Here is a 57,671-nt window from a genome sequence, read left to right as displayed (position 1 = left end):
GCACCTTCGCCGACGTCACGACGAAACTGCCGCGCATTCGCGACATGGGCTTCGACGTGCTGTACTTTCCGCCGATTCACCCGATCGGCGTCGCGAACCGCAAGGGCCGCAACAACACGCTGAACGCTCAACCGGGCGACGTCGGCAGCCCGTACGCGATCGGCGGAGCGGAAGGTGGCCACACCGCCGTGCATCCGCAACTCGGCACGCTCGACGACTTCAAGGCGATGCTCGCCGCCGCGCACGCGCACGGCCTCGAAATCGCGCTCGACTTTGCCGTGCAGTGCTCGCCGGATCATCCATGGTTGAAGGAGCATCCGACGTGGTTCGCATGGCGTCCCGACGGCACGCTGCGTTACGCGGAGAATCCGCCGAAGAAGTATCAGGACATCGTCAACCCCGACTTCTATGCGCACGACGCCAAGCCCGATCTCTGGCTCGCGTTGCGCGACGTGTTCCTGTTCTGGATCGACGCGGGCGTGCATATTTTCCGCATCGATAATCCGCACACCAAGCCGCTGCCGTTCTGGGAATGGGTGATCGGCGATATCCGGGCGCGCTTTCCGGACACGATCTTTCTGGCCGAGGCGTTCACGCGTCCGCGCATGATGAACCGGCTCGGCAAGATCGGTTTCTCGCAGTCGTACACGTATTTCACGTGGCGCGAGTCGAAGCGCGATTTCATCGAGTACATGAACGAACTCACGCGAACCGACGCGCGCGATTTCTACCGGCCGAACTTTTTCGTCAACACGCCCGATATCAACCCGCGGCATTTGCAATCGCAAGGGCGCACGGGCTTCCTGATTCGCGCGGCGTTGGCCTCGACGCTGGCCGGCTTGTGGGGCGTGTACAGCGGTTTCGAATTGTGCGAGGCCGCCGCGCTGCCTAACAGCGAGGAATACCTCGACTCTGAGAAGTACCAGTTGCGTGCGTGGGACTGGAACCGGCCGGGCAATATCGTCGGCGAGATCAGTGCGCTGAACCGGATTCGCCGTGCGAACCCGGCGCTGCAAACGCACCTCGGCCTGACGTTCCTCACCGCGCACAACGACAACATCCTGTTCTTCGAGAAAGCCACGGAGGCGCGCGACAACGTGATCGTCGTCGCGATCAATCTCGATCCGTTCAACGAACAGGGCGCGGACGTCGAGTTGTCGTGGGAGACTTTCCAGCACTGGCATCTGCACGACCACGGCGCGCTCGAAGTCACCGATCAGATGACCGGTGCGCGCTTCGAATGGCACGGCCGCTGGCAGCACGTTCAGCTCGGCTCCGGTCAGCCGTTCTCAATCTGGCGGATCGCGCCGCTCGGCGGCCTGCCCGCCGATCGCCCCGATGAAGCCGACAGCGACTCCGACAGCGCCCATCACGCAGACGCTGGCAATCCAACCCAAACGGAAGGTGCGATATGAAGCGTGACGATCCAGCCCAAGCCACATCGCAAGCTCATGGCAGCGCCGCCACCGGCAGCGCGGCGAAAGCGCGTTCGCACCGGCGCGGCAAACCGGCCGCGTTGAGCGACGATCCGCTCTGGTACAAAGACGCCATCATTTACCAAGTGCACATCAAGTCGTTCTTCGATGCGAATAACGACGGCGTGGGCGATTTCCCCGGCCTGATCGCGAAGCTCGACTACATTGCCGAACTCGGCGTGAACGCGATCTGGCTGCTGCCGTTCTATCCGTCGCCACGGCGCGACGACGGCTACGACATTGCCGATTACCGCAATGTGCATCCGGACTACGGCCAGCTCTCCGACGTGAAGCGCTTCATCCAGGAAGCGCACGCACGCGGCATTCGCGTGATTACCGAGTTGGTGATCAATCACACGTCGGATCAACACCCTTGGTTTCAGCGCGCGCGCCGCGCGAAGCCGGGTTCGAATCATCGCAACTACTACGTGTGGTCCGATACCGATCAGAAGTATCAGGAAACGCGGATCATCTTCATCGACTCCGAGCCGTCCAACTGGACACACGATCCGGTAGCCGGCGCGTATTACTGGCACCGTTTCTACTCGCACCAGCCGGATCTGAACTTCGACAATCCCGCCGTGCTGAAAGAGGTGTTGCAGGTCATGCGCTTCTGGCTCGACATGGGGATCGACGGGTTACGTCTCGACGCGGTGCCGTATCTGGTCGAACGCGAAGGCACCAACAACGAGAATCTGCCGGAAACGCACGCCATTCTGAAGAAGATTCGCGCCACCATCGACGCCGAGTATCCGAACCGGATGCTGCTCGCCGAAGCGAACCAGTGGCCGGAAGACGTGAAGGAGTATTTCGGCGACGAAGACGAGTGCCACATGGCATTCCACTTCCCGCTGATGCCGCGTATCTACATGTCGATTGCGAGCGAAGACCGCTTCCCGATCACGGACATCATGCGGCAAACGCCGGATCTCGCCGAAACGAACCAGTGGGCGATTTTCCTGCGCAATCACGACGAATTGACGCTCGAAATGGTCACGGATTCCGAGCGCGACTATCTGTGGAACACTTACGCGAGCGACCGCCGCGCGCGGCTGAACCTCGGCATTCGCCGCCGTCTCGCACCGCTGATGGAGCGCGACCGCCGCCGCATCGAGTTGATCAATTCGCTGCTGCTGTCCATGCCGGGCACACCCGTGATCTATTACGGCGACGAACTCGGCATGGGCGACAACATCCACCTCGGCGACCGCGACGGCGTGCGCACGCCGATGCAGTGGTCGTCGGATCGCAATGGCGGTTTCTCGCGCGCCGATCCCGAGCAACTGGTGCTGCCGCCGGTAATGGGTTCGCTATACGGCTTCGACGCAGTCAACGTGGAAGCGCAAAGCCGCGACCCGCATTCGCTGTTGAACTGGACCCGCCGCATGCTGGCCACGCGGCGCGCGAAACAAACCTTCGGGCGCGGCACGATCCGCTTTCTGAAGCCGGAGAATCGCAAGATTCTCGCGTATTTGCGTGAAACGCCGGGCGAGCCGCCAATCTTGTGCGTGGCGAATCTGTCGCGCGCGCCGCAAGCGGTCGAACTCGATCTGTCCGAGTTCAACGGTTCCGTGCCGATCGAAATGACCGCCGACTCGGTGTTCCCGGCCATCGGCCAGCTCACCTATCTGCTGACGTTTCCGCCGTACGGCTTCCTGTGGTTCATGCTGTGCCCGGGCGGCCAGCGTCCGACCTGGGCGCAGGCGCATTCGGAACCGCTGCCGGAATTCGTCACGATCGTGATTCGCGAAGGCCAGGCCGGTCCGACGCCGGAAAACGTGCGCCTGCTCGAATCCGAAGTGCTGCCGTCGTGGCTGAGCCGGCGCCGCTGGTTTGCGTCGAAAGATCAAAAAATGCACGCCGTGCGGCTCGCTGCATTGACGACGATTCCGAACGGCGGCTTTGCCTTCACCGAAATTGAAGCGGACGTGGGCGACCACACCGAACGCTACGTGGTGCCGATCGCGATCACCTGGGGCGGCGAAACCACCACCCCGCTGTTCATGCAACTGGCGTTGGCACGCGTGCGGCGCGGCCGCAACGTGGGCCATTTGACGGATGCGTTCGCGCTGCCGATCTTCGCGCACGGCGTGATGCGCAAGCTGCGCGAACGGGCAGTCGTGCCGACCGTGCAGAAAAGCGAAATCAGGTTCCTGCCGACCGAGCGTTTCGACGAACTGTCCGGGCTCGGCGAACGGCCGGACATTCGCTGGCTCGCGGCCGAACAGAGCAACAGTTCGCTCATCATCGCCGACGCCGTGGTGCTGAAGCTGGTGCGGCGCCTGGTCAGCGGCATTCATCCGGAAGCGGAAATCAGCCGCTATCTGACCCAGCTCGGCTACGCGAACACCGCGCCGCTGTATGGTGAAGTGGTGCGCGTCGATCCCGAAGGCGTGCCGCATACGCTGGCGATCCTGCAAGGCTTTATCGACAATCAGGGCGACGCGTGGAACTGGTCGCTCGACTTCCTACGCCGTTCGGTCGACGAACTCGCGATCGCCGTGGATACCGACGCGCAGTCCACGCCGGACCGCGACAAAGAAATGAATCTGATGGAAGGCTACAGCGCGTTGGCCGGCATTATCGGCAGGCGGCTTGGGGAATTGCATGTCGCGCTCGCCTCGCCGACCGACGACCCCGCGTTCTCGCCTGAACCGGCGAGCGCCGAACAAGTGAAGGGATGGGTCGACGGCACGCAGACCATGCTCGCCGCCGCGCTCGACTTGCTCGCGCCGCGCATCGAGCAGATGAGCGACCCGGAAACCCAGGCGCTCGCGCAAAGCCTGATCGACCGTCGTGCGGCACTCGTCGAGGTCGTCGGCAAACTGGTCTCCGCCGAGACAGGCGCGCTTCGCACCCGCATTCACGGCGACTTCCATTTGGGTCAGGTGCTGGTAGCGCAGGGCGACGCGTATCTGATCGACTTCGAAGGCGAGCCGGCGCGTTCGCTTGAGGAGCGTCGGCAGAAGTCGAGCCCGTTGCGCGACGTGGCCGGTTTGATGCGCTCGTTGTCGTATGCGAGCGCGGCCGCGCAGTCCACGATGGAAAGCGCGCCGCAACAAACCGCCGATCGCAAGCTGGCGCTGTTCGACCGCTTCCGCGCGCATGCTACCGACACGTTCCTGACGGCGTATCGCGCTGCGGCAGCGGATGCCGCAACGCCGCTCGTCGCGCCCGAAGCGGAACAGGCGCTGCTCGATTTGTTCCTGATCGAAAAGGCCGCTTACGAAATTCGCTACGAAGCGGCCAACCGCCCCACGTGGCTTGGTCTGCCGGTGCGCGGCCTCGCCGCGCTCGCCAATCGTCTGCTCGGCGATACTGACGCACCGACACACGATTCCCCCAACCAGGCGCCTGGCGCCGGCACACCGCCTAACCCGGCCGAGGGCGACTATGAGTGAGCATGATCCGGCCGCAGGCCTCCAACCGCTGGAAATCGACGCGCTCGTCGAAGCGCGTCACCCCGATCCTTTCTCGCAGCTCGGCATGCATCAGACGGACGCGGGTCCGGTGGTGCGCGCGCTGCTGCCGAACGCCTCTCACGTCACCGTGATCGCGCGCGCCGACGGCGCGACGCTCGGCGAGTTGGAACAGTTAAGGCCGGGGCTCTTCGCCGGCCGCGTCACGTCGGCCGCGCCGTACCGCTTGCGGATCGACTGGCACGGCGTCGTGCAGGAAATCGAGGACACGTACTCGTTCGGCCCCGTGCTTGGCGACGAACCGCTCGGCCGTCTCGCCGGCGGCGATCCGTACGCGGTACTCGAACTGCTCGGCTCGCGTCCCATGGAAGTGGACGGCGTGCCCGGCGTGCGCTTCGCCGTCTGGGCGCCGAACGCGCGGCGCGTTTCGGTAGTGGGAGACTTCAACGCGTGGGACGGCCGCCGTCATCCGATGCGGCTGCGTCATCAGGCCGGCGTGTGGGAGCTGTTCGTGCCGCGGGTCGGCGCCGGCACGCGCTACAAGTACGAGCTGTTGTCCCGCGACGGCCACCCGCTGCCGTTGAAGGCCGACCCGTGCGCGATGCAAACGGAGAAGCCGCCGGGCACGGCGTCGGTGGTTGCGCATGTCGACGAGATCGAACAGTTTCCGTGGACCGATCACGCGTGGATCCAGTCCCGCGCCGCGAAGCAAACGCCGCGCGCGCCGATCTCCATCTACGAAGTGCACGCCGAATCTTGGCTGCGCGTCGCCGAAGAAGGCCAGCGCGGCCTCAATTGGGAAGAACTCGCCGACCGGCTGATCCCGTACGTGAAAAGCATGGGCTTCACGCACGTCGAATTCATGCCGATTGCCGAGCATCCGTTCGGCGGATCGTGGGGCTATCAGCCGCTCGGCCAGTTCGCGCCGTCGGCACGCTTCGGCAAGCCGGAGCAGTTCGCCGGTTTCGTCGACAAAGCGCACGAAGCCGGTCTCGGTGTGATTCTCGACTGGGTGCCCGCGCACTTCCCGAACGACGCGCACGGTCTGGTCGACTTCGACGGCACGCCGCTCTACGAGCACGCCGATCCGCGCGAAGGCTATCACCAGGACTGGAACACGATGATCTACAACCTCGGCCGCAACGAGGTGAGCGCGTTCCTGATCGCCTCGGGGCTGGCGTGGCTGAAGCGCTATCACGTCGACGGGCTGCGTGTGGACGCGGTCGCCTCGATGCTGTATCGCGACTATTCGCGCGCCGCCGATCAGTGGGTGCCGAACATTTACGGCGGCCGCGAGAACCTCGAATCGATCGCGTTTCTGAAGCGGCTCAATCACGAAGTCGGTTATGTGCCGGGTGTGCCGGGCGCGATCACGATCGCCGAGGAATCGACCGCGTGGCCGGGCGTTACGGCGAGGGTCGAGGACGGCGGCCTCGGCTTCCAGTTCAAATGGAACATGGGCTGGATGCACGACACGCTGCACTACGTGGAAGAAGACCCCGTCTACCGCCAATACCATCACCACATGATGACCTTCGGCATGGTGTACGCGTATTCGGAGCGCTTCGTGCTGCCGCTGTCGCACGACGAGGTGGTGCACGGCAAGGGCTCGCTGCTCGGCAAGATGCCCGGCGACACCTGGCAGAAGTTCGCCAATCTGCGCGCGTATTTCGGTTTCATGTGGACACACCCCGGCAAGAAACTGCTGTTCATGGGCGGCGAATTCGGCCAGATGGCGGAGTTCAATCACGACACGTCGCCGCATTGGCATCTGCTCGACGATTCGAACCACCATGGCGTGCAGATGCTGGTGCGCGATCTGAACCGTCTGTACAACGAGGAACCCGCGCTGTATCTGCTCGACTGCGAACCGGGCGGCTTCGACTGGCTGGTCGGCGACGACAACGGCAACAGTGTCTACGCCTATCGCCGCACCGACGGCGCGGGCCGCGAAGTGGTTGTGGTCTGCAACATGACGCCGGTGCCGCGCGTCGGCTACCGGCTCGGCATGCCGCGCGGCGGCCGCTGGGTCGAAGTGCTGAACACGGATGCCGGCGTGTATGGCGGCTCGAACATGGGCAACGGCGGGCTGATTCAAACCGACGCCATGTCGAGCCACGGCTGGCCGCATTCGGCTTCGCTCACGCTGCCGCCGCTCGCGACGATCGTGCTGCGCGCGGATTGACGAAGCGGCGGTAGAACGAGCGCGCGGCGTGACACACCGCGCGCTCGTTGCATGAAGACCCAGGCGAGCGTTCAACAATCAGAACAAAGGAAGGGGAATCATGTCGCATGCAATGCCCGACCGGCTTCTGCCCGGCTCGCCCTACCCGCTCGGCGCCAGCTGGGACGGTCTCGGCGTCAACTTTGCGGTGTTCTCGGCGAACGCGCAAAAAATCGAGCTTTGCCTGTTCGATCCGACCGGCCGCAAGGAAATACGCCGCTTCACGCTGCCCGAATGCACCGACGAAGTCTGGCACGGCTACCTGCCGAACGCGCACCCGGGCACTGCGTATGGATTTCGCGCGCATGGCCCGTATCAGCCGCAGCATGGGCACCGCTTCAATCCGCACAAGCTGTTGCTCGATCCGTATGCGCGGAAGCTGGTCGGCCAGTTTCGCTGGTCGGACGCGCTGTTCAGCTATCGCGTGCATTCGAATCGCGCGGATCTCTCCATCGACCGGCGCGATTCGGCGCCGGCCATGCCCAAGTGCGTGGTGATCGACGAGGCCTTCGACTGGTCGCACGACAAGCGCCCCAACGTGCCGTGGGGCGAGACGGTGATCTACGAAACGCATGTGCGCGGCGCGTCGATGCTGCGCGCCGATCTGCGTCAGCATGAGCGCGGCACGTTCGCCGCGCTCGCGTCGCCGGAGTTTATCGAGCATCTGCTGAAGCTCGGCGTGACCGCGGTCGAACTGTTGCCGGTTCACGCGTTTCTCAACGACCGTTTCCTGGTGGAACGCGGGCTGCGCAACTACTGGGGCTACAACACGGCGGCGTTCTTCGCGCCGGAGCCCTCGTATCTGAGCACGCACCGGCTCGACGAAATGCGCATTGCCGTGCGCCAGTTGCACGCGGCCGGCATCGAAGTGATTCTCGACGTGGTCTACAACCACACCTGCGAAGGCAACGAGATGGGCCCGACCGTGTCGTGGCGCGGTCTCGACAACGCCAGCTACTATCGCCTGATTCCCGGCGACGAACGTCACCATATCAACGACACCGGCTGCGGCAATACCTTGAACCTGCCGCATCCGCGGGTGCTGCAAATGGTGATGGATTCGCTGCGCTACTGGTCCACGGCGTTCAATATCGACGGTTTCCGTTTTGATCTCGGCGTCACGCTCGGGCGTGAGCAGCATGGTTTCGATCCCGGCTCAGGGTTCTTCGACGCGTTGCGCCAGGACCCGATCCTGTCGCAACGCAAGCTGATTTCCGAGCCGTGGGACATCGGTCCTGGCGGCTATCAGCTCGGCAATCATCCGCCGGGTTTCGCCGAATGGAACGATCGTTTCCGCGACACGGTGCGCCGATTCTGGCGCGGCGACGCGGGCCTGCGCCCCGATCTCGCTGCGCGACTGACCGGCTCGGCCGATCTGTTCAACCGGCGTTTCCGCAAGCCGTGGGCATCGGTCAATTTCGTCACGTCGCATGACGGTTTTACGTTAGCCGACGTCACCGCTTACGAGCAGAAGCACAACGAAGTCAATCGCGAAGGCAACAACGACGGCCACAATGAAAATTGCAGCCGCAACTGGGGCGTGGAAGGTCCCAGCGACGATCCCATCATGCTCGCCACCCGCAAACGGGTGGCCCGTTCGCTGGTCGCCACGCTGCTCATGGCACTCGGCACGCCGATGCTGCTGGCCGGCGACGAATCGCTGCGCACCCAGAACGGCAACAACAACGCGTACTGCCAGGATAACGACATCTCGTGGATCGACTGGGAGCGCGCTCAAACGCCGGACGGGCAGCAAATGGCCGGGTTCGTCGCGCGTGTGATCGCGTTGCGCAAGCACCATCCGTTGCTGCGCGAGACGCGCTTTCTGTTCGGCGACCGCGAGGTGTTGCCGGGTCTGTTCGACGTCGGCTGGTTCGACGAACACGGCGATCCGCTCACTATCGAAGCGTGGCAGGACCCGGAGGGCCGCGCGTTCACGCTGCGGCGCGCCGGTCCCGGCTTGAATGGCGAAACCGAAGTATTGTTGATGATGCTCAATGCGAATCACGACACGTTGCGCTTTACGCCGCCCGCCCCGCACCTGGAATGGCACGTGCTGCTAGACACGGCCGAGCCGGAAAGCGCGCCGTACCGGCTGGCGGCACCGGAGGTCGAAGTGGGCGCGCATAGCCTCGTGATGCTGGCGGCGCAGCCGGTGGGCGAGGCGGACTGGCAGGCCGGCTGGAAAGCCGGCGCACAGCACGGGCCGCGGCTCTTGACGGCGTTGCCGCCCGATCCGGGCGCGCATCCGCCGCGTAACGATACGTCGCCGACCACGTAGACGGTAACGACGACGCAGGATGGACCGCATGCAAGGCGGCCGGGTTGTAACGCGCGATCTCGCCGACGCGATTCATGCGTAAAACGCGGCTCGACAGCACATTCGAATGGTGAAGAATCATGTCCCAAAGTCCGATTGATCCTCACGCGCATCATCACGCGCATTGCCTGCCGTTCGGCGCCCAGTTGCTGGGCGCCGCGGGGGCCAAGCCGCGCACGCGCTTCCGGTTCTGGGCGCCGTCGTGCGAACAGGTTCAGGTCGATGTCGAAAACGGCCCTGCGCAAGGCGTGCATGCCATGACGGCCACCGGCAACGGCTGGTTCGAAGCGACCGTGGAGAGCGGCGCGGGCACGCTGTATCGCTTCCGGCTCGACGGTGAGCAGGCCGTGCCCGACCCGGCGTCGCGCTTTCAGCCGCAAGACGTGCACGGCCCGAGCGAAGTCATCGACCCGCGCGCCTACCGTTGGGAACACGCGCACTGGCATGGACGGCCATGGGAAGAGACCGTGCTGTACGAACTGCATGTGGGCGCGATGGGTGGCTATGCGGGCGTGCAGCAGCGCCTGCCGGCGCTAGCCGCGCTTGGTGTGACGGCGATCGAATTGATGCCGCTGAACGATTTCCCCGGTCAGCACAACTGGGGCTATGACGGCGTGCTGCCGTATGCCCCCGATTCCGCGTACGGCCGTCCCGACGAACTCAAAGCGCTGGTCGATGCCGCTCATGGGCTCGGCCTGATGGTGTTTCTCGACGTGGTCTACAACCACTTCGGCCCGGACGGCAACTATCTGCATCAATACGCGCGCCCGTTTTTTCGCGAGGGAACGCAGACGCCGTGGGGCCCCGCTATCGACTTCGAGCGCAGCGAAGTGAGCGACTTTTTCACCGACAACGCCGTCTACTGGCTCAACGAATATCGCATCGACGGGCTGCGTTTCGACGCGGTGCATGCCATCGACAACCACGCGTGGCTGCGCGAATTGTCCGACCATATTCGCGCCAAAGTGCAGCACGGTCGGCATGTGCATCTGGTGCTGGAAAACGAGCACAACAGTGCGAATCTGCTCGAAGCGCATTTCGACGCGCAATGGAACGACGACGCGCACAACACCCTGCACGTCTTGCTGACCGGCGAAACCGAAGGCTATTACCACGCGTATGAAGACCAGCCGATTCGCCGTCTTGCGCGGGTGTTGTCGGAAGGCTTCGCGTATCAGGGCGATCCTTCGCCGATTCACGACGGCAAGCCGCGCGGCGAATCGAGCGGGCATTTGCCGCCTACGTCGTTCGTGATGTTTCTGCAGAACCACGATCAGATCGGCAATCGCGCACTCGGCGAGCGTCTGCGCAAGCTGACCTCGGACGACGCCTTGCGCGCCGCCACCGGTTTGCTGCTGCTGTCGCCGCAAATCCCGCTCCTGTTCATGGACGAGGAATACGGCTCGACGCAACCGTTTCTGTTTTTCACCGACTACACGGGCGACCTCGCCGATGCGGTACGCGAAGGACGCCGCCGCGAATTCGCTCGTTTTTCCGCGTTCAGCGACGAAAAGCGCCGCGCGCGAATTCCCGATCCGAACGATGTGAAAACCTTCGCGGCTTCATCGCCGCCCGCGTCTGACGCAGCCAGCGGCGACGAAGCGAAAGACCGGCTCGACTGGATGCATTTCTACAAATCCGCGCTGGCCGTACGCGCCAAGCTGATCACGCCGCGCCTGAAACATGGCAAGGCGCTCGGCGCCACCGTGTTGAGTGGAGCGAACGGCGGCGATGCCAACGCGCTCGTGGCACGCTGGAAACTCTGCGACGGCGAAACCTTGTCGATCGCGCTGAATTTATCGAAGGAAAGCGTGGCGCTCGGCGAGATGCCCGCCGGCAAGATCATTTTCGAAACGCCGCCGCGCGTGCGCGAGCAGATCGACACTCAGGTGTTGCCGTCGAACGCGTTCGTCGCGTGGCTGACCGGCGACGTCAGCCTCTACGCAGCCGGCCACGACGCCCGCATTGCAAGCCAACAGGAGCGCCACGCGTGAGCACTCGACGCAACGATACGATCGTCACCCTCGCCGTGCGCGCGGGTTTCGAGGTGGAGTGGCAGGACGCGCACCACACGACCCAACATGTGCCGGAAAGCACGCTGACCGTGCTGCTCGAACGCATGGGCTTGCCGTGCGGCAACGCGACGCAAATCCGCCAAAGCGCCGCCGCGCTCGACGCCGAATTGTCGGGCCGCAAACTGCCGCCGCTGATGACCGCCGAAGTAGGACGCGGCATCGCGTTGCCCGCCGCGGCGATCCGCTCGGGCAGTCATTATCGGATCGAGCTCGAAAGCGGCTCGATCATCGACGGCCGCTTTACGGCGCCTAAGGGCGAGGAAGCGCTGCTCGCGCCGATCGACGAACCCGGCTATCACACGCTCGTGCTCAACGAGCAACGGATGACGCTGGCGGTCGCGCCACCACGCTGCTACACAGTCGCGGATGCGTGGCGCACGCTAAACAGCAACGCCAACGACGACAGCGACAAAGCGCACGACAGCGCCGCGCACGCCCCGCCTTTGTGGGGCATCGCCGCGCAACTGTACGGCTTGCGACGCGTCGGCGACGGCGGCATCGGCGATTATTCGGCGCTGGCGCAACTCGCCAGCGAAAGCGCGCGGCACGGCGCGCACGCGCTCGCCGTCAGCCCGACTCACGCGATGTTCAGCGCGGAGCCTGAGCGCTTCAGTCCGTATTCGCCGTCGTCGCGCTTGTGGTTGAACGTCACGCATATCGACCCCGCCGCCGTGTTCGGCCCGGACGCGGCACGCAGCGCGCTCGAAGCCGCGCACGGCGCGCAGAGCTGGTCGGCGTTGGAAGACCTGCGGTTGATCGACTGGCCGAACGCGGTCGCGTTGAAGCTGAAGGTGTTGCGCTGGCTTTACGAGCATTTCCTCGAGCAGGACCGCGCGCACCAGACGCCGCGCGCGTTGGAATTCCACGGTTTCTGCGAACGTGCCGGCCGCGCGCTCGAAGACCATGCGCGTTTCGAAGCGTTGCAGGCCGCACAGCTGTCGCAGGAAGGCGGCAACGGCCATTGGCGTAACTGGCCGGAAGCGTTGCGCGATCCGCGCAGCGCTGAGGTCGAAGCGTTCGCCGAAGCGAATCGCCACGAAGTCGATTTCCATCTGTTTCTGCAATGGCTGGCCGCCAAGGGTTTATCGCACGCCCAACACGCGGCGCGCGATGCCGGCATGGCCGTGGGCCTGATCGCCGATCTCGCGGTGGGCTGCGACAGCGCCGGCAGTCACGCCTGGTCGTATCGCGACGACATGCTGCAGGGCGTGTCGGTCGGCGCGCCGCCGGATCTGTTCAACCAGGCGGGTCAGGCTTGGGGCCTCACCACCTTCTCGCCGCGCGCCATGCGTACGCAGGGCTTCTCCGCGTTCATCGACATGTTGCGCGCGGCGTTCGCGCATGCCGGCGGCATCCGGATCGATCACATTCTCGGTCTGCGCCGACTGTGGCTCGTGCCCGAAGGCGAAAGCGCGCGCAACGGCGCGTATCTGCGCTACCCGCTCGAAGATCTGTTGCGCCTGATCGCGCTCGAATCGTGGCGGTTCCGCTCGATCGTGATCGGCGAAGATCTCGGCACCGTGCCGCCCGGTTTTCGCGAGCGGCTCGACGAACATGGGCTCGCCGGTATTCGCGTGTTGTGGTTCGAGGGCGCGCACGGCGGCAAAGGGTTCAAGCCGCCGCACGAGTGGGACCGTAACGCGGTCGGTACCACCACCACGCACGATCTGCCGACCGTGGCCGGCTGGTGGCGTGGCAGCGACATTGTGTGGCGCAACCGGATCGGTCAGACGATGGCGCGCGCCGACGGGCGCGATCCGGAACAACTCGCGCAGGAAGAACGCGCGCACGACCGCGCCGACATGTGGCGCGCGTTCCAGTCGGCCGGCGTGGCCGCGCAAGGTGTGGACGCCCCGCCGCCCGACGACGCCCCGGTGGACGAAGCGCTGGCGTTCGTCTGCGCCACGCCGGGTCCGCTGGTGACGTTTCCGCTCGAAGACCTGCTCGGCCAGGTCGAGCAGCCAAACCTGCCTGGCTCGATCGACGAACACCCGAACTGGCGCCGTCGCGTGAATCTGCCAATCGACGAACTGTTCAAGGACGACGCCTTCTGCGACCGCCTGCTGGCCGTGGATCGCGAACGCCGTGCCGTGCGCGCCGCCGTTCCTTCTTCCAACACTTCCGCGGAGCCTGATACGCCATGACCGTCCCGCGCTCCACGCTTCGCCTCCAGTTTCACCGAGGCTTTACCTTCGACGACGCCGCGAAGCACGTCGACTATTTCGCCGCGCTCGGCATCAGCCACGTGTACGCGTCGCCGATCACCACGGCCGAGCCCGGATCGATGCACGGCTACGACACCGTCGACTACACCCAGGTCAGCGCCGAATGCGGCGGCGAGGCAGGCCTCAAACGCCTGGTCGACAAGCTGCGCGCGCATAACATGGGGTTGCTCGTCGACATGGTGCCAAACCATATGGGCGTGGGCGGCGCCAGCAACGCGTGGTGGCTCGATATTCTCGAATGGGGCCGGCACAGCGCCTACGCGCGCCATTTCGACGTCGACTGGCATTCGCCGGATCCGGCGTTGCGCGGCAAGGTGCTGGCGCCCACGCTCGGCGCGCCGTATGGAGAAGAACTCGCGGCGGGCCGCATCGCAATGCATTTCGATGCGGACAGCGGGCGCTTTTATATCGGCTACGGTCCGCACGTGTTCCCCGTGTGCCCGATCGATTACGCGTCGATCCTGCAAGGCGCGGGGCGCGCCGACCTCAACGCGCTCGCCGAACGCTTCAACGGACTGACGACGCAACCCACCGATCACCCGCGCGCCGCCGAAGCGCGCGAACTGTTGCGCGAATTCGTCGCGCAACAAGGCAGTTCGGCGCTCGATACCGCGTTGGAGGCGTATGCGCCCGGCGATCCGGCGACGCGTGATCGGCTGCATCGGCTGATCGAGCGGCAGCATTTCCGACTTGCGTGGTGGCGCACCGCGTCCGACGAAGTCAACTGGCGGCGCTTCTTCGACATCTCCACACTCGCCGGTGTGCGCGTGGAGCGGCCCGAAGTGTTCGACGCGGTGCATGCGCTGATCTTTCGTCTCTATCAGGAAGGCGTGGTGGACGGACTGCGGATCGACCACGTCGACGGACTCGCCGAGCCACGCGAATACGCGCAGCGACTGCGGCAGCGTCTCACGGAATTGCGCGACACCGCGCCGTATGTGGTCGTCGAGAAGATTCTCGGCCGTGGCGAACCGCTGCGCGACGATTGGCCCGTTGATGGCACGACCGGCTACGACTTCATGAACGACGTGGGCGCGTTGCTGCACGATCCCAAAGGCGCAGAACCGCTCGCGCGGACGTGGGCCGAACTCACCGGCCGCAGCCCGCGTTTCGCGGACGAAGCGTTGATCGCGCGCCGCAAGATTCTCGCGGAGAACCTGTCGGCGGAACTGGATCGGGCCGCGCGCGCGTTGCATCGCATCGCGCGAGATTCGTTGACCACGCGTGATTTCACGTTCACATCGCTGCGGCGCGTGCTGACCGAACTGGTCGTGCATTTTCCGGTGTATCGCGTCTATCCGCAGAACGGTTTGCGCAGTGCCGCCGACAACGTCTATTTCGAGCAGGCGCTCGAAGGCGCAAAACAATCGCTGTCGCGTGCGGACCTCGTCGTACTCGAGCGCGTGAACGCATGGCTCGGCGGTAGCGCGGAAGAAGCGCCGAGCGGACGTCCAGGTACGCCGCCGCAGCAAGGTCAGAACAGCGTGCCGCCCAGCCACGCCGGCTCGTCGCGGCGCACCGCGCAAACGCTGTTTTCGCAATTGACCGCGCCGGTCGCGGCGAAGGCGGTCGAAGATACGGCGTGCTATCGCTACGGCCGGTTGTTGTCGCGTAACGAAGTCGGCGCGGATCCGGGTGAATTCGCGCTGTCGGTCGAGCAATTTCATGCCGCCAATCTGGAACGCGCGCAGCGCTTTCCTCACGCGTTGCTCGCCACGGCCACGCACGATCACAAACGCGGCGAAGACGTGCGCGCCCGTCTCGCGGTGTTGAGCGAAATCGCGGACGACTGGAGCGCGACGTTGCGCGCATGGTCGACATTGAACGCGCCGCATCGCCGTGCACTCGACGGCAAGCCGATCAGCAGCGTCGGCCAGGGCACGAGCTACGACTGGGCGCCGGGCCCCGCCGCCGAAGCGATGCTGTATCAGACGCTGGTAGGCTGCTGGCCCCCGGAGTTGAAACCGGACGACACGGCGGGCGTCCAGGAATTGGCCGAACGCGTCGCGCAATGGCAGTTGAAGGCGCTACGCGAAGCAAAGCTGCAAACCAACTGGCTCGCGCCCGACGAAGCGTATGAAGCCGGCTGCCGCGATTTCCTATTCGATATCCTCGCGCCGCAGCGGCGCGACGGCTTCCTGCAAGCGCTCTCGACGTTCGTCGCGCGGATTGGCCGCGCCGGCGCGCTCAATAGTCTGCAACAGACGGTCTTGCGGCTGGCGTCGCCCGGGATTCCCGATCTGTACCAGGGCACCGAGTTGTGGGACTTCAGTCTGGTCGATCCGGACAATCGCCGGCCGGTGGATTTCGCTCGGCGTGAAGCGTGGCTCGTGCAGACACCGCCGTCGGATTTTCTGCCAGCCTGGCGCGACGGACGCGTGAAGCTCGCGGTCGTGCAACGTGTGCTGGCGCTGCGCGCGCAGGTGCCGGAGTTGCTGAGTCAGAGCGAGTATCTGCCGCTGACCGTGCGCGGCACGCATGCCGCGAATGTGATCGCGTTCGCGCGACGGCATGGCAACGCGTGGGCGGTGGTGATCGCGAGCCGGTTGGCTGCGGGCTTGCTCGATATCGACACCGGTCACGGTGACGGCGATGCGGGCGATCTGCCGATGGTCGATCCGCGGAAGTGGGCGGACACGGCGATTGACATGCCGTCCGATCTGTCGTCGCGAGCGTTGTTCGACTGGCTGAGCCCTGCAGCGCCGAAGGTCGATGAGAACGGCTTGCTGTATCTGCGTGACGCGCTTGGCGCGATGCCGATCGCGGTGTTGGTGGAGGATGGCGTGCCGCGCAGTTGATCGGGTGTCGTCTCTAAGCGGATGAAAAGGCGGTTAAAACATGCGTGCTTTAACCGCCTTTTTTACTGGCTGACTGGCTCATCGCCGCCATTCAACGTGATGCGCTCTTAACTCGCCGAGCCGTTCTGTTGAGCACGTTTGACCGCTTCGGCCACCTGCTCGGCGACACGTCGCGTGTCCCAATACACCTGCCCTTTGTACATCCGGTCACCACGCAGATTAAACCGGTCGACGCCTTGCCAACTCAGCGGCTGACCCGCTACGGTGGCCGATGCCCGCCATTCGATCATGACAGCGTCGCCGGTGGGCGCCCACTGCAAGACGTCGACTTTCGAGTCCGGCAGTTGTGTCAGCACCTGGCGAAAATGCTCGACCACGCCTTCGCGATCGGCCGGTTCCGTCATGAGCGGAATCAGATTGCGCGTGTCCTCGTGCATCAGACTTCTTAAATTATCCGCGACCGGGTTTTGCCATTCCGCGGCAAACCGTTGCACGGCTTTGCGCGCATTCGAAAGCTGCTCTTCAGTGGGTGAAAGGTATTGCTGTGCCTGAGTCATTTTTGGTCTGCTCCTGATTGGGATGGCCTACCTACGGGTTGTGCGTCCGTCTTTCCACGCTGCAAGCAAAGTCAAACTCGACATACATCGAGACTTTCACATACAACGTGTATGTATACTACAATCAGAATGTGAAAAATCAAGGGATAAAAATCCGTCCTATGCCGAGCGCAGGTGTACCGCCCAAATCCCGCCGCGAGGAATACGCGGACGCCACACGTCAGGCGCTAATCAGCGCGGCCGGTGAGCTCTTCGCATCGCAGGGTTATCAGCAGGTCGGCATCGAGGCCATCGCGCGCAGCGCACGCGTGACGCGCGGCGCGTTCTATCACCACTTCGCCGATAAAGCCGAACTCTTCGACGCGCTGGTGGGCACGTTGCAGGAACAGGCCGCGTCGAAAGTGAAGGCCGCTGCCGGGGCCGCGCCTAAGGCGAAGCGCGTCAGCGCGGGCATTCGCGAGTTTCTGGAGGTCTGTTGCGAGCCTGCTTACCGGCAACTCGTTATCGAAACCGCGCCCGCCGTGCTCGGCACGGCGCGTTGCCGTGAGATAGAAGAAGCGCACGTCTATGGGCTGCTGATCGACGCGCTGGTCGGTCCGGCAGGTCATAATGAAAAAGCCCGGAGCCACGCTTACCTTGCCGCGCGCATGATCGGCAGCATGGTGTGCGAGGCGGCGCAGTTGCTCGACAACGCGGACGATCCCGTCGCGCTGAAAGCGGACGCGTTGAAGCTCGTTGAAAGCATGGTGGGTACGCTGACGCCCGATAAAAGCCGGACCGCGTCGGCTCGCCAATAAATCGCCCCAACAGGAATGCCGATGACCCTCGACTGGCCGACGATTCGCGATGGCAATACCGACACGCTGCATGACACGACCATCGACATCACGGGTTGGATGATTCCGCTGGATCCGCAAGCCGAGTCGGTCGATTATTTTCTGCTCAGCGCCGACGAACCCTGCTGCGGGGGTTGCGTGCCGCGCAATCCGGCGGCTTCGATCGAAGTCTATACGGCTGTGCCGCTTGCACCGCAAGCCGATGCGGTGACGTTACGCGGCCGGCTGCTGCGTCTGATCGACGACCCCGCGGGTTGGCGCTATCGACTGGTCGAAGCGACCGCGCTCGAGAGTCCGCATGCTGTGCCGCGCACCTTCAGCCGGCGCACGTTTCTTTCTTCCGGCGTGGCACTGGGACTCGCGGCGTGTGCGCCTGGCCGTTTCGCGAGCTATACCGATCCCCATGCGCAAGACGACCCTGCGGCGCCGGCAAGCGGCGACAGCGCGGCTTCCTCGCAAGCGGCTTCATCGCAAGCGCCGTCATGGCAAGCGCCGTCCGGCACGCTCGCCATCGACATGCACAGCCACGCCGGCCGCGTGATCGTGTCGCGCGATCCGGCGATCGGTGCGCATCGACCGTTTCTGCCGCTCGCCGCGCCGATGCGCAAAGGCGGCATGAACGTGATCTGCCTGGCGATCGTCACGGATACGACGGTCACGCGCGTCGCGGAGAACCACAAGCGCTTCGAAGCGTGGCGCGATCCGCAGCCAGGCGAGTTGTATGCACTCGGTCAAACCGAATTTCAGCGCGCGCATCAATTGATCGAGCGCGAGCGGATGCAGGTAGTGACGAACGCGGCGTCGCTCGCGGGGAAGGGTTCGCTCGGACCGTGCGCCATCATTTCCGCCGAGGGCGGGGATTTTCTCGAAGGCCAGGTGGATCGCGTCGACGAGGCGTACGTAAAGCATCAATTGCGACATTTGCAGCTCACGCACTATCGCGTGAACGAGCTCGGCGATATCCAGACCGAGCCGCCGGTGCACGGCGGGCTGACCGATACCGGCGCGGAGGTGGTGCGCCGTTGCAACGCGCTGGGTATCGTCGTGGATGTCGCGCACGGCACTTACAACCTGGTCAAGCGCGCCGCCGATACGTCCACCAAGCCTCTCGTGCTGTCGCATTCGGCGTTGGCCACGCATCCTTCGTCGCGCAGCCGGCTCATCACGCCGGACCACGCGCGCGTGATCGCCGGCACGGGTGGCGTGATCGGCGTGTGGCCGAGTTCAGGGTCCTTCAAGGATATCCACGCGATGGCCGAAGGCATCAAGCGCATGGCCGATGTAGTCGGCGTGGAGCATGTCGGCCTGGGAAGCGACATGCTCGGCTTTATCTCGCCGCCGGTGTTTCGCAGCTACGAGCAGTTGCCCGATCTGGCGAGCGCGTTGCTGGTCGCCGGGTTCACGCAGGAAGAGGTGAGCGCGATTCTGGGCGGCAATTACCGGCGCGTGTTCGAAGTCTCGGTGGGGTGATCGGTGCGGCTCAACGCCGCCGTGTTTTAGCGCCCTGCCGCCCACAGCAGCGAGAGCCCCGAGGACAACATCAAACCGTCGACCACCAGCTTGAAGGTGGCGGGACTCATCCGCACCACGATGCTGCGTGCCGCAAACGAGCCTGTCATCAACGCGGAACCGGTGATCAGACCATCGATCACCACTCGCAACGGCAACGCGCCGAAGTGGCTGAACACCGCGACTTTCGCGGCATACACGGTCAATGAGCCGGCTGCTTCCGTTGCGAGAAAAGCGCCTTTGACAAGGCCATAAGACATGAACACCGGCACGGTAATCGGCCCGGTCGACACCACGATGCCGGTGAGAAAACCCACCACGCCGCCAATCAGCGAAAGGTGCCACAGAGAGAATTTGACGGCCCGCCGTGCGAGCCAGCGACGCGTGGGCACCATCGCGACAAAGAATAGCCCCAGCGCGATTTCAACCGCGTGAGGCGGCAGTGCGAGCAGGGTCCGCACACCGAGCGCGGCGCCCGGCACGGCAGTCACGCAGTAGGCACCGCAAGCGCGCCAATCGATCTCGCGCCACCACGCGAGGACCTTGCCGAAGTTGCCCATGATCGCGGCGATCGCCATGATCGGCACCGCCTGTTGCGGACCGTACAGCATCACGAGCACAGGCATTAGCAGCATGGACGAACCGGTACCGATCACGCCGCTCAGCGTGCCCGCGAGCAAGCCCACGCCCAGAACCAGCAGATACCCCATGTCGCCCCCTCGATGTGGACAACGATTCTACGCGAGCAATAAGGCAGTACGCTTTGCCGGATTCAGCGGAAAAGGCTTTCAACCGCCTTCGTCGTCGAAGGTCTTCGGGTACACGCGCACGAGCACGATGCGCGGCCCTTTCATCTTCTTGACCACCACGTCGAAGCGGTCGAATTCCACGCGCTGGCCCTCGGTGGGCAGATCGTTGAGCGCCTGAATCACGAGACCGCCGACCGATTCGGCCTTACCTTCGTCGATATCGATCCCCAACGCCCGCTCCAGCGACACCACCGGCAAGCTGCCCTTGCCCATCAAGGTGCCGTCGTCCATGCGTGTCCAGTCGGCGTCGCCCTGACGGAATTCGTCGTGAATCTGGCCGACCAGTGCCCCGAGCAGATTGTCGAGCGTCAGGAAGCCGATCGGCTTCGCGTTCTTGTGGCCGACCAGCGCGAAATGCGGCGCGCCTTTGCGAAAGCGGCGAAACAGTTCCAGTGCGGGCATGTCCGGCTTCACGTACTGCACGGGCCGCGCGTATTTCGACAGATCGTCGAGCGTGCTGCCCGCATGACGCGCCAGCAGCAGATCCTTCAAGTGGATCATGCCGGCCACGCGTTCGCCGGCCGCATCTTCGAACAGCGGATAGCGGCTGAAGCGATGCCGCGCCACCACCTGCATGTTCTCGCGCAACGGCAGGTCGCGCCGCAAGCCGACCATTTCATAAGCAGGACGCATGAGATCCGACACGGTCATGCGCGAAAAATCGAGCGAATGCGCGATCGTGTTCCATTCGTCCTGGCTGTACGCGCCGGCGTCCGCCGCGCCCAGCTCGCTCGCCACGTTGGCGCGGCGGCCGCGCAGGATCAGCTTGAGTTCGTCGGTCGAGTAATGCGAGTCGTGACCGTGGTCGGCGTCGAGGCCGGCCAGCTTCAGCACCGCGTTGGCGCTCGAATTAAGCACCCAGATGAACGGATACATGGCCCAGTAGAAGCCGTACAACGGCGTGGCCGCCCACAGCGACACTTTCTCGGCCTCGCGGATGGCCAGCGACTTCGGCGCCAGTTCGCCCACCACGATATGCAGGAACGAAATACACGAAAACGCGAAGAACAGTGAAACGCCGTGAATCAGCTTCTCCGACTCCACGCCGAGCAGCGTGAAGACCGGCGTGAGCAGTTGCGCGAACGCGGGCTCACCGATCCAGCCAAGACCGAGCGACGCCAGCGTAATACCGAGCTGACAGGCAGACAGGTAAGCGTCGAGACGTCCATGCACCTTGGCCAGCAAACGGCCGCGCATGCCGTGTTTCGCGGCGAGGCTCTGCACGCGCGTAGCCCGCAGTTTGACCAGACCGAATTCAGCCGCAACAAAGAAACCGTTGAGGGCAACGAGAAACAACGCGCCAATGAGGGCGACAACCTGGATCAAAGCGAAGGGCTCCGGCAACAAAAGTTGTCAGTATAGAGGGTGAAAGCCCGATGAAAAGCTAACCGCGCGCAGTCATACGCCGAGACGGCGTGCTCACTTCGGCGCGGTTGCGCTCAGCGGTATGCGCAGTGCAAGTCGGGCCGCCTCGCTCTCGCTCGCGTCGATCTGCTCGAAACTGCCGCCGTGCGCTTCCGCGACGCGCTTACATAGCGCCAGCACCCACGCAATGCGTTTGGCTTCGCGCGGCTCGCCAGCCTGCTTGCGAGCAAACGCTTCGAGCAGATGCGGCAACGCAGGATCGCTCAACGCGGCGAGATTGCTGTGGTAGGTGACGCTGGCATGCCATGCGGTCGTGTCGGCGCGCGTGGCCAGCGTGACGCTGGCGCCTTCGGCGCTGGCTTCGACCGTGAACGCGAGCATCAGCCACAGCGCGGCGGCAAGGCGTGCGCGGTCGCCGTTGAGCTGCTCGGTGCCGAGTTGCGAGTCGAGCGCGATCTCGACCTGGCGCGAGCGAGCCAAACCCGTGCGCACGTCTTCGATCGTGTCGTCGAGCAATGGATGCAGCGGGAACGATGCATACGCGAGCGCCAGCGATTTGGTTTCGGCGCGCGTGGCATCCACGATCGTTTCGAGCAGCTTCACCTGCTGGTCCACGCCATTGCGAATACCGGTGACGGCGCGTTGTGCGTTGGGGTCGTTCGCGTCGAGCTTGCGCTCGAGCACGTAGGCCCAGCTATGGATCGCGTTCAACGGACCGCGCAAATCGTGCGACACCAGCGACAACACGTGGTCACGCATGAACAGCGCGGTTTCGGCGCACAGATGCGCGGTACGCTCGGAGACGGCGGAGCCGGAAGGTGCCGGCTGCGCGCCGGCGGTTCCGGTTGAAGACGTTGTCACGATCGAGCCCTCTCAGGCAGTGCATGATGATTGAAAGAAGCCCCATTATAGGCATGGCATCCGGCGCGACCAGCCTGGCCGGATGGCCAATTTCCATGCAATCCGCGTGCCACGCGGCAATCCTCAACGAGGCGCCGCCAACACGCCTACAATGTCGGTTTTTACGTTTTTGAACTGAGGAGCGTTACATGTCGACTGTCACTACCGAATCCGGCCTGAAGTACGAAGACATCGTGGAAGGCACTGGCGCCGAAGCCGTTGCCGGCAAGAGCGTCAGCGTGCACTACACCGGCTGGCTGACCGATGGTCAGAAGTTCGACTCGAGCAAGGACCGCAACGACCCGTTCGCATTCGTGCTGGGCGGCGGCATGGTCATCAAGGGTTGGGACGAAGGCGTGCAAGGCATGAAGGTCGGCGGCACGCGCAAACTGACCATTCCGCCGCAACTCGGCTACGGCGTGCGCGGCGCGGGCGGCGTGATTCCGCCGAACGCAACGCTCGTGTTCGAAGTCGAATTGCTCGGCGTTTAAGTTTTACGCGTTTTGGGTCGCCTGGCTATTTGCGGGTGACTGCGCTTTGACGATGAACCACGCCACCGCCACCATCCCTTGCGTTTCGCTGCGTCGTTACGGCGCGGTGGAAGCGTCGGACGTGCATGACTTTCATCAGGTCGTGCTCGGCCTCGACGGCGCGATGGTGATGGCGGTGAATGGCGTTGCGCAACAGATCGACGCCGGCTCCGCGTGGCTCATTCCGGCAGGTGCGCGGCACGACTACGCGGGCGTCGGCGAGAACCGGCAGTTGGTGCTGGATCTGCCGGCAACGTCGCTGGCCGTGCCGGAGCGCTTGTTCGACCGCGCGCGGGCCGTGACGGTCGACACATCATTAACGCAGCTCGTGCATCGAATTGCGGCGCACGCTACCGGCGGCGCTCGGAGCGACGATCTTGATGCCCGTCGTTTTCATTGGGATGCAGCGGCCCGCCTGGGCGCTGCGCTGGTGGCCGACTCCGGCACCACGGCCGGTGCGCTCGCGCCTGGCGCCGGTCTCGACTTCGCGCGTATCGATCGCTGGTTGCGCGCGCATTTGTCGGAACCGCTGCGTATTGCCGACCTCGCCGCGCATTGCGGCTTCGGCATCCGGCGCTTTCATCAGGTTTTTATCGACGCCTTCGGTGAGACGCCGCATCGCTATTTGCAGCGCTTGCGGCTCGACACGTCGCTCACGTTGCTCGCGGATCCGCGCCGTTCGTTGACCGATATCGCGCTGGATATCGGCTTCGGCGATCAGAGCGCTTTCACACACGCCTTCACGCGGCGTTTTGGGCTGGCGCCTGGCCAATGGCGCGCGCTGCGCCACTGAGCGCAGCGTTGCCGCGCGAGCCGCGTTGAATTCGCGGCCTGCCTTGCCTGCTTTCAATCCCGCTTCGCTTAACCCGCCAGACCGCGCTCCAGATCACCGCGAATATCCGCGGCGTTTTCCAGACCCACCGCCAGCCGGATCAAGCCTTCGCTGATGCCCGCCGCCGCGCGCGCTTCCGGCGTCACGCGACCATGCGTGGTAGTCGCCGGATGCGTGATCGTGGTGCGCGTATCGCCGAGATTGCCGGTGATCGAACAGATCTTCGTGCTGTCGATTACCCGCCATGCGTTAGCGCGCATCTGTTCCGGCGTGTCGCCCTTCAGTTCGAACGACAGAATCGCGCCGCCCGCCTTCTGCTGACGCATGGCCAGCGCGTGCTGCGGATGCGATTCCAGCCCCGGATAGAACACGCGATTCACGGCCGGATGCGTCTCCAGCCAGCGCGCGATTTCCAGCGCATTCGCCGACTGTTTTTCGACGCGCAGCGACAGCGTTTCCATGCCCTTGAGCAGCACCCACGCATTGAACGCGGACAGCGTCGGCCCGGCGCTACGCACGAACGGGAACACCTTTTCCATGATGAACTGCTTCGAGCCGACCAGCGCGCCGCCCAACACGCGACCCTGACCGTCTAGGAACTTGGTGGCCGAATGCATCACCACGTCCGCGCCGAGCTTCAACGGCTGTTGCAGCGCCGGACTACAGAAACAGTTGTCCACCACGAACAGCGCGTTCGCGGCCTTGGCGATCTTGCTGATCGCTTCGATATCGGACACTTCCGTCAGCGGATTCGACGGCGTTTCGAGGAAGAACATCTTCGTCTCGGAACGCACGGCGTTTTTCCACGCGTCCAGATCGGTCGGATCGACGAACGTGGTCGTGATGCCGAACTTCGTGAAAATTTGCGAGAACATGCCGAGCGTCGAGCCGAACAGGGCCTGCGAGCTCACCAGGTGGTCGCCGGCCTGCAGCGCGCACATCACCACCGACATGATCGCGGCCATGCCCGATGCCGTCGCCATACAGGCTTCACCGCCTTCGAGCGCGGCCAGGCGGTCCTGGAACATCGTGACCGTCGGGTTCGTGAAACGCGAATAGGTGTAGTTGTCTTCGGAGTTCTTGAATTTCTCGGCGGCATCCGCGGCGCTCGCGAACACAAAGCTCGAGGTCAGGAAAATCGCTTCCGAATGTTCGTTGAAGTCGCTGCGCGCCGTGCCCGAGCGGACCGCCAGCGTGTCGAAGTTCAGGGAGTCGTCCATGTTGGTTCTGGTTTCCAATGGTCCATGGCTGCGTTCGGCGCGCCTCGTGTGAAAAAAGAGCGCAACGCCAAACGGCAGCAACAAAAAAGCCCGCTTTTGCGTCGGCATAAGCGGGCTTCATGTGCGGGGAAAGCTGGAGCGGAGGCGGATGATTGCGGCGTTTCCCACCTTTCGCTTTAGCTGTTTCGGGTTACCCCGCGTCCGCAAGCTGAGATCAAATCGACGCAAGCCATGATCCTAACATGCTCGTGGCGTGGCGTGCTGCGTGCCACGTCATGAGCGTTATGGTTCAGGTTCGCGTCATCAGCCCACTGACAACTGCAGGTGCAATTGCGAACGCGCGGGCGCGCCGCCGTCGATCGCTTCGCTCGCGGCGTCGCGATCCGATTGCGAGGACGGCGCCAGACGCGCGGTTTCGATGCGGTCCAGATACTCGGTAGTGATGTCGCCGGTCACGTAGTTGCCGTCGAAACACGACGCTTCGAATTCCCGCAGCGCCGGGTTGATGTCGCGCACGGCCTGCTTCAGTGCGTCGACGTCCTGATACACGAGATGGTCCGCGCCGATCATGCGCGCGACTTCGTCGTCCGTGCGGCCATGAGCGACGAGCTCACCGCGCGTCGGCATGTCGATGCCGTAGACATTCGGGAATTTCACCGGCGGCGCTGCCGAAGCGAAGATCACCTTGTTCGCGCCGGCGTCGCGCGCCATCTGCACGATTTCGTGCGAGGTGGTGCCGCGCACGATCGAATCGTCGACGATCAGCACGTTCTTGCCCTTGAACTCAATGCCCATGGCATTTAGCTTCTGGCGCACGGATTTCTTGCGCACCGCCTGACCCGGCATGATGAAGGTGCGGCCGACGTAACGGTTCTTGAAGAAGCCCTCGCGGTACTCCACGCCCAGCTTCTTCGCGACTTGCATCGCGGCCGGACGGGACGAATCGGGAATCGGCATCACTACGTCGATCGGCACGTCGGGCAGCTCGCGCTTGATCTTCTCGGCGAGGTAGTCGCCCATGCGCAGACGTACGTTGTAGACCGGTACGCCGTCGAGCACCGAGTCCGGACGCGCGAGATACACGAGTTCGAAAATGCACGGGTTCAGGCTCGGATTCGTCGCGCATTGCTGCGAATGCAGATTGCCTTCGATATCGATGAAAATCGCCTCGCCCGGCGCGATATCGCGCACGAATTCGAAGCCGATACCTTCAATCGCCACCGATTCCGACGCCAGGATCCACTCGACGCCTTCCGGCGTTTCCTGCTTGCCGAGACACAGCGGGCGGATGCCGAACGGGTCGCGGAAACCCAGCAGACCGTAACCGGCGATCAGCGACACGATCGCGTACGAACCCCGCACCCGGCGATGCACGCCAGACACGGCCTTGAACAGCGCGGCTGGATCGAGTTGCAGGCCCGAGCTGGACAGCTGCAATTCGTGCGCGAGCACGTTGAGCATGACCTCGGTGTCGGAATTGGTATTGATGTGGCGGCGATCGACGCGGAACATCTCGTCTTTCAGTTGCTGCCAGTTGGTCAGATTGCCGTTATGCGCGAGGATGATGCCGAACGGCGCGTTCACGTAGAACGGCTGGGCTTCTTCTTCGCTCGACGCGGAACCGGCCGTCGGGTAACGCACCTGACCGATACCGGTCGTGCCGGGCAGGCTGCGCATGTTGCGCGTGCGGAACACGTCGCGCACCATGCCGTTGGCCTTGTGCATGTGGAAATTGCTACCGTTCGCGGTTGCGATGCCGGCAGCGTCCTGACCGCGATGCTGCAGAAGCAGCAGGCTGTCATAGATCAGCTGATTGACCGGGGAGTGGGAAACTACGCCTACGATGCCGCACATGGCATGTCCTTCAAAGGTACGAAATTCGTCGTGGCGGCCGATGCCTGCGTACGCGCTGTGACCTGCTGGTACGTCGCGGCAACCGGTTTGCGCCGGAGTCCTGCCGCGTCCCTTGAAATACTCGCCTGATCGTCACACGCGGACGTAGGCAGCAAGCGTCTCGGGAAGCAGCGGTTTCATTACGTGCACGCCCTCGACCGCATAGGGCCGCAGCAAGGCGTTGCGCCAGAATTCCTGTTGGGGCAGCTCGGTCAAGCCAGCGAGGGCGACCAGAATCAGCACCAGAATGACCCCGCGCACGAGGCCGAACATCAAACCGAGCGAGCGGTCCACGCCGCTCAAGCCGGTTGCCTGCACGATGCGGCTCAGGAGGGCATTCAGCACGCTCGCCACCAGCACCACACCGATCACCACCAGCGCAAAGGCCAGCAGCCACTGGGTCAACGCGCCACCCGGCCACGTGGACGGGATAAACGGCACGACATAACCGACAAAGCGGCACGCAATGAAAAACGCCGCGATCCAGCCGATCAACCCGAATATCTCGGACAAAAACCCGCGCCATGTGCCGCGCAAGGCCGACAAACCGATCACCGCCATTACAGCGTAGTCGAAGGCGGTGAACATCGCTCGCTTACTGTGCCGTGCCGCTGTTCGCGCCCGACGTCAAGCCGGCCTCGCGAACTTTCGCAATCGCGGCACTGGCCGCGGCACGATCGGCAAACGGACCGGCCCGCAACAGCGTGAGCGTGGAGCCATCAGCCTGCTTCCGATGTTCGGTATATGCGGGCACACCCGCCGCTTTCAACTTGGACGCCCAGGTTCGCGCGTTGGCGTCGTTGGCAAATGCGCCCAGTTGCACCGCGAAACGGCTGCCCGGCGGCGATGCCGGCGTGCCGGAATTCGCGTCCGCGCTGGCGGCGGTGCTGTTCGTGTCGTCGGTTGCGCTCGGCGCGGGTGTGGCGGCGGCGTTGTGCGTGACGGGGGGTTTGGCGGGTTTGGCAGGCGCCGTGGGCGTGGCCGGTGCGGTGTTGGCCGCGACGGCCGGTGCCTGCGGTTTCGCAGCCGGCCTGGCTGCGGGCGCCGCGGCGCTTGTCGTCGCGCCGGTGCCTGGGCTCGTGCCCGTGGTCGTGCTTTGTGCTTGCGTATTGCCCGACTGGCCTTGCTTTGCGGCCGTTGCCGGCGCAAGACCCGAAGCGGCGAGTGCCGCGTCGGGCGTGGGGTTGTCGGGTGCGACGCCGGCCTGCGTGTCTTCGTCAGCCTTGGCGAGCTTCGGCGCGGGACGGTTGGGGATGTCGATCGCGATGTCGTCGGTGACCGGCTTGGGATGCGAGTCCAGCACCATGGGCAGGATCACGACAGCCGCGACGACCAGCGCGATCGCACCGACCAGGCGGCGCCGCGCACGCTGCTTTTCCGGCAGCGTAGGGTCGAGCAACATGGCGTCGGCGTCGACGGGGCGCTCCGTGCGGCGGGTTCGCCGCTCCACGCGCTCGCCACGGGCGGCCCGGGTGGAACTGGTATTTGCGCCGCGCCGGCTAGGCGCGTCGTCTTTCTTGCCGAACGAGAAAATTCCCATGAATCGCTTGGTTCGAGCCTGGCGCCCGTTCAGTGTTGCTGCGATTTACGGTAGGCCATCACACCGGCTACCGTATAGAAACTGCCGAAAACCACGATTCTATCATTCTCTGACGCCCGTTTTAGCGCGTCTTGGTACGCCTCGGCTGGCGTGGCGTGCCGCGTGACGCTGCTGTCGGCGGCTTCATCCACGCCCTGCTCGCGCAGTGCCGCTTCGAGCTGTTCCGCCGTGGCGGCCCGCGCGAGCGGCAGATCGGTCACGCACCAATGGTCGATTTCGCCCTTCAGATGCGCCAATACGCCGGCGATGTCCTTGTCGCGCATCGCACCGAACACCGCGTACGTGTAGGGGAAAAAGCCCATGTTGCCGAGGTTCTGCGTCAGCACGGCGGCTGCGTGCGGGTTGTGGCCGACATCGAGCACCACGGCCGGCTTGCCGGGCAGCACCTGGAAACGGCCCGGCAATTCGACGTTGGCGAGGCCGAGACGAATGTCCTGCGCCGACACCGGCAGACGGTCACGCAGCGCTTCAAGCCCAGCCAGCGCCGCCGATGTATTGATCAACTGGTTCGCGCCGCGCAGCGCCGGATAGGCGAGCGCCGAACGCCGCATGGTCGGACCGACGTAGCTCCATTGCTGGCGCTCGCTGCCCGCCTGCCCTTCATAGCGAAAATCGCGGCCGAAGAGCCACAGTTCCGCGCCGATCTTCTCGGCATGATCGATCAGCGACTGCGGCGGCACCGGGTCGGCGCAAATCGCCGGCTTGCCCGGACGGAAAATGCCGGCCTTTTCGAAGCCGATTTTCTCGCGCGTATCGCCGAGATATTCCGTGTGATCAATGTCGATGCTCGTGATGATGGCGCAGTCGGTATCGAGAATATTGACCGCGTCGAGACGACCGCCCAAGCCGACTTCGAAGATCACCGCGTCGAACCCGCGCGAGGCGAACAGGCTCATGATCGCCAGCGTCGTGAATTCGAAGTAGGTCAGCGTAACGGGCTCGGCGAGACTCAGGCGCGCGGCTTCGACAGCTTCGAAGTGCGGCAGTAGTTCGGCGTCGGTCGCCATTTCGCCGTTCACGCGCGCGCGCTCGTTGAACGTCAACAGATGCGGCGACGTGTGGCAGCCCACCGTGAAGCCGGCGCGCAGCAGAATCGATTCGAGGATCGCGCAGGTGGAGCCCTTGCCGTTCGTGCCGCCGACCGTGATGATCGGGCACGCAAACGACAGTTGCATCGCGTCGCGTACCTGCGAGATGCGGCCCAAACCCATGTCGATGCCGACCGGATGCGCGGATTCAAGGTGCGTGAGCCACGCGTCGAGGGTGGGGAAGGTCGTCATCGAATGAATCGGGAGTGAATCGGTTAGGCGGTGGTGCGCCGTGATTATCCTGGAAATGACAACGCGCCGCTTGATCACTCACGCGGCGCGCTATTTTTTCCTGCTTTTTTGACGGCCGCCGCGCTGCGCTCAGCGGCGCGCGGCCTGTCTGCTTTGCTTAACGGCTTACGCGACGGCATCCGCCGGCTGGTGGCTCAACAGCGCCATCAATTGAGCGATTTCCTCACGCAGCTTGCGACGGTCGACGATCATGTCCACCGCGCCCTTTGTCAGCAGAAATTCGGCGCGCTGGAAGCCTTCCGGCAGCTTTTCACGCACGGTCTGTTCGATCACGCGCGGGCCGGCAAAGCCGATCAGCGCCTTCGGCTCGGCGATCACCACGTCGCCGAGGAACGCGAAGCTCGCCGACACGCCACCCATGGTCGGATCGGTCAGCACGGAAATGAACGGCAGCTTGGCTTCGGCCAGCCTGGTCAGCATGGCCGTGGTTTTCGCCATTTGCATCAGCGACAGCAGGCTTTCCTGCATGCGCGCGCCGCCCGACGCGGTGAAGCAGATAAACGGCACTTTCTGTTCAAGCGCGTTCTGTGCGCCGCGCGCAAAACGCTCGCCGACCACCGAACCCATCGAGCCGCCCATGAACGAGAACTCGAAGCAAGCCACGACTACCGGCAGTGTGTGGATCGCGCCGCCCATCACGACCATGGCGTCGGTTTCGTCGGTGTCGTCCATTGCCTCTTTCAGGCGATCCGGGTACTTGCGGCTGTCCTTGAACTTCAACGCGTCGACCGGGACGATTTCCTGGCCGATTTCGTAGCGGCCTTCCGGATCGAGCAGGCCGTCGAGCCGCTCACGCGCGCCGATGCGCATGTGATGGTCGCACTTCGGGCAAACATGCAGATTGGCCTCGACGTCGTTGCGGTACAGCACGGCTTCGCACGACGGACACTTGATCCACAGGCCTTCCGGAATTCCCTTGCGGTTTTTCGGGTCGGTTTGTTTGATTTTCGGCGGCAGCAGCTTATCGAGCCAGCTCATATTGAATCCTTCTGGGGTCGGCGGTTGCGCAAACGGCGGGATAAACCCGCCGCTCACGCTACAGACGACAAAAATAACTGTTATCGGGCAGTCGCGACGCTATCTAGCGCCTCGCGCACTTCGGCGATGAAACGCGTGAGCGTTTCCGCCGCGGTCTCCGGCGGCGCCTGTTCGAGCAATTGCACGATACGGCTGCCGATCACGACGGCATCGGACACTTCGGCCACCGAACGCGCGGTTTGCGCGTCGCGGATGCCGAAACCGACGCCCACCGGCAGGGGTACGCGCGACTTGATGGCCGGGATTTTACCCGCGATGCTGGAAACGTCCAGATTCGCGGAGCCGGTCACCCCTTTCAACGACACATAATAGACGTAGCCGCTGGCAATTTTCCCGACTTCCGCGATGCGCTCGTCCGTGGACGTGGGCGCCAGCAAAAAGATCGGATCGATCGAGGCGGATCGCATCTTTTCAGCGAAATTAGCACACTCTTCCGGCGGGTAATCGACCACCAGCACGCCATCCACCCCAGCTTCCTGAGCGGCTTTCGCGAACGCGTCGATACCCATGCGTTCGATCGGATTGGCGTAGCCCATCAACACGACGGGCGTCTTGTCGTCGGTTTCGCGGAAGCGCTTAACGTCCGCGATCACGTGACGCAGCGACACGCCGTGCGCCAACGCGCGCTCGGACGATTGCTGGATCACGGGGCCGTCGGCCATCGGGTCGGAAAACGGCACGCCGAGTTCGATCACATCCGCGCCGCCGGCAGCGAGCGCGTGCATGAATTCGACCGTGCGGGCCGGGTCCGGGTCGCCGGCCGTCATGAAAGGAATCAGGCCTTTCTTACCTTGGGCGGACAACGCGGCAAACGTGTTCTTGATACGGGACATGGAAATTTCTCGAATTTAAGCGACTGCGCGCGGCTGACGCGGCGCGGGCTGCATAACGCTCATCGCGGCTCGCTGCGGCTCACTGCGTTTCGGTCTGCCGTTTAACCTTGGGCTTGACCGGCCGCGCCTTCACGGGCACGGGATTCGCAGCGATGCTGACGCGTTCACGCGCTATCGCGCAGTAACTTTCATTGATCTCATAGCCGACGAATTCGCGCTGCTGCCGGGCACAAGCGACTGCGGTGGTGCCGCTGCCCATGAACGGGTCGAGCACGCGCCCGCCCTTCGGACAACTCGCCAGCACCATTCGCTCGACAATTTCCAGAGGCTTCTGGGTGGGATGCGCGACGCGTTCGGCATGTTGCCGATGCAGTCGCGACACCGACCAGACATCCTTTGGATTATAGCCAACCTCGAGCCACTTACTGCCTTCGAACAACTTACGCGAACGCGCCTTCTTCGTAACTTCATCGTACGGGATGCGGACGGGATCGAGATCGAAGAAATAATCCTTCGACACCGCGAAAAAGCCGATGTTGTCGTGCACAGAAGTGAATCTGCGCACGGTGCCGCCCATGCTGGGTACGCGCCGGTCCCAGATGATTTCGTTGATCATCGTGAGTTTTGTCTTCAGGAAGCTGAAGATTTCCGGCGAGTACTGCCACGTGCAGAAGATATACAGAGAACCCGACGGCTTGAGCTTGGGAACAGCCAGCTCGAGCCAGCTACGCGTCCAAGCGAGAAAATCGTCGCCCGTCCGCATGTCGGAGTCGTTGCCATAATCCTTGCCGAGCCCATAAGGCGGATCGCACACGATCAGGTCGATCGACCCGTCGGGAATGTTCGCCACATCGGTCAGAAAATCGCGGTTCAACAGCTGGATGCCGGCCGGCACCTGCGGCAACAACGCCTCAGGCGCCGCGGCGGCCGCTACTTTGGCGGCCGGATCAAGGGTTTCAATCGCCGGCTGCGGCTCGTCGAACTCGTCACGCATCGTCGCGGCGCTCAGAACTGAATTCCCGATCGCTCGGCGACCGTATGCATGTCCTTGTCGCCACGGCCCGACAGGTTGACCAGAAGGACTTTGTCCTTCGGCAGCGTCGGCGCGAGCTTCGCGGCGTAGGCCAGAGCATGACTGGACTCCAGCGCCGGAATGATGCCTTCGATGCGACAGCAATCGTGGAACGCTTTCAGCGCCTCTTCGTCGGTGATGCTGACGTATTGCGCGCGATTGCTGTCTTTTAGCCACGCATGCTCGGGACCGACGCCCGGATAGTCGAGGCCGGCCGAGATCGAATGCGTCTCGATAATCTGCCCGTTTTCGTCTTGCAGCAGATAAGTACGATTGCCGTGCAGCACGCCGGGGCTGCCGCCGATCAAGGAAGCCGCGTGACGACCGGATTCGAGTCCGTCGCCAGCGGCTTCGACGCCAATCAACTGCACCGACGTGTCGTCAATGTACGGGTAAAAGATACCCATCGCATTCGAACCGCCGCCAATGCACGCAATCACGGCATCCGGCTGACGGCCGACCAATTCGGGCATCTGCACCTTGCATTCGTCGCCGATCACGCGCTGGAAATCGCGCACCATCATCGGGTAAGGGTGCGGACCCGCGACTGTGCCGATGATGTAGAACGTGTCTTCGACGTTCGTGACCCAGTCGCGCATGGCTTCGTTCAGCGCGTCTTTCAGCGTGCGTGAGCCCGATTCGACCGGCACGACCGTGGCGCCGAGCAATTTCATGCGGTAGACGTTGGCAGCCTGGCGGCGCACGTCTTCCTCGCCCATGTAGACCACGCATTCCATGCCGAAGCGCGCCGCGATGGTGGCCGTTGCCACACCGTGCTGGCCGGCGCCGGTTTCGGCGATCACGCGCGGTTTGCCCATGCGCTTGGCCAGCAACGCCTGGCCGATCACGTTGTTGATTTTGTGCGCGCCGGTGTGATTCAGGTCCTCACGCTTCAGGAAAACCTGTGCGCCGCCGAGCATCTCGCTCCAACGCTGCGCGTGATAAATCGGCGACGGACGACCGACGAAATACTTCAACTCGCGCTCGTATTCAGCGACGAATTCGGGGTCTTTCTGGAATTTTTCGTACGCTTCACGCAGCTCGTTCAGCGCGTGTACCAGCGTTTCAGCGACGAACACGCCGCCATATTGGCCGAAATGGCCTCTTTCGTCTGGCAAGTTATACATGGTGATCACTCTTCTCAGTGTGGCCCGCGATTTCCGTAGGAGAAAACCGCGTGACCGGAATCATTCGGCGTCCGCCGCGCGCACGGCGCGGACGAAGGCCGCCATCCGGGCGTGATCTTTCACGCCCCGGGCGCCCGCGACTTCGATGCCGCTCGAGACATCGACCGCGTACGGGCGCACGCGATGGATCGCATCACTGACGTTTTGCGCGTTCAACCCACCACTCAAAACGGCCCGACGCGCGAGCTCTGCTGGAATAAGTGACCAATCGAAAACCTTCCCGCCGCCGCCATAGCCTTCGACATGGGTGTCGAACAGGAGGCCGCTGGCTGCTGAATAGTTAAGAGCCGATTTTACCAAATCAGCCGGTTGAGTATCGGCTGCAACTCGCAACGCGCGCAACCAAGGCAAACCCGCAACGCCGGCGAGCGTTTCGGACTGCGCCGCGGTCTCGTCACCGTGGAACTGCAGTAGCGTCAGGCCGACGTTGCTGACCACCTCGCGGATCCAGTCCGGCGTGGGATTGACGAACAGACCCACGACCGACACGAACGGCGGCACGTCGTGCACCAGGTCGACCGCTTGCGCGATGCTCACCGAGCGCGGGCTCGGCGGATAGAACACGAGGCCGATCGCGTCGGCGCCGAGGTCGATCGCGTGACTCACGTCTTCCGGTTTAGACAGGCCGCACAGTTTGATGCGCGTGCGATGCGGCGCGGCGGTTTGCTGCACGCCGCCTTGGGCTTCGGCCGCGAGGTTGTCGATGCTTTTCATGTTTCCGTTTGCTCGGTCCATACGGTACTCCACGGCACGCTGCCGGTGTGCGGCGCAGGCACCGCGAAGTGCTCAGGATAGCCCACCTGCGCCAAGTACAAGCCGTCCGGCATGAAGGTCGGCGCGGCAACGTCGCGGTCGCCGCTTGCCAGCACCTCGGCCATCCATTCGGCCGAATGACGGCCTCGCCCGATATACACCAGGCAACCCATCAGGTTACGCACCATGTGATGCAGGAACGCGTTAGCCCGGAAGCGGAAGTGGACGAAATCGCCCTGCTGCCGGATGTCGATCTGATACAGGTGCTTGACCGGCGTTTTCGCCTGACATTGTGACGAACGGAAGGCCGAAAAATCGTGCTCGCCGATCAGGTGCGCCGCGCCGGCACGCATGGCGTCGACGTCGAGCGGCGTGTGAACCCAGCCGACGCGCGCCGCCAGCATCGGCGAACGGACCGGATGCACGTAAAGCACGTAGTGATAGGTCCGTTCGAACGCGGCAAAACGTGCGTGAAACTCGTCCGGCATGGGCTTGGCCCACTGCACGGAGATGGTTTTCGGCAAGAACGCATTCGTGCCGCGCACCCATGACACTTCCGCGCGGTCGAGTTCGGTGTCGAAATGCGCGACCTGGCCGAGCCCATGCACGCCCGTATCCGTTCGACCCGCGACGGTGATATGCACGGGCGTCCGCGCGAATTCGCTCAACGCCCGTTCGAGCTCGTCCTGCACGGTATTGCCGTGCGGTTGCGACTGCCAGCCGCAAAACGCCGAGCCGTCGTACTGAACCCCTAAAGCTATCCGCTTCACGACAACGGCGCGAGCGTCGACAGCAACGCGCGGGCCTCGGTGCGCGTGGCGGGATCGTTCGCTTCGATCACTTCGTTGATGAGCGAGCGAGCGCCGGACAGATCGCCGAGATCGATGTACTCGGCGGCCAGATCGAGCTTATTACGCGCAATTCGCGTGAGATCCGCCGGCGTAAATGCCGGCAACGGCTGGGCCGGGCTCGGCGGCAACTCCAGGTCGAAATCGAGCTTCAGCGCGCCGAAGCCTGCAGCGCCTAGCCCGCCCGCCGCGCCGAAGCCCGTCGCGCCCAAGCCCGCCACGGCCGCGTGACCTGCGGTGCCGGCGGTGATTTCATCAGCGATATGCGGGACGTCGTCGGGATCGTGCGGCGCGACGGCTTGCCGCGCGGTCGTTTCCGGCGACGCAACCGGCTGCGTGGTCAGCGACGCGGGGGCACCCAGGCCCTCGAACGGCGATTCGATGCGCGGCGGCAGCGGCATGTCGAGCGCGCTGAAGGCGTCGACGGCGTCGCGCGGGAATTCGGTCGGTGCGGTGAGGGGGTGCTGCGCCGGCGACAACGGTGTTGGCTCTGCGAAGGTTGGTGCGCCGCCAGACGCTGCGGCCGGGGTCGGTTGGTGCAGTTCGTAGGACGGTTGATAGGTCGCTTCGTCGTGTGCCGAGTCCAGATGCGTCAGCGGCACCGGCGGCAACGTTGCGTCGGGGAGCGGATGCGCCGAAGCGTCGGCGTACGGCTGGCCGAACGGCGTCGGCGCGTCACGCGGCTCGACAGGTTGCTGCGTGAAGTCGACGGCCGGCGGTGGGACGTTCAGCGGGCTTTGGTGTTCGGCCGATGGCGTTTGCGGCGCGGTCGGCGCGCTCGGCGCAGGTTCATCATCCCATTGCAGACGGTGGGCGGGGGGCTCGTGCTGGAAGGTTTCGTCGACCGGTTCGAGCGGCATCAGCGGGGCCATTGGCAACGCTTCAGCGCCGAGTTCGGCGGCGGCGGCGAGGCTTGCGGCGGTGGTTGCGCTGTCGAAATTCTCGCGTTCTGATGTGACGTGTTGTGCTGCTGCGCGCTCGGCGGCGATTTGTTCTGCTGCCGCGCGTTCTGCCGCTTCACGTTCTGCCGCTTCACGTTCTGCCGCTTCACGTTCCGCCGCTGCGGTCCGTTCCGCTGCCGCACGCTCTGCCGCCGCCTGTTCCTGCGCCACGCGCTCCGACTCAGCATGCTCTGCTGTCGTCCGTTCCGCGGCAGCAGTTTCCGCTGCCTTGCGCTCCGCTTCCCGCGCAGCCGCCTGGCGAATCTCCGTCTCACGTTCCTCGGCGTCGCGTTCAGCCTGTTCGCGCGCAGCCGCCTCACCTTCCGCCGCCTCATGTTCAGCAGCGGCCAGTGTAGCCGCATGCGACACGGACACATCGGCGCTAACATCAGAGGAATCGTCCACCGGATCGCGCGCGCGCGCCGACGCAACGTCGTGCAAATCATTGGCTTGCGACCCTGTCAAAGCGTCGCTATCCGCTGAGCTGACCTCGGCCGCCGCGTTCGCGTCGCGCTTACGTCGACGCATGCGCAAAGCGGCCAACAAGACCACGAGCGCCGCGCCAACCGCCGCCGCGATGCTCAAGCCGACCTGCGAAATACCGCCGTCATTCGACAAGGAGGTCGCCGCGCCGCCGTGCACCGACGCAGCAGCAGCCGACGACGCACCCGTCACCGGTGCCACAGCGCCCGTCGAAGCCGCACGCGTCGCCACGGAAGAACCGCCAATGCCATGCTTCTGCAATTCCATCAACACGCGATTTTTCAGCGCGAGCAGTTGCTGCAAACTGGAGACCTGCGCAAGCGGTTGCGACGCTGCCTGCGCAGCGATCGCCGCGCTACCGCCCGCAGACGCGGACGCACCCGCAGCGGACTCGCTAGCCGACGGCTGAATCGACCCGGACCACTCATGCGCGCCGCTGGCCGGCGAAGCCGTCTGCGAGCCCGCGACGGGCGAGGACGCAACCGCGCCTGCCGTCGTGGCACCGCCACCCGGCGTCGCCGAGCCGCTGGTGGTGACCGCGCTGGCGGTCACCGGCACGGCCGGCGTAACCGGCGCCGCAGCCTGAGCTGCAGCGCTGGCCGCGCTTGCTGCCGCGGCCGCTGCGGCATTGACCTGCGCGACCGCGCTTGCCGCGCCGGCCGCGGTTGTCGCGGTGGTTGCGGTGCTCGCAGCCATCGTCCCAACCGGCGCGGCAGAGGCAGACGCTACCGGCGCCGAAGCCCCCGAACCCGTAGCCGCCGCCGCAGAAGCCGCCAACACCCCCGACGAATCCAGCACCGGCACCGTCAGCACCGCCCCGAGACGCATGCGGCTCGGATCGTGACTCATGAACGCGTTCGGGTTTGCATCGAACAGCGCGCGGGACGCACGGGCGAGCGTCGCCCGGTCGTGCGATTGCGTGACGGCAATCGCCACGTCGTTCAACGACTGTCCGGGCTTCACGGTAAATTGACCGCCGTTCGCATACGAAACGGATGCGGCGTCCGGCGCACTCGCGGCGACGCTGGGCGCGGCGAGCGCGTTGCTCATGCCGACGCCAGCCAGCGCGAACGTGACCGCTGCCACGGCCGCAGCAGCCTGCAAGCGGCCGTTGCCCTGATCAATGAACATAGCCCGAAGGGATGAGAGTCGAAGGTTCATCGGGACCCCTGGCGCGTCAGCGCGCAGCCCTTTTTTGCGGTTGGAAAGAGACAAGATAATCGGAGCACACAATGAAAAAGCGCCGCGCAAGCGCGACGCTTCTTGAGTTTTCTACGCGTCGTGAGCGCGTAGTTTACTTTACTTGTCGAGCACAATGCGAAGCATGCGACGCAGCGGTTCCGCCGCGCCCCACAACAGCTGATCGCCGACCGTGAAAGCCGACAGATATTCGCCGCCCATGGCGAGCTTGCGCACGCGGCCGACCGGCACCGTCAGCGTACCCGTGACCACCGCCGGGGACAGATCGCGCATGGACGCTTCGCGTTCGTTCGGCACGACCTTGACCCAGTCGTTGCCCGACGCGAGGATGCTGTTCACTTCGTCCAGCGGCACGTCTTTGTTCAGCTTGATGGTCAACGCCTGCGAGTGGCAGCGCATTGCACCGATCCGCACGCACAGACCGTCTACCGGGATCGAACCCGGCGTGCCCATGGCGGGCTTGCCGAGAATCTTGTTGGTTTCGGCGCCGCCCTTCCACTCTTCTTTCGACATACCGTTGCCGAGATCCTTGTCGATCCACGGAATCAACGAGCCGGCGAGCGGCACGCCGAAGTTGGCGGTCGGCATGCGGTCGCTGTTCATGGCCGACAACACACGACGGTCGATATCCAGAATCGCCGACGACGGATCAGCCAGATCTTCTTTCGCCGCACCGTACAGCGTGCCCATCTGCTGCAGCAGTTCGCGCATGTTTTGCGCGCCCGCGCCAGAAGCGGCCTGATAAGTCATGGCCGTCATCCAGTCGACGAGGTTTTCGCGGAACAGGCCGCCCAGCGCCATCAGCATCAGGCTGACCGTGCAGTTGCCGCCGATGAAATTCTTCTGGCCTTTAACCAGCGCGTTCTTGATGACGTCGAGGTTGACGGGATCGAGAATGATGACAGCGTCGTCTTTCATGCGCAGCGACGAAGCCGCGTCGATCCAGTAGCCGTTCCAACCGGCCGCGCGCAGCTTCGGGAATACGTCATTCGTGTAATCGCCACCCTGACACGAGATGATAGCTTCGCACTTCTTCAGGTCTTCGATGCTTGTCGCATCCTTGAGCTTGGTCTCGTTTTTGGCGAACGACGGCGCGTTGCCGCCCGCGTTGCTGGTGCTGAAAAACACCGGTTCGATCAAGTCGAAATCGCCTTCCTGTTGCATACGTTGCATCAGGACGCTGCCGACCATACCGCGCCAACCTACGAGACCTACGTTCATGACTTCATACCCTTCGAATGGAAACTTCCCCGCATCTTTGCCCGCAGTGACCGCGCGGGGAAGATGAGCGGGCACGACGGACGATCAGCGTTTCGTGATCGTTTTCGGGGTAATCGTTTTGGTGACTGCTTTGGTGGTGATGGCGAGCTTAACCACACGGGCCGTTGTGCCGTGCAATTTCGAAATCGAGGAGATTTGAGCTACTTGCGCCATCGCTACAATATACACGAAAACCTGAATCCGGCGACGCTAAAGTCCGCCGCGATCGTCCGTATTACGCGCGAATCGGCCTGTTTCAAGGCCGATTCGCGTTTTAAAGGCCGCGTTTCAACGCGTCTGATCTCTACTTGAGCCGCACCGCTTTACAGCGCCGCGACCACCGCGTCGCCCATCGCGACCGTGCCGACCTGCTTGCAACCCGGCGTCAGAATGTCGCCCGTACGATAGCCCTGTTCGAGCACCTTCTTCACCGCGGTTTCGATGCGATCCGCCTGCTCCGCCTTGTTCAGCGAATAGCGCAACATCATGGCGGCCGACAGAATGGTCGCGAGCGGGTTGGCCACGCCCTTGCCGGCGATGTCCGGCGCGGAGCCGTGCGACGGCTCGTACAAGCCCTTGTTGTTCTTGTCGAGCGAGGCCGACGGCAGCATGCCGATCGAACCCGTGAGCATGGCCGCTTCGTCGGACAGAATATCGCCGAACATGTTGCCGGTGACGACCACGTCGAACGCCTTCGGCGCTTTCACGAGTTGCATGGCCGCGTTGTCGACGTACATGTGCGACAGCTCGACGTCCGCATACTCCTTCGAGACGTCGATCATCACGTCGCGCCAGAACTGCGACGTTTCCAGCACGTTCGCCTTGTCCACGCTCGTCAGCTTTTTCTGACGCTTTTGCGCGGCCTGAAACGCGACGTGCGCAATGCGGCGCACTTCGGGTTCCGAATAGCGCATGGTGTCGAAGCCTTCTTTCGCGCCTTCGAACAGACCATCCGGCGACGAACGCACGCCGCGCGGCGCACCGAAATAGATGTCGCCGTTTAGCTCGCGCACGATCAGGATGTCGAGGCCCGAGACGATCTCTTCCTTCAACGACGAAGCGCCGGTGAGTTGCGGATAGCAGATCGCCGGACGGAAGTTCGCGAACAGTTGCAGATGCTTGCGCAAGCCCAGAATGGCCTGCTCCGGACGCAGCGCGCGCTCGAGGCTGTCGTACTTCCAGTCGCCGACCGCGCCGAACAGAATCGCGTCGGCTTCCTTCGCCAGTGCCAGCGTCGAGTCGGGCAGCGGGTGACCCTTCGCTTCGTAGCCCGCGCCGCCAACCGGCGCTTCTTCGAGTTCGAACTTTTCGCCGAGTACGTTCAGGACCTTGACGGCCTCCTTGACGATTTCGGGACCGATGCCGTCGCCCGGCAAGACTGCGATCTTCATGCGAATTCCTTGAGGTTTTCTTTGAGAGAGTGGAACGCGTTCGTTAGCCGACGATGCGGTGATTCAGCCACGGCTGCTTGGTCAGGCGCTCCGCTTCGAACTGGCGAATCTTGTCCGCGTGACGCAGCGTGAGGCCGATATCGTCGAACCCGTTCAGCAGGCAGTACTTGCGGAAGCCGGCGACTTCGAACGGATAGGCGGTGCCGCCATCTGCCGTGCGCACGACTTGCGCTTCGAGGTCGACGGTCAGCTCGAAACCGTTGAACGCGTAGGTTTCGTTGAACAGGTGATCGACTTCCTGCTCCGTCAACACGATCGGCAGCACGCCGTTCTTGAAGCAGTTGTTGTAGAAAATGTCGGCGAAACTCGGCGCGATGATCGCGCGGAAGCCATATTGCTGCAGTGCCCACGGCGCATGTTCGCGCGAGCTGCCGCAGCCGAAGTTCTTGCGCGCCAGCAGCACCGAGGCGCCTTGATAACGGGCCTGGTTCAGCACGAAATCCGGATTCAGCGGACGCTTCGAATTGTCCTGGCCCGGTTCGCCGTGATCGAGATAACGCCATTCGTCGAACGCGTTCGGGCCGAAACCCGTGCGCTTGATCGACTTCAGGAATTGCTTCGGAATGATCGCGTCCGTGTCGACGTTCTCGCGATCGAGCGGCGCCACGACGCCGGTGTGTACGATGAATTTATCCATGACGCTTGCGCCTGTTTCAAAAGCGGGCAATGCGCGCGGCGGCTGGAATGCCGCTCGCCGCAATGCCGGCAACAATCAAAAACCGCTTATTTATCAGCGTGATTGCTGATCGAATTGCCGAGGTGTGACATGTCCTCGCCGAATCCGTGCACCGTGTTGCAGCCGGCAAGACCGAGCAATAGCCCAGCCAGCGTACCGAGCGCGAAGCGGCGCAATAGAGTAGTGCGATTCATGTTCTTCATCATGCGGTTTATCCAAGCTTGCGAATATCGACGAAATGCCCTTCGATGGCCGCAGCCGCAGCCATCGCGGGGCTGACCAGGTGGGTACGGCCACCGGCGCCCTGACGACCTTCAAAATTACGATTCGACGTGGACGCGCAACGCTCGCCCGGATCCAGCCGGTCGGCGTTCATGGCGAGGCACATCGAGCAACCGGGTTCACGCCACTCGAAACCGGCATCGGTAAAGACCTTGTCGAGGCCTTCGCGTTCCGCTTGCGCCTTGACCAGCCCCGAACCCGGCACGACCATGGCCAGTCGGATATTCGGCGCAACGCGGCGGCCCAGCTTCTTGACGACGTAAGCCGCGGCGCGAATGTCTTCAATGCGCGCGTTGGTGCACGACCCAATGAAGATTTTATCCGGCTTGATCGATTCGATCGGCGCGTTCGGTTCGAGCGCCATGTATTTCAACGCACGTTCCATCGCGTCGCGCTTGACCGGATCTTTTTCGCGCTCCGGATCCGGCACGCGTCCGTCGACCGCCGTAACCATTTCCGGCGACGTGCCCCAGGTGACTTGCGGCACGATCTCGGCGGCGTTCAGCTCGACCACGCGATCGAATTGCGCGCCGTCGTCCGACTTGAACTGCTTCCAGTATTCGACCGCGTGATCCCACTCCACGCCTTCCGGCGAGAACGGACGGCCCTTCAGGTACTCGACCGTGGTGCTGTCTACCGCGACCATGCCGGCGCGCGCGCCGGCTTCGATCGCCATGTTGCAGACCGTCATGCGGCCTTCCATGGACAGCGCGCGAATCGTCGAACCGCCGAATTCGATCGCGTAACCGGTGCCGCCCGCGGTGCCGATCTTGCCGATGATAGCCAGCACGATGTCTTTCGCGGTGCAGCCGCGCGGCAGCGGGCCTTCGACCTTCACCAGCATGTTCTTGCTCTTCTTCTGCAAGAGCGTTTGCGTGGCCAGCACGTGTTCGACTTCGGACGTGCCGATGCCATGCGCGAGCGCACCGAACGCGCCGTGCGTGGACGTGTGCGAGTCGCCGCAGACGATCGTCATGCCTGGCAGCGTGGCGCCCTGCTCCGGCCCGATGATGTGCACGATGCCTTGGCGCAGGTCGTTCATCTTGAACTGCGTGATGCCGTAAGCGTCGCAGTTCGTATCCAGCGTGTCGACCTGCAGCTTCGAAACCGGATCGGCAATGCCGTGGCTGCGGTCGGTGGTGGGCACGTTGTGGTCGGAGACCGCCAGATTCGCGCTGATGCGCCACACCGGACGCTCAGCCAGCTTCAGGCCTTCGAATGCCTGCGGGCTGGTCACTTCGTGCAGCAGATGACGGTCGATGTAGAGAATCGTCGTACCGTCTTCTTCCGTGTGGATCACGTGCGTGTTCCACAATTTGTCGTAGAGAGTCTGTGCCATGGTGTATGCGGGATAGTAATGACTGCGGGCTGACTGTGTCGGTCGATTATGCCACGCAGCGTCCCGCTTTGGGCCGCCCATCCACGGAGAAAACCGATAAAAAACAGGGAGTTGGGTGGTAGTGGCAATACCTGTATGGATGCCACCATGCAGCGAACGCCGTCGCCCGGCGCGTGTCAGCGTTCGAGATCGAAGCCGAGTTGCGCACGTCCCAGCGCCGTCAGATCGCTTTCCTGAGCGCGGCCCATGAAGTCGGTTTCGAAGTGATCGGCGGGGAAATCCGGCGGGCTGTCGCCGCGCAAAAAGCTCGATAGTTGGCGCTTCAGATAGGCCTCGTTTTTCGCGCACCACGGTGCGGACGCGATGTACATCACGTTGCTGTAGCCGCTGCCCCGGTGTGTGTCTTCGACGGAATGCACAACGTCGCTGTGCCAGAAGACGGCGTCGCCGGGTTGCATGTGCGGTATCGGTGTGACCGCCTCGAGCAACAGGCTGTGCCACGCCGGCTGGATCGACAGCGCGCGGGCCGGTTGCGCGCCGCATAGCTCGTCGTCGGGCACGTCTTCCTGCAACGCGCGTAGAACCACATAGGCCATCGCGTTGGCGATCGGGATCAGTTGCAGCGTGCCGTCGCCGGGGCCTTGCGGCGTGAGCGCGGTCCAGCCCTGGAAGGTGCGGAACATCGAGCACACCGCCGGCGACGGAATCTCCTGCACATCCGGGCGAAACGCGGCGTCGAATGGATCGTAAGCGCGCCAGTTGCCCGACAGCACGTGCCGGTAGACCTGCTGGAAATTCGGATCGAGCCAACGCTCGACAGACCCGCCGTCGACGTGCGGCGACAAACCCAGCGATTCCGATCCCGGCGGCCGTCGGCGAATCCGGTCCGCGTAGACCGGCACACGCTCAGGGTCGAAATGTGTCTTCTCCGCGCTTTCCGAGGTCCACAGGCGGTTCAGGAACACCCGCGTATGGGTCAGTTGCTCGGACTGTCGCGCGGCCGTTTGCGGCTTCGACCAGTAGACGCCGTAGATCTGCGGCTTGCTGGACGACAGATTGCCGAAGTATCGGTCTTCCGCGCGGTGCGCGAGCTTGCCGTCGAGGTCGTTGCGCTCAACGTAGTCGGCGATTTCGTCGTTCCAGTCAGCCGCTTGCTGCGGGTCGAACACGCGCCGCACCACGCAAGCGCCGCGGGTCTTGATGCTGGCGATCGTGCGCCGATCGACGTCGCCGGAAACGATCGACGCATAGTCGAACACCGGAATCGCCTCGCGCCCCTGCTCGCGGTCGCGGCGAACGGCGTCGACCTGCTGACGGATCGCACCTTCCACTTCGTTGAACACTTGCACGTAGTTGGGCAACGCGGCGCGCAAAGCGCGTTTCGTAGCGCGAATCGCCTCGGGAAGATTGTCGATAACGAGCGGCATGGCGTGTCTCCTTGAATCGCTCCATCGGTTTTTTAGATGTGGACTCGCTGTCAGATTAAGGACTTTGAGAGCCCATGTGCATCTTATCCAACCAGGTATCGATACAATTTGGACATTCGCCGTGTTCTCTCTCTCGCAGCCTGGTTGCGTGACGTGAAACCTCAGGTGCTGATCGGCAATTTTTTTAGCGCACGGGCATGCGCCAAAATATGCGACCTCGGCTGACCTGGAAACGCGCCCCACCTCGCTGGAGCGATCAGGACGTCGATCGCAGCGCACGCCTCGTCAATGAGGCCAGGTTGCTGGTGGATCGTCTAGTGAACAGGCCGAACCGCTTTGCAGACTGCCATTGTCAACGTTGATGGATCGGACTCCCTTGTCGTACACCTCTGGAGAGTTTCGTTGGGACCCGGCATCGTCACGGAGGCCGAGTTTGCCAGACGTGCCGTCGATCCGGGCGGCAACGCTTCCCAGCAGACGCGGGGATCCGCCTGCAGTTCCCATTCAGGCACTAATTCGAACCCGGCGGGACAGCTTTCTCCGCCTTTCGCCACTCTCGTGGTTGAAAGAAATCTGTTCCATTGGCTGATACCGTTATTGCAGAATGTAAGCGCCGGTTCTCGGGGAAGGGTTCCCTGCCAAATATTACACGTCGCCGCGCTGAACCAGCCGTCTGCCAGGCCGATTTCTCTAACACCGGCCGCCGAATGAGACAGCATCGAGCACAACTCCGCTTTATGTGCCATTGCTTGCCTCACATTGACAGGTGAATAGTTCCCCCAGCATGCCGAGCCTTCCGGCGATTTCGAGGAAACCACGACTTCAGACGTTACACGAGAGATTTTCTTGCATAACGACGTCTCAGTTTGATTAGTGCTTTTTGTTATCACACAGGGTACGTTCTCGCTTCCTGAGACAACGTTTTTTCCAGCAATTCTGGCAAAGGAATGCAACTCGAGGTGCGTTGAACAGATACTCGAATCTTTTTCAATGTCTTCTGCTGTCACAAGCTGATAGCCGGTGGGACATCCGGGAATCGGGCTATTTGTCATGTGTATCGGATGCTTTGAAATTGTGCATATTTCGCCGTTAGTGAACTGCACATCCTGGCTATATATAATCATGCAACTCGAATCGGCACTTTTTAGCAAGTAGCCTCCACGAGTGCGAAATTTGTCGCCCACATCCATGCGTGCGCATAGCGATTCTTTATATATGTCCGCGATGCTCTCCGGCATCTGCTCCCAACTGCCGTCACAGTATCCGTGTCCTGTACCATCGGTAATAATATTCACGCTCGCTTGGAAATCCGCTTCCTGGTTCGCGCTGCGCTCCCCTTCCAGGCATGGACCGCCGCACGCCGTCGAACTTAGCGCCGCGAGATATCCCGTGTAGTAATCGCGATCCATTGCTCCATTTTCGAATGGGATACATTGATCTGCCACGGATCTTGCAACTTGCCGCGCAGCGGGTGTGGGCGGACTGCCGCAACTGGTGAATCCCATCCACGGCATTTCATTCCAGGCTTCGTGCCCCACGGGGAAATGGGCAAGCCGCGGTTGGCCACCTGGAGACGGCAATGTAAAGGCAATGTGATTGGGATTGTATTGAGGATTGGGTGTCATCGGCGTGGAAGGAGGTTCGGCTGCGGACCGCCAACCGACAACCTGATACCAATGGATTCGTCCCATTGCGGCCCATTCATTCTCCGCACGTAGTACAGGATCCAGAAATCTTCCGAGACTCGCGTTGACATCGATGAAATTGGCCGTCGGCCGGATCGTGTAGACGTAACCGGTCCGAAACCCTCCCCCGTGATCCCACAACCAGCGGTAAGCCCGAACAAAATCACTGCTCGTGGAAACGTAGCCTGAATAGTCATTGTCCGGCCCGGCATGCCCGGTTGCATGATTAAAGAGACTCAGGTTGGCAATGGTTCCAGGACGCGATGCGTCGACGCCTCTAGCAACGAATCCGCCTGCGCGCCTTACTTCGTTTGGCGTGCGCGTGTCAGCCCGGTAAACCAGATCTGGAATTTGCGCCGGCTGGGCGGCGACGTTTCCGGTCACCCAAAATAGCAGCGCGCACAAAGCGCTAACGCCACCTGACATTCTCATAAATTTCACCTAATTCGAGTCGCCTGTGAGACATCAGGGATACAGAATTCCTTCTGTATTGAAAATAATATAAGTTTCAGAAACCCGCTCATCCGGCTCACCCATCACATAAGATCCTATGCCGATTGGTATCCCGCCGGGGATCGGGTCGAAGAATCTTAGGGAAAGCGAATTTTCACGACTGCAAACAGAGTAGGTAACCGAAATATTTGAATTTAAACTTCCCTGAATCGATAGATCGACGTATTGCGTAATCACATCGTAATAAAATCCTAACGTACTATCAGTAAAATGATTGGCCGTTGTTCTCTGGACAATACAGGGTATCTTGCTGGTGGAAATAAGAAGATAGAGGTCTATATTCGAATTATTCTTGTCGACCAGACTAATCGCGTATTTGTACGTTGATTTTTCTGGGATCGGTTTCTCGAACGAGAATCGTGGATTCAGTTGCACTGTTCCTCCTGAATACGCCAATGAGGACCAATTATTATCATTTTTGTAATAAGATAGCCCATATCGCTGTGCAAAGATTGGCGTAAAACCGGCATTTATGTAAAGCACCGGTCCGCTCGCGGCGATTGCAATCGGCGAAGTCGTGAAACCGATCACTGACAGAATCGCAAGTGTTGCGGCCACGCATCTCCGCTTTTGTCCCAGCCTCATTTTTCCCTCCTCAATGAATGCCGAATTTTGGTTGGCATTGAATCAGGCCACTATCAATTAAAATTTTTCTCCGGCTGCTATCTTGGATACAGGACACCCTCGGTATTTAAGAAAACATAAGTCTCTGAAATCCGCTCATTCGTTTGGGCATACGATCCTACCGCAATCGGAATACCGCTATTCAGTGGATCGAAAAACCGCACCGCAAGCGTATTATCGCGACTACAAACAGAATAAGACGTCGAAACATTGGAATTGAAAACATGACCAATCGACAAGTTCGTATATTGCGTCGTCACATTGTAGACAACCCCTAACAGTTCGCCGGCGAGGTTACCGGACCTTGCTATATGTACGATGCACGGATCTTTGTTCGTCGAAATAAATAAATAAAAATCGGCATTCGCATTATTCCTCTCCTTCACGTAAATTACATATTTGTACGAAGATGCGTTTGGCGGAGATTGTTCGAACGAGAAACGAGGCTTAGAAGGCACGGTGGTCGCAGAATTTCTCAATAAAACCCACGCATTTCCGTTGTAATAAGATAAATCGTACTTTCTCGCGAAATATTCTGAAAAATCGATACTCGCATTAAGGGTTGGCGCTTCCGCTCTCGCATTCCGCGCAACCATAATCAAAATAAGAAAGCATATAGTCGCATTAAGTGCGGTTGCGAATCCGGACTTTTCTCTTACTGTCACCTTGCTCTCCTTGGTTCAGGCAATCTCTCGCGTAAGATCACGACGCGTCAAAAATCGGTGAAGTCCGGCTTGCCAATTCATTCCGACTTCGAGATCGATTCCGGAATTGATAGTACGTACGTCCCGTCTACTTTCCCGTGATCCGCCGATGACATTTTCATCATGTCCCGGAGATTCTTGTTCAAGGGGACCGCGAACAGCGCGGTTTCAACGATTTGTTGAATAACGGGGCCATCCTGAGGCATTGCACCGCAGGCAAATAAATGCACGCGTCATTCCGGGCACACAAATAAAAAAGCCCCGGCAATTGCCGGGGCTTCGATCCTGCTAAAACCGGTCGATCAACGTTGCGCGATCGGCTTGGCTTCGCGTTGCGTATCGCCGACGAACAATTGGCGCGGACGGCCAATCTTCTGTTCCGGATCAGCGATCATTTCGTTCCACTGCGCAATCCAGCCCACCGTACGCGCCATCGCGAAGATACACGTGAACATGGACGTCGGGATGCCCAGCGCGCGCTGCACGATACCCGAGTAGAAGTCGACGTTCGGATACAGCTTGCGCGACACGAAGTATTCGTCTTCCAGCGCGATCTTTTCCAGCGCCATGGCCAGCTTGAACAGCGGGTCGTCGTGCAGGCCCAGTTCTTCCAGCACTTCGTGGCAGGTTTCGCGCATCAGCTTGGCGCGCGGGTCGTAGTTCTTGTACACGCGATGGCCGAAGCCCATCAGCTTCACGCCCGAGTTCTTGTCTTTCACCTGCTTGATGAACTCGGCAATGTTGTCGACCGAGCCGATTTCTTCCAGCATGTTCAGCGCGGCTTCGTTCGCACCGCCGTGCGCCGGGCCCCACAGACAGGCGATACCGGCCGCGATACACGCGAACGGGTTCGCGCCCGACGAACCGGCGAGACGCACGGTCGAGGTGGATGCATTCTGTTCGTGGTCCGCATGCAGAATCAGGATGCGGTCGAGTGCGCGCACCAGCACGTCGTTGACCTTGTACTCTTCGCACGGGTTCGAGAACATCATATGCATGAAGTTCGCGCTGTACGACAGATCGTTCTTCGGGTACGCAAACGGCTGACCGATGCTGTACTTGTACGCCATCGCGACCAGCGTCGGCAGCTTCGCGATCATGCGAATAGCCGACACTTCACGGTGACGCGGATTGTTGATGTCGAGCGAGTCGTGATAGAACGCCGACAGCGCGCCGACTGCGGCGACCAGAATCGCCATCGGGTGTGCGTCGCGACGGAAGCCACGGAAGAAGAAGTGCATTTGCTCGTGCACCATCGTGTGCTTCGTGACGGTGTTCACGAACTCTTCTTTCTGCTGCGCATTCGGCAGTTCGCCTTTCAGCAGCAGATAGCAGGATTCGAGGAAGTCCGCGTTTTCCGCGAGGTTGTCGATCGGGTAGCCGCGATACAGCAGCTCGCCCTTGTCGCCGTCGATGTAGGTGATCGCCGAATTGCAAGCCGCCGTCGACATGAAGCCCGGGTCGTACGTGAACTTGCCGGTCTGGCCGTACAGTTTGCGGATGTCGATCACGTCCGGGCCGAGAGTGCCCTTGTAAATCGGCATTTCAACGCTCGGCGAATTGTCGCTGAACGATAGCGTGGCTTTAACATCTGACGGGGTCATAGCACATCCTCAATCGAAGTATGGAAACAGGGTTTCGATAATTGCACGCCTGGAACAACGGACTAGCGGCGCTCAAGCGTTGCGCAGCAGCTCCAGCACCCGGATCACATCCGGGTCCGCGAGGTCGCCTTCCGGTTCCTTGCGGGCCAGCAGCAAGTCCATCAGGTCGTTATCGCTCAGCTCGAGCAGGCGCGTAAGGGCGCCCACGTCGGCATCGCTGAGGTCATGCTCATATCGGCCGAAAAAACGTTCAAAGATCAGATCGTTTTCCAGCAGGCCGCGCCGCGCGCGCCAGCGAAGGCGCGCGCGGCGAAGAGGGTCGGACTGATGCGATGTTTCTGGGTTCATCATCCTAGACAGCGCGACGCACCATCAATTCCTTGATTTTGCCAATCGCCTTGGTCGGGTTGAGGCCCTTCGGGCACACGTCGACGCAATTCATGATGGTATGGCAACGGAACAGGCGGTACGGATCTTCCAGGTTGTCGAGGCGCTCACCCGTGGCTTCGTCGCGGCTGTCCGCGATGAAGCGATAAGCTTGCAACAGACCAGCCGGGCCGACGAACTTGTCCGGATTCCACCAGAAGCTCGGGCACGACGTCGAGCAGCTTGCGCACAGAATACATTCGTACAGGCCGTCGAGCTCGTCGCGCTCTTCCGGCGACTGCAGACGCTCCTTTTCCGGCGGCGGCGTGTCGTTAATCAGATACGGCTTGATCGAGTGGTACTGGTTGAAGAACTGCGTGAAATCGCAGATCAAGTCGCGCACCACCGGCAGACCCGGCAGCGGGCGCAACACGATCTTTTGCGGCAGATCGTTCAGGTTCGTCAAACAGGCCAGCCCGTTCTTGCCGTTGATGTTCATTGCGTCCGAACCGCACACGCCTTCACGGCACGAGCGGCGGAACGACAACGTTTCGTCGACTTCCTTCAGCTTGACGAGCGCGTCGAGCAGCATGCGTTCATGCGAGTCGATTTCGATCTCGTACGATTGCATGCGCGGCGCTGCGTCCTTGTCCGGGTCGTAGCGGTAAATTTCAAATGTACGCTTTGCCATTTCTGAATTCCTTTAGCTTGTGCCTTAGAAGGTCCGCGCTTTCGGCGGAACCGATTCGACTGTGAGCGGTTGCATGTGAACCGGCTTGTAGTCGAGGCGATCGCCTTCGCTGAACCACAGCGTATGACGCAGCCAGTTTTCGTCGTCGCGATGTTCGAAGTCGTTCTGCGCGTGCGCGCCACGGCTTTCTTTGCGTGCGTCGGCGGAAACCATCGTGGCGCGTGCCACTTCGATCAGGTTCGCCACTTCCAGCGCTTCGATACGCGCCGTGTTGAACACCTTCGACTTGTCCTTCAGATGGATGTTGTCGACGCGTTCAGCCACTTCGCGAATGCGCTCCACACCTTCCGACAGCAGAGCCGACGTACGGAACACGCCAGCGTGCTTCTGCATCGTGCCGCGAATGTCGTTCGCGACCGATTGCGCGTACTCGCCCGACGACGAGCTATCCAGCTTCGCCAGACGCGACAGCGCGAAGTCGGCGGCGTCGGCCGGCAGCGGCTTGTGCTCCTTGATTTCCTTCACATGCTTGACGATGTGGTTACCGGCCGCGCGGCCGAACACCACCAGGTCGAGCAGCGAGTTCGTGCCGAGACGGTTCGCACCGTGCACCGACACGCACGAGCATTCGCCCACGGCGTAGAAACCGTTGACCGGATCTTCCGCGCCCTTCGACGTACCCACGACCTGGCCGTGAATATTCGTAGGAATGCCACCCATCTGATAGTGGATGGTCGGCACGACCGGGATCGGCTCTTTAATACAATCGACGTTCGCGAACTTCATGGCGATTTCGCGGATCGACGGCAGACGCTTCATGATCGTCTCGGCGCCGATGTGCGACAGGTCGAGCAGCACGTGGTCCTTGTTCGGACCCACGCCGCGGCCTTCCTTGATTTCCTGGTCCATTGAACGCGACACGAAGTCACGCGGCGCCAGATCCTTCAAAGTGGGCGCGTAGCGTTCCATGAAACGCTCGCCGTTCGAGTTACGCAGAATGCCGCCTTCGCCGCGCACGCCTTCGGTAATCAGCACGCCCGCGCCGGCCACGCCGGTCGGGTGGAATTGCCAGAATTCCATGTCTTGCAGTGCGATGCCCGAACGCGCAGCCATGCCCAAGCCGTCACCGGTGTTGATGAACGCATTCGTGGACGCCGCGAAGATCCGGCCCGCGCCGCCCGTGGCGAACAGCGTGGTTTTGCCTTCGAGAATGTAGACGTCGCCGGTTTCCATTTCCAGCGCGGTCACGCCGAGCACGTCGCCTTCGGCGTCGCGGATCAGATCCAGCGCCATCCACTCGACGAAGAACTGCGTCTTGGCTTCGACGTTCTTCTGGTACAGCGTGTGCAGCAGTGCGTGACCGGTACGGTCGGCAGCCGCGCAGGCGCGTTGCACCGGCTTTTCGCCGTAGTTCGCGGTATGGCCGCCGAACGGGCGTTGGTAAATCGTGCCGTCGGCGTTACGGTCGAACGGCATGCCGAAGTGTTCGAGTTCGTAGACAGCGTTCGGTGCTTCGCGGCACATGAACTCGATCGCATCCTGGTCGCCGAGCCAGTCGGAACCCTTGATCGTGTCGTAGAAGTGATAGTGCCAATTGTCTTCGCTCATGTTGCCGAGCGAAGCGCCGATGCCGCCTTGAGCAGCGACCGTGTGCGAACGCGTCGGGAACACTTTGGACAGCACGCAAACCGACAGACCGGCGCGCGCGAGTTGCAGCGAAGCGCGCATTCCCGAGCCGCCTGCGCCGACGATAACCACGTCGAAACGGCGACGCGGCAGAGAATTCTTGATTGCAGCCATTCTTTTACACTCTCCAGAGAATCTGCGCAGCGTAGCCCGCACACGCGAGCAGCCAGACGATCGTCAGCGCTTGAAGCAGCAGGCGCGTGCCAACGGGCTTCACATAGTCCATCCAGATGTCGCGGATACCAACCCACGCGTGATAGAACAGCGAGAGCAGCGTGACAAACGTGGCGAGCTTCATCCATTGCGTCGCGAAGATCGACGCCCAGCCGTCGTACGAGAAATCATGTGCGCCGAAGAACCAGGCGAGCAGGATCACCGTGTAGACCGCCATGATGGCGGCGGTGATGCGTTGCGCGAGCCAGTCGCGCAGACCGTAATGCGCGCCGACGACGAGACGCTTCGGACCAATTCGGTTATGACTTGCCATTTTTTTAGAATGCTCCGAAGAGTTTGAGCGCGAAGACAATCGTCAGCAGCGACGAAACGACCAGGACGACGATGGAGGTTTGCTTGCCCTTCTCTTTGGTCGTGAGGCCGTGGCTCGTGTCCATGATCAGGTGACGTACACCCGCGCAGAAATGGAACAGGAAGGCCCACGCGAGAACGAGCGTGATGAGCTTGACGATGATGTTGGAGAGGAAGCCCTTGAAGACATCGAAGCTAAGCTCGGACGTCAGGCTCTGATCAAAGAGGTACAGCAGGAACGGAAGAAAAACAAAAAGCAGACCACCGCTCAAGCGGTGCAAGATCGACACTCGCCCCGCTAGCGGGAGACGGTATGCCGTCAAAATCTGCCCGATACCGATGTTCCGGAATTCCGGCCTCGGTTTTTTTACGGCTTCAGCCATGCTAGACCCCTACTATGTAGTCACACTAATCCGCAATTTTAGCGCCTTTTTATATCGCGCTGCAGCGAAAACCACGACAGGTCCGTGACAGCACACGCAATAAAGACGCCTTCAAACAGGCGCGGGTGTGGGACACCGCGCCTTTCTTCAGCCTGTTCAGCTTAGATCGTTCTGATAGTAATACCCGGTTGTGACATACCAACCACGGCGCACCTCAACCGGCCGGTCACCATATGTATAGGACACGCGCTCGACCGATAACAGCGGAAAACCCGCCGGCACATTCAGCAGATCGGCCACGGCGGGTTCCGCCGCCACCGCGCGGATCTTCTCCGTGGCGCGGATCATGCGCGTGCCGAATTCCGTCTCGAACATCGCGTAGAGGGGACCTTTATACTCCGACAGCCGTTCAAGCGTGAGGCCGCGAAACACCGCACCGGGCAGCCAGATTTCGTCGAGCACGGTGACTTCGCCGTCGAACTGCAGCAGACGCTTGATCAACACCACCGGATCGGCGGGCTTGAGATCGAGTTGCCGCGCGATGTCCGCTGAAGCACGCAAGCGCCGGCACTCCAGCAGGCGGCTGACGTGCGGATGCTCCGCACCGTCATCGGCCAGTAATCTGAGGAAGCGAAACTGGGCACGGTCTTCGTTGTGCGTTGCAACAAACGTGCCTTTGCCCTGGCGGCGGACCAGCAGGTTGTCGGCGGCAAGTTCGTCGATCGCTTTGCGCACCGTGCCCTGACTAACCTTGAATCTGGCCGCCAATTCGACTTCACTAGGAATGATCTCGCCCGGCTTCCATTCGCCGCTTTCCAGACTCTGCGTAATCAAGCCCTTGATCTGCTGATACAAGGGGCTGAAAGTCGGCGACGTGGCGGGAACGGCAGCGGGTACACCTTCGCCCGCGGCTACCTGGCCGCTCGGATTCGTTGTGTTCGCCGGGTTCGAATTCATGCGCGCATTTCATCATAAAGGCCTAGGCCGCGTCTAGGGTTTTCCCCGCAACAGATATGTCTTATATAAGACATAAGATAATGTTGACTTTGTGTCTGACGACTCCTACACTCCTTGTCGAGCAAGGGTTTGCGGGTTTTTCGGGGGGCTGCTGAAGGCGCCGCCGCGACGCACCGGCAGCCACTCTGCACCATGCTGTTCCCTCGCAGTTCAGGTTTCGATCCGCCCGCCATTCGTTGGTCAGACGCTTGCCGAAACGCGCTGTTTGCAGGAGCCCGCACCGTGCAGCGGCTACTCGGCGCCTCGTTATTCCGCTCCCCGCTCGGTGTTACAGAGTCAGGTTTCCGGCATGGCGGTCTTGTCGCAGCGCGTCACCCGGCCTCGTCACGATTACGGGGTCGTCCGCGAAGAGTGAATTCCGCCGTGTTTCACAACGCTTCGCTGAACGCACATATAGAATGGCGTTTTCCCTAGCGTCTAACGCATCGTCCTGGAGATTTCTCAATGGCTAAGCCCGCAAAGCGCGTTGCCGTCACCGGCGCCGCAGGTCAAATCGCTTACTCCCTGCTGTTCCGCATCGCCAATGGCGACCTGCTCGGCAAGGACCAACCGGTTGTCCTGCAACTGCTCGACCTGCCGCAAGCGCAAGGCGCCGTCAAAGGCGTCGTGATGGAACTGGATGATTGCGCATTCCCGCTGCTGTCGGGCGTCGTGATCACTGACGACCCGAAGGTCGCGTTCAAAGATGCCGACGTGGCCCTGCTGGTCGGCGCCCGCCCGCGTTCGAAAGGCATGGAGCGTAAAGACCTGCTGTCGGCTAACGCTGAAATCTTCACGGTTCAGGGCAAGGCGCTGAACGAAGTCGCGAGCCGCGACGTGAAGGTGCTGGTGGTCGGCAACCCGGCCAACACGAACGCCTACATCGCCATGAAGTCGGCGCCGGATCTGCCGAAGAAGAACTTCACCGCCATGCTGCGCCTGGACCACAATCGCGCGCTGTCGCAACTGGCCGCCAAGTCGGGCAAGCCGGTCGCGTCGATCGAAAAGCTGGCCGTGTGGGGCAACCACTCGCCGACCATGTACCCGGACTTCCGCGTTGCAACGGCTGAAGGTCAAGACCTGACCAAGCTGATCAACGACGAAGAATGGAACCGCAACACGTTCATCCCGACCGTCGGCAAGCGCGGCGCGGCGATTATCGAAGCGCGCGGCCTGTCGTCGGCAGCGTCGGCGGCTAACGCAGCGATCGACCACGTGCGTGACTGGGTGCTCGGCACGAACGGCAAGTGGGTCACCATGGGTATCCCGTCGGACGGTTCGTACGGCATTCCGGAAGACATCGTCTACGGTGTGCCGGTTACGTGCGAAAACGGCGAATACAAGCGTGTGGAAGGCCTGGAAATCGACGCGTTCTCGCGCGAGAAGATGGACGGCACGCTGAACGAATTGCTGGAAGAGCGCGAAGGCGTTCAACACCTGCTCGGCTAAGCGTCCATGCAGATGAGCCGGAACTCCTCCGTAGCAGCACCGCGGCGGGTTCCGGTTTTTTACGTGCGAACGATGTTGCCGACCCGGCGGTTCGCACCTGATTCGAACGCGTTTTGCGCCGCTGCTTCACGGCATGACAAGCCGCACAGCCCGCAGAGTGCGTCCGAATCAGCTTTCTCTCAACATTTCCCACGCTCCTGACGCCGAAGATGCGCGCCCTCACACCCGCCGAAGTGCTGTTTGACGGCGAAGTGCCGCCCGCCGTGCTGCCTGCCTGCGATCACTACGCCGGCAGCGAAAAGCTGATGCTGAAATCGCTCGCGTTGCAGCAACAACTCGGGCCGGTGTTCGACATCACGCTCGACTGCGAAGACGGCGCTCAGGTGGGCCGCGAGGCGGAACACGCGGAGCTGGTCGCGTCGCTGCTGGGCAGCGAGCATGACCGCTTCGGCCGCGTCGGCGTGCGGATTCACGACTTCGATCACGCGCACTGGCGCGAGGACGTCCGTCTCATTCTGCGAGCCGCGAAGCGAGCGCCTGCTTACATCACGCTGCCCAAGATCCGTCACGTCGCCGACGCCGCCGAAATGGTCGCGTACATCGAGGCGATGCGCCGCGAGCTGGGCATCGCGCAACCCGTGCCGGTGCAACTGCTGGTCGAGACGCACGGCGCGCTCACGCGCGTATTCGACCTGGCCGCGCTGCCAGGCGTCGAAGCGCTGAGCTTCGGCCTGATGGATTTCGTCTCCGCGCACAACGGCGCGATTCCCGATACCGCGATGCGCTCGCCCGGTCAGTTCGATCATCCGCTGGTTCGGCGCGCCAAGCTGGAAATTTCGGCCGCGTGCCACGCCTACGGCAAGGTGCCGTCGCATAACGTCAGCACGGAAGTGCGCGACATGAGCGTGGTGGCGAACGACGCCGCGCGCGCTCGCAACGAATTCGGCTACACGCGTATGTGGAGCATCCACCCGGCGCAGATCGAGGCGATCGTCGCCGCGTTCGCCCCGCGCGACGAAGAAATCGCCACGGCCACCGAAATCCTGCTTGCCGCGCAATCCGCCCAGTGGGGACCGACGCGCTATCACGACACGCTGCACGATCGCGCCAGCTACCGTTACTACTGGTCGGTGCTGCGCCGTGCGCGCGCCACGGGTCGCGCCGTCGCGCAAGACGCCGCGCCGCTCTTCACGGAAGTGGGCGCTAACGGGCACCGCGCTTCATGAGCTTGACGACCCGTCATGCCGTTGGCCGCGCGGCGCCGAACAGCGCCAGCGCCTGCCGCTTTTACGGGAACAGCTCGCAAGACCAGGTCAGGCAGCACGCAGCACACGTCGAACACGCGGTTCAACCTGAAGCAACGAGCAGGCACAAAGGAGATTGCGGGAGATGAGCGAGACAACGCAAAACGCCGGTGCACAAGGCGGCGAAGAACCCAAGAGCGGCTTCAAGCCGAAGAAATCCGTCGCGCTGTCGGGCGTGACGGCGGGCAATACGGCGCTGTGCACCGTCGGCAAGACCGGCAACGACCTGCATTACCGTGGCTACGACATTCTCGACATTGCCGGCGCGTGCGAATTCGAAGAGATCGCCTATCTCCTGGTCCACGAAAAGCTGCCGACCCAGGCCGAGCTGACCGCTTACAAAACGAAGCTCAAGGGCATGCGCGGCCTGCCCGCGAACGTGAAAGCCGCGCTCGAATGGATTCCGGCCGCCGCGCACCCGATG

General features: G+C 62.5%; 46 protein-coding genes (1 of these 46 running past the window's edge). 14 read left to right on the top strand and 32 right to left on the bottom strand.

The window, feature by feature from the left end; translation table 11 throughout:
- The 7 genes from B0G83_RS27150 to treY all read left to right on the top strand — a co-directional run.
- A protein-coding gene (locus B0G83_RS27150) for a maltotransferase domain-containing protein (RefSeq protein ID WP_105510480.1) crosses the window boundary here: on the top strand, positions 1–1,415 show its end. Its footprint begins 2,038 nt before the window's first position; 1,415 of the gene's 3,453 nt are visible here — the last part of the coding sequence; its start codon lies off the left edge, out of view; it ends in the stop codon at positions 1,413–1,415.
- Entirely contained in the window at positions 1,412–4,876 is a 3,465-nt protein-coding gene (treS, locus tag B0G83_RS27145) for a maltose alpha-D-glucosyltransferase (protein WP_105510479.1), read from the top strand. Before B0G83_RS27150 ends, treS begins: the two co-directional genes overlap by 4 nt.
- Complete coding sequence (glgB, locus tag B0G83_RS27140; RefSeq protein ID WP_105510478.1) at positions 4,869–7,079, top strand: 1,4-alpha-glucan branching protein GlgB; 2,211 nt, start codon at positions 4,869–4,871, stop codon at positions 7,077–7,079. Before treS ends, glgB begins: the two co-directional genes overlap by 8 nt.
- Before the next feature lie 100 nt (positions 7,080–7,179).
- A complete protein-coding gene (glgX, locus tag B0G83_RS27135; protein ID WP_105510477.1) occupies positions 7,180–9,399 on the top strand; it encodes a glycogen debranching protein GlgX in 2,220 nt (739 codons plus the stop codon).
- A 119-nt stretch (positions 9,400–9,518) separates the two neighbouring features.
- Entirely contained in the window at positions 9,519–11,432 is a 1,914-nt protein-coding gene (gene treZ / locus B0G83_RS27130) for a malto-oligosyltrehalose trehalohydrolase (RefSeq protein ID WP_105510476.1), read from the top strand.
- Positions 11,429–13,657 carry a 4-alpha-glucanotransferase gene (gene malQ / locus B0G83_RS27125; protein ID WP_105510475.1) on the top strand — a complete coding sequence of 743 codons (2,229 nt, stop codon included), beginning with the start codon at positions 11,429–11,431 and terminating at the stop codon, positions 13,655–13,657. The genes treZ and malQ overlap by 4 nt, the downstream gene beginning before the upstream one ends.
- The gene (gene treY / locus B0G83_RS27120) at positions 13,654–16,536 is read left to right on the top strand and encodes a malto-oligosyltrehalose synthase (protein ID WP_105510474.1); all 2,883 of its coding nucleotides are present in this window, start codon (positions 13,654–13,656) and stop codon (positions 16,534–16,536) included. Before malQ ends, treY begins: the two co-directional genes overlap by 4 nt.
- A gap of 107 nt (positions 16,537–16,643) precedes the next feature.
- On the opposite strand, the gene B0G83_RS27115 is transcribed toward treY, so the two are convergent.
- Positions 16,644–17,093, bottom strand: coding sequence for a nuclear transport factor 2 family protein (locus tag B0G83_RS27115; RefSeq protein WP_105510473.1), 450 nt, complete (start codon positions 17,091–17,093; stop codon positions 16,644–16,646).
- Positions 17,094–17,254: 161 nt separating this feature from the next.
- Here B0G83_RS27115 and B0G83_RS27110 point away from each other — a divergent pair, with 161 nt between their 5' ends.
- Together B0G83_RS27110 and B0G83_RS27105 are read left to right on the top strand one after the other, a co-directional pair.
- Positions 17,255–17,890 carry a TetR/AcrR family transcriptional regulator gene (locus B0G83_RS27110; RefSeq protein WP_105510472.1) on the top strand — a complete coding sequence of 212 codons (636 nt, stop codon included), beginning with the start codon at positions 17,255–17,257 and terminating at the stop codon, positions 17,888–17,890.
- 21 nt (positions 17,891–17,911) lie between these two features.
- A complete protein-coding gene (locus tag B0G83_RS27105) occupies positions 17,912–19,399 on the top strand; it encodes a dipeptidase (RefSeq protein WP_105510592.1) in 1,488 nt (495 codons plus the stop codon).
- A gap of 26 nt (positions 19,400–19,425) precedes the next feature.
- Here the strand turns inward: B0G83_RS27105 and B0G83_RS27100 are convergent, their stop codons facing one another.
- The 3 genes from B0G83_RS27100 to B0G83_RS27090 form a co-directional block, all read right to left on the bottom strand.
- Positions 19,426–20,148, bottom strand: a complete 723-nt coding sequence (locus tag B0G83_RS27100; RefSeq protein ID WP_105510471.1) for a sulfite exporter TauE/SafE family protein — start codon at positions 20,146–20,148, stop codon at positions 19,426–19,428.
- Between the two features lie 78 nt (positions 20,149–20,226).
- Positions 20,227–21,573, bottom strand: a complete 1,347-nt coding sequence (locus B0G83_RS27095; RefSeq protein WP_105510591.1) for a hemolysin family protein — start codon at positions 21,571–21,573, stop codon at positions 20,227–20,229.
- Positions 21,574–21,666: 93 nt separating this feature from the next.
- Positions 21,667–22,473, bottom strand: a complete 807-nt coding sequence (locus B0G83_RS27090) for a sensor histidine kinase KdpD (RefSeq protein ID WP_105510470.1) — start codon at positions 22,471–22,473, stop codon at positions 21,667–21,669.
- 188 nt (positions 22,474–22,661) lie between these two features.
- Between B0G83_RS27090 and B0G83_RS27085 the strand changes: the two genes are divergently transcribed.
- Together B0G83_RS27085 and B0G83_RS27080 are read left to right on the top strand one after the other, a co-directional pair.
- Positions 22,662–23,003 carry an FKBP-type peptidyl-prolyl cis-trans isomerase gene (locus B0G83_RS27085; RefSeq protein ID WP_035561048.1) on the top strand — a complete coding sequence of 114 codons (342 nt, stop codon included), beginning with the start codon at positions 22,662–22,664 and terminating at the stop codon, positions 23,001–23,003.
- A gap of 52 nt (positions 23,004–23,055) precedes the next feature.
- Positions 23,056–23,835 (top strand): AraC family transcriptional regulator, encoded by a 780-nt coding sequence (locus B0G83_RS27080; RefSeq protein WP_105510469.1) that lies wholly within the window; start codon positions 23,056–23,058, stop codon positions 23,833–23,835.
- 68 nt (positions 23,836–23,903) lie between these two features.
- On the opposite strand, the gene B0G83_RS27075 is transcribed toward B0G83_RS27080, so the two are convergent.
- The 28 genes from B0G83_RS27075 to B0G83_RS26950 all read right to left on the bottom strand — a co-directional run bounded on the left by B0G83_RS27075 (position 23,904) and on the right by B0G83_RS26950 (position 54,455).
- Positions 23,904–25,094: an O-succinylhomoserine sulfhydrylase gene (locus B0G83_RS27075; protein ID WP_105510590.1), complete on the bottom strand. Its 1,191-nt coding sequence runs from the start codon at positions 25,092–25,094 to the stop codon at positions 23,904–23,906.
- Positions 25,095–25,397: 303 nt separating this feature from the next.
- Positions 25,398–26,948, bottom strand: a complete 1,551-nt coding sequence (purF, locus tag B0G83_RS27070) for an amidophosphoribosyltransferase (protein ID WP_105510468.1) — start codon at positions 26,946–26,948, stop codon at positions 25,398–25,400.
- 132 nt (positions 26,949–27,080) lie between these two features.
- Complete coding sequence (locus tag B0G83_RS27065) at positions 27,081–27,575, bottom strand: CvpA family protein (RefSeq protein ID WP_035561040.1); 495 nt, start codon at positions 27,573–27,575, stop codon at positions 27,081–27,083.
- Between the two features lie 7 nt (positions 27,576–27,582).
- A complete protein-coding gene (locus B0G83_RS27060) occupies positions 27,583–28,527 on the bottom strand; it encodes an SPOR domain-containing protein (RefSeq protein ID WP_105510467.1) in 945 nt (314 codons plus the stop codon).
- A 29-nt stretch (positions 28,528–28,556) separates the two neighbouring features.
- Entirely contained in the window at positions 28,557–29,867 is a 1,311-nt protein-coding gene (folC, locus tag B0G83_RS27055; RefSeq protein ID WP_105510466.1) for a bifunctional tetrahydrofolate synthase/dihydrofolate synthase, read from the bottom strand.
- 165 nt (positions 29,868–30,032) lie between these two features.
- A complete protein-coding gene (gene accD / locus B0G83_RS27050) occupies positions 30,033–30,905 on the bottom strand; it encodes an acetyl-CoA carboxylase, carboxyltransferase subunit beta (RefSeq protein WP_035561032.1) in 873 nt (290 codons plus the stop codon).
- Positions 30,906–30,985: 80 nt separating this feature from the next.
- Positions 30,986–31,798 carry a tryptophan synthase subunit alpha gene (gene trpA, locus B0G83_RS27045; RefSeq protein ID WP_105510465.1) on the bottom strand — a complete coding sequence of 271 codons (813 nt, stop codon included), beginning with the start codon at positions 31,796–31,798 and terminating at the stop codon, positions 30,986–30,988.
- Between the two features lie 79 nt (positions 31,799–31,877).
- The gene (locus tag B0G83_RS27040) at positions 31,878–32,792 is read right to left on the bottom strand and encodes a site-specific DNA-methyltransferase (RefSeq protein WP_105510464.1); all 915 of its coding nucleotides are present in this window, start codon (positions 32,790–32,792) and stop codon (positions 31,878–31,880) included.
- A gap of 11 nt (positions 32,793–32,803) precedes the next feature.
- Positions 32,804–33,997: a tryptophan synthase subunit beta gene (gene trpB, locus B0G83_RS27035; RefSeq protein WP_105510463.1), complete on the bottom strand. Its 1,194-nt coding sequence runs from the start codon at positions 33,995–33,997 to the stop codon at positions 32,804–32,806.
- Positions 33,998–34,057: 60 nt separating this feature from the next.
- Entirely contained in the window at positions 34,058–34,771 is a 714-nt protein-coding gene (locus tag B0G83_RS27030) for a phosphoribosylanthranilate isomerase (protein WP_105510462.1), read from the bottom strand.
- Positions 34,768–35,580: a tRNA pseudouridine(38-40) synthase TruA gene (gene truA, locus B0G83_RS27025; protein ID WP_105510461.1), complete on the bottom strand. Its 813-nt coding sequence runs from the start codon at positions 35,578–35,580 to the stop codon at positions 34,768–34,770. Before truA ends, B0G83_RS27030 begins: the two co-directional genes overlap by 4 nt.
- Positions 35,577–38,243, bottom strand: a complete 2,667-nt coding sequence (locus B0G83_RS27020) for a FimV/HubP family polar landmark protein (RefSeq protein ID WP_105510460.1) — start codon at positions 38,241–38,243, stop codon at positions 35,577–35,579. Before B0G83_RS27020 ends, truA begins: the two co-directional genes overlap by 4 nt.
- A 138-nt stretch (positions 38,244–38,381) precedes the next feature.
- Positions 38,382–39,503: an aspartate-semialdehyde dehydrogenase gene (gene asd, locus B0G83_RS27015; RefSeq protein ID WP_105510459.1), complete on the bottom strand. Its 1,122-nt coding sequence runs from the start codon at positions 39,501–39,503 to the stop codon at positions 38,382–38,384.
- Positions 39,504–39,865: 362 nt separating this feature from the next.
- Positions 39,866–40,933, bottom strand: a complete 1,068-nt coding sequence (gene leuB / locus B0G83_RS27010; protein ID WP_105510458.1) for a 3-isopropylmalate dehydrogenase — start codon at positions 40,931–40,933, stop codon at positions 39,866–39,868.
- Between the two features lie 43 nt (positions 40,934–40,976).
- Positions 40,977–41,630, bottom strand: a complete 654-nt coding sequence (leuD, locus tag B0G83_RS27005; protein WP_105510457.1) for a 3-isopropylmalate dehydratase small subunit — start codon at positions 41,628–41,630, stop codon at positions 40,977–40,979.
- A gap of 86 nt (positions 41,631–41,716) precedes the next feature.
- Positions 41,717–41,875 carry an entericidin A/B family lipoprotein gene (locus tag B0G83_RS27000; protein WP_028196115.1) on the bottom strand — a complete coding sequence of 53 codons (159 nt, stop codon included), beginning with the start codon at positions 41,873–41,875 and terminating at the stop codon, positions 41,717–41,719.
- A 5-nt stretch (positions 41,876–41,880) separates the two neighbouring features.
- Positions 41,881–43,290, bottom strand: a complete 1,410-nt coding sequence (gene leuC / locus B0G83_RS26995) for a 3-isopropylmalate dehydratase large subunit (protein ID WP_105510456.1) — start codon at positions 43,288–43,290, stop codon at positions 41,881–41,883.
- A gap of 176 nt (positions 43,291–43,466) precedes the next feature.
- Entirely contained in the window at positions 43,467–44,717 is a 1,251-nt protein-coding gene (locus tag B0G83_RS26990; RefSeq protein WP_105510455.1) for a DUF1479 domain-containing protein, read from the bottom strand.
- Positions 44,718–45,031: 314 nt separating this feature from the next.
- Positions 45,032–46,834, bottom strand: a complete 1,803-nt coding sequence (locus B0G83_RS26985) for an enterotoxin A family protein (protein WP_105510454.1) — start codon at positions 46,832–46,834, stop codon at positions 45,032–45,034.
- Positions 46,835–46,867: 33 nt separating this feature from the next.
- A complete protein-coding gene (locus tag B0G83_RS38280) occupies positions 46,868–47,473 on the bottom strand; it encodes a hypothetical protein (RefSeq protein WP_146120301.1) in 606 nt (201 codons plus the stop codon).
- Positions 47,474–47,577: 104 nt separating this feature from the next.
- Complete coding sequence (locus B0G83_RS38275) at positions 47,578–48,204, bottom strand: hypothetical protein (protein ID WP_146120300.1); 627 nt, start codon at positions 48,202–48,204, stop codon at positions 47,578–47,580.
- Between the two features lie 341 nt (positions 48,205–48,545).
- Entirely contained in the window at positions 48,546–49,847 is a 1,302-nt protein-coding gene (gene gltA, locus B0G83_RS26980; protein WP_105510453.1) for a citrate synthase, read from the bottom strand.
- 72 nt (positions 49,848–49,919) lie between these two features.
- A complete protein-coding gene (locus B0G83_RS26975) occupies positions 49,920–50,195 on the bottom strand; it encodes a succinate dehydrogenase assembly factor 2 (RefSeq protein WP_105510589.1) in 276 nt (91 codons plus the stop codon).
- A 4-nt stretch (positions 50,196–50,199) separates the two neighbouring features.
- Entirely contained in the window at positions 50,200–50,904 is a 705-nt protein-coding gene (locus B0G83_RS26970; protein WP_105510452.1) for a succinate dehydrogenase iron-sulfur subunit, read from the bottom strand.
- 24 nt (positions 50,905–50,928) lie between these two features.
- Positions 50,929–52,704 carry a succinate dehydrogenase flavoprotein subunit gene (gene sdhA / locus B0G83_RS26965; protein ID WP_035560987.1) on the bottom strand — a complete coding sequence of 592 codons (1,776 nt, stop codon included), beginning with the start codon at positions 52,702–52,704 and terminating at the stop codon, positions 50,929–50,931.
- A gap of 4 nt (positions 52,705–52,708) precedes the next feature.
- A complete protein-coding gene (gene sdhD, locus B0G83_RS26960; RefSeq protein ID WP_105510451.1) occupies positions 52,709–53,077 on the bottom strand; it encodes a succinate dehydrogenase, hydrophobic membrane anchor protein in 369 nt (122 codons plus the stop codon).
- Positions 53,078–53,081: 4 nt separating this feature from the next.
- A complete protein-coding gene (gene sdhC, locus B0G83_RS26955; protein WP_035560982.1) occupies positions 53,082–53,498 on the bottom strand; it encodes a succinate dehydrogenase, cytochrome b556 subunit in 417 nt (138 codons plus the stop codon).
- A gap of 156 nt (positions 53,499–53,654) precedes the next feature.
- The gene (locus B0G83_RS26950; protein ID WP_105510450.1) at positions 53,655–54,455 is read right to left on the bottom strand and encodes a GntR family transcriptional regulator; all 801 of its coding nucleotides are present in this window, start codon (positions 54,453–54,455) and stop codon (positions 53,655–53,657) included.
- A 504-nt stretch (positions 54,456–54,959) separates the two neighbouring features.
- On the opposite strand from B0G83_RS26950, the gene B0G83_RS26945 reads away from it, so the two are divergent.
- From B0G83_RS26945 to B0G83_RS26935, 3 genes are all read left to right on the top strand, one after another.
- The gene (locus tag B0G83_RS26945; protein WP_035560978.1) at positions 54,960–55,943 is read left to right on the top strand and encodes a malate dehydrogenase; all 984 of its coding nucleotides are present in this window, start codon (positions 54,960–54,962) and stop codon (positions 55,941–55,943) included.
- A 209-nt stretch (positions 55,944–56,152) separates the two neighbouring features.
- Positions 56,153–57,169 (top strand): CoA ester lyase, encoded by a 1,017-nt coding sequence (locus tag B0G83_RS26940; protein ID WP_105510449.1) that lies wholly within the window; start codon positions 56,153–56,155, stop codon positions 57,167–57,169.
- Between the two features lie 163 nt (positions 57,170–57,332).
- Positions 57,333–57,671, top strand: a 339-nt coding sequence (locus B0G83_RS26935) for a citrate/2-methylcitrate synthase (protein ID WP_308701492.1), incomplete at its 3' end; no start/stop codon positions are given.

Origin of the sequence: Paraburkholderia sp. BL21I4N1 (assembly GCF_002973525.1) — a bacterium.
In the GTDB taxonomy this organism is placed as follows: Bacteria; Pseudomonadota; Gammaproteobacteria; order Burkholderiales; family Burkholderiaceae; genus Paraburkholderia.
This window is presented reverse-complemented; position numbering and strand designations above follow the sequence as displayed.

Coding starts and splice junctions, on each gene's coding strand:
- B0G83_RS27105 (WP_105510592.1), top strand. CDS start 17,912: ATGACCCTCGACTGGCCGACGATTCGCGATGGCAATACCGACACGCTG.
- B0G83_RS27065 (WP_035561040.1), bottom strand. CDS start 27,575: ATGTTCACCGCCTTCGACTACGCTGTAATGGCGGTGATCGGTTTGTCG.
- leuD (WP_105510457.1), bottom strand. CDS start 41,630: ATGGATAAATTCATCGTACACACCGGCGTCGTGGCGCCGCTCGATCGC.
- B0G83_RS26975 (WP_105510589.1), bottom strand. CDS start 50,195: ATGAACCCAGAAACATCGCATCAGTCCGACCCTCTTCGCCGCGCGCGC.
- sdhD (WP_105510451.1), bottom strand. CDS start 53,077: ATGGCAAGTCATAACCGAATTGGTCCGAAGCGTCTCGTCGTCGGCGCG.
- folC (WP_105510466.1), bottom strand. CDS start 29,867: ATGACGACCTTCCCCACCCTCGACGCGTGGCTCACGCACCTTGAATCC.
- B0G83_RS27060 (WP_105510467.1), bottom strand. CDS start 28,527: ATGGGAATTTTCTCGTTCGGCAAGAAAGACGACGCGCCTAGCCGGCGC.
- B0G83_RS26940 (WP_105510449.1), top strand. CDS start 56,153: ATGCGCGCCCTCACACCCGCCGAAGTGCTGTTTGACGGCGAAGTGCCG.
- B0G83_RS26950 (WP_105510450.1), bottom strand. CDS start 54,455: ATGAATTCGAACCCGGCGAACACAACGAATCCGAGCGGCCAGGTAGCC.
- B0G83_RS27100 (WP_105510471.1), bottom strand. CDS start 20,148: ATGGGGTATCTGCTGGTTCTGGGCGTGGGCTTGCTCGCGGGCACGCTG.
- B0G83_RS26985 (WP_105510454.1), bottom strand. CDS start 46,834: ATGAGAATGTCAGGTGGCGTTAGCGCTTTGTGCGCGCTGCTATTTTGG.
- treS (WP_105510479.1), top strand. CDS start 1,412: ATGAAGCGTGACGATCCAGCCCAAGCCACATCGCAAGCTCATGGCAGC.
- B0G83_RS26990 (WP_105510455.1), bottom strand. CDS start 44,717: ATGCCGCTCGTTATCGACAATCTTCCCGAGGCGATTCGCGCTACGAAA.
- sdhA (WP_035560987.1), bottom strand. CDS start 52,704: ATGGCTGCAATCAAGAATTCTCTGCCGCGTCGCCGTTTCGACGTGGTT.
- B0G83_RS27030 (WP_105510462.1), bottom strand. CDS start 34,771: ATGAAAAGCATCGACAACCTCGCGGCCGAAGCCCAAGGCGGCGTGCAG.
- B0G83_RS27075 (WP_105510590.1), bottom strand. CDS start 25,094: ATGGACGACTCCCTGAACTTCGACACGCTGGCGGTCCGCTCGGGCACG.
- B0G83_RS27110 (WP_105510472.1), top strand. CDS start 17,255: ATGCCGAGCGCAGGTGTACCGCCCAAATCCCGCCGCGAGGAATACGCG.
- glgX (WP_105510477.1), top strand. CDS start 7,180: ATGTCGCATGCAATGCCCGACCGGCTTCTGCCCGGCTCGCCCTACCCG.
- B0G83_RS26945 (WP_035560978.1), top strand. CDS start 54,960: ATGGCTAAGCCCGCAAAGCGCGTTGCCGTCACCGGCGCCGCAGGTCAA.
- B0G83_RS26970 (WP_105510452.1), bottom strand. CDS start 50,904: ATGGCAAAGCGTACATTTGAAATTTACCGCTACGACCCGGACAAGGAC.
- sdhC (WP_035560982.1), bottom strand. CDS start 53,498: ATGGCTGAAGCCGTAAAAAAACCGAGGCCGGAATTCCGGAACATCGGT.
- B0G83_RS27040 (WP_105510464.1), bottom strand. CDS start 32,792: ATGCGTGACGAGTTCGACGAGCCGCAGCCGGCGATTGAAACCCTTGAT.
- B0G83_RS27080 (WP_105510469.1), top strand. CDS start 23,056: ATGAACCACGCCACCGCCACCATCCCTTGCGTTTCGCTGCGTCGTTAC.
- treZ (WP_105510476.1), top strand. CDS start 9,519: ATGTCCCAAAGTCCGATTGATCCTCACGCGCATCATCACGCGCATTGC.
- leuB (WP_105510458.1), bottom strand. CDS start 40,933: ATGAAGATCGCAGTCTTGCCGGGCGACGGCATCGGTCCCGAAATCGTC.
- gltA (WP_105510453.1), bottom strand. CDS start 49,847: ATGACCCCGTCAGATGTTAAAGCCACGCTATCGTTCAGCGACAATTCG.
- accD (WP_035561032.1), bottom strand. CDS start 30,905: ATGAGCTGGCTCGATAAGCTGCTGCCGCCGAAAATCAAACAAACCGAC.
- trpA (WP_105510465.1), bottom strand. CDS start 31,798: ATGTCCCGTATCAAGAACACGTTTGCCGCGTTGTCCGCCCAAGGTAAG.
- trpB (WP_105510463.1), bottom strand. CDS start 33,997: ATGTATAACTTGCCAGACGAAAGAGGCCATTTCGGCCAATATGGCGGC.
- B0G83_RS27115 (WP_105510473.1), bottom strand. CDS start 17,093: ATGACTCAGGCACAGCAATACCTTTCACCCACTGAAGAGCAGCTTTCG.
- B0G83_RS27000 (WP_028196115.1), bottom strand. CDS start 41,875: ATGATGAAGAACATGAATCGCACTACTCTATTGCGCCGCTTCGCGCTC.
- purF (WP_105510468.1), bottom strand. CDS start 26,948: ATGTGCGGCATCGTAGGCGTAGTTTCCCACTCCCCGGTCAATCAGCTG.
- treY (WP_105510474.1), top strand. CDS start 13,654: ATGACCGTCCCGCGCTCCACGCTTCGCCTCCAGTTTCACCGAGGCTTT.
- leuC (WP_105510456.1), bottom strand. CDS start 43,290: ATGGCACAGACTCTCTACGACAAATTGTGGAACACGCACGTGATCCAC.
- B0G83_RS27085 (WP_035561048.1), top strand. CDS start 22,662: ATGTCGACTGTCACTACCGAATCCGGCCTGAAGTACGAAGACATCGTG.
- B0G83_RS27020 (WP_105510460.1), bottom strand. CDS start 38,243: ATGAACCTTCGACTCTCATCCCTTCGGGCTATGTTCATTGATCAGGGC.
- asd (WP_105510459.1), bottom strand. CDS start 39,503: ATGAACGTAGGTCTCGTAGGTTGGCGCGGTATGGTCGGCAGCGTCCTG.
- glgB (WP_105510478.1), top strand. CDS start 4,869: ATGAGTGAGCATGATCCGGCCGCAGGCCTCCAACCGCTGGAAATCGAC.